Below are 57,671 nucleotides of genomic sequence, written 5' to 3' on the forward strand. Positions count from 1 at the left end.
GATGCCGAGATTGCTAATATGGGTGCTGCACAGCAGCAACTTAATTTTACGCAATCAACCCGTACCTTAAACCAAGTAGTTGAGCGCCATTATCAAGCTGCGCCACAAATTATGAATAACCCTTGGTTACAACAACGCAGCAAGTTTTTTAACAAAGCGCGCCAAACCGTAAACTAAACTATACAATCAACTTAATAAAAAAGGCCGTTTCAGGCCTTTTTTATTGCCTGAAAAACACTGAAATTTACCATTAAATACATATAGATAGATATAAAAAAGGATGGCATCTTTTAGTCAACCTAGTGACTTGCTCATTGCCGTTGATAGTGCAATTGCTGAAATTAAAATCATTGTCCCATTTAATTTACAAAAGGGGCTTTGGCTAAATAGTGCGGGGATCTTCCCCTTATTGAGATTCTGGTTAATCATCCGCTCATTACAGAACAATAATTCTTTTTTAGCGCAGTGCTTATAATTGCGGGAGTAATGACAATGAGCGAAGTAAATAATCCATTAGGCCTAATGGGCATTGAATTCACTGAATACGCAACACCAGATGCAGATTACATGGACAAAGTGTTTACTGATTTTGGCTTCTCAAAGCTAAAAAAATTCAAAGGTAAAGACATTGTTTACTACAACCAACATGACATTCATTTCTTACTAAACAATGAACGTGAAGGTTTCTCTGCTGAATTTGCTAAAAGCCACGGCCCGGCAATCTGTTCTATGGGTTGGCGTGTAGAGAATGCACAAAAAGCATTCGAAGTTGCTGTTGAGCGCGGTGCAAAACCTGCAACAGATTCAACTCACAAAAACTTACCATACCCTGCTATTTACGGTATCGGCGACAGCTTAATTTATTTCATCGAGCAATTTGGCGACAAAGGGTCTATCTATGAGTCAGATTTTGAAGATTTAAACGAGCAAAACATTGTTGAAGACAAAGGCTTCATCCGTATCGACCATTTAACCAATAACGTTTATAAAGGCACGATGGAAACATGGGCTAACTTCTATAAAGACGTATTTGGTTTTACTGAAGTTCGTTACTTCGACATTAAAGGTCAAAAAACAGCGTTATTATCTTACGCACTTAAATCTCCGTGCGGTACTTTCTCTATTCCAATCAACGAAGGTAAAGATAACAATAATAACCAAATCGATGAGTACTTAAATGAGTACAATGGTCCGGGTGTACAGCATTTAGCATTCCTAACGAATGACCTTGTAAGCTCACTTGATAAGCTTGACCAATCAACGATTGCGACGCTTGATATCATCCCTGAGTACTACGACACTATTTTTGACCGTGTGCCTTGGGTTAAAGAAGATAAAGAGAAGATCCGTAAGCATCAGATCCTAGTAGATAGCCAAAGCGAAAATTGTTACCTACTACAAATCTTCTCGAAGAACCTATTCGGTCCTATCTTTATCGAGATGATCCAACGTGTAGATGACGGCGGTTTCGGTGAAGGTAACTTCCAAGCGCTGTTCGAATCAATCGAACGTGATCAAGAGCGTCGTGGTGTAATCTAAATCATCATAATGAATAAAAAGCAGCGTTATTCACACGCTGCTTTTTGTCGTTTTAAATTCTGTTTTAAACTAACTGTTTAAATTGCGTTGATTGCCTCCATATAGATAACTAATAAATCAGCGCGAACCAATAAGGAAAGAGTATGAGCCTAATTAACGAAACCCACGATATTAATCTGAAAAGCTGGGTTGCATCTGCTAACGAAGCGAACTGTGACTTCCCAATTCAAAATCTTCCGTTTGCAGAAGTACGTCGTAAAAATTCAGACGAAGCGTTCCGTGGCGCTGTCGCAATTGGTGATCAAGTTATCGACTTAGCAAAAGTAAATGAACTTGATTTATTCTCTGGTGATGCACAGGTTGCCGTTAAAGCAGCAAGCCAAACTACACTCAATGAATTTATGGGTCTTGGTCAGCAATATTGGTCTGCACTTCGCCTAGCGTTATCGAAAGCATTGCGTGAAGGTGCGAGTGAGCAAGCGCAATTAAGCGAAGCGCTTATCGCTCAGGCAGACATCGAATTTGCGCTACCGTGCCGTATTGGTGATTACACTGACTTTTATACTTCTATTTACCACGCAACAGCGGTAGGTAGTCTATTTCGTCCTGATAACCCACTTCTACCTAACTATAAATGGGTACCTATTGGTTATCACGGCCGCTCTTCGTCAATTGATGTTTCTGGTCAAACGTTCCACCGTCCTAACGGTCAAACTAAAGCGCCAGATGCAGAAGTCCCTTCATTCGGCCCTTGTAAACGTCTAGACTACGAACTTGAGTTAGGCATTTACCTTGGTAAAGGTAATGAATTAGGCGATGCAATTGCCATTGAAAATGCTGAAAACCACGTATTTGGGTTCTGTGTATTTAATGACTGGTCTGCACGTGATTTACAAGCGTGGGAATACCAGCCTCTTGGTCCATTCCTTGCGAAGAATTTCGCTTCGACAGTATCTCCTTGGATTGTTACGACAGAAGCACTAGCACCATTTAGAACAAACTGGACACGTGACGAGAACGATCCACAACCAATGGACTATTTAGATTCAGCTCATAACCGTGAGTTTGGTGCATTCGATATCAAAATGGATGTACAAATCGAAACTGAAAAGATGCGTGCAGCTGGTGAAGCGCCAACACAGGTATCTAAATCAAGCTTCAAGCACTCTTACTGGACAGTTGCGCAAATGGTCGCTCACCACACAGTTAATGGCTGTAACTTCCAACCGGGCGATATGTTAGGTTCGGGCACGCAATCAGGTCCTGAGCACGAAGAAGCCGGTTCATTACTAGAGCTATCTCGCGGTGGTAAAGAAAAGATCACTCTAGCGAATGGCGAGCAACGTACTTTCTTAGAAGACGGCGATAACGTAATTATGCGTGGTTGGTGTGAAAAAGACGGTTTTGCACGCATTGGCTTTGGTTCAGTCGAAGGTACGGTGCTACCTGCCAAATAAAAATAACTCGCTATTTTTATTTCCAGAACAACGATTAAGGGCATTTTTTGCCCTTTTTATTTGCCTTTTCTCAATTGAGTTACAATTTTTTTCTGGCTTTTTTAAATCAGATTGCTATCTTAACTCGGTTATTAGTTAAATTTTGTACGCCATGTTAGTTAAACTTAAGTCTTTTTATCGCACGTTTTTTCCAGCTAGACAGCTGTTGATCCGTCAAAATGGCGAAGTAAAGCACTTAGTATTAGCCCCTTGGTTACAATTAACTACACTCCTAGTCATTTTAACTGCCATTGTTTGGCTAAGTATTTCGACACTCCAGATCATGTCACAAGCTGACCAAATCATCAGCATTGAACAAAATCAACTAAGCAAACAACAACAGTGGCAACAACAGCGCTTCCAGCAACAAGCGGCCTATGAAAAACAGTTAGAGCAACTGGCAATTCTTGAGCAAAAACAAGCACTATTGCAAAGCATGATTGAGTCGCTACCTGAGTCAATGAACAAACCTGCACTGCCAACCGACGCAGAGCCATTGCTTTTACCTGCTCAAGAGCACGCTGAAGAGTTTCACGCTCCATTAGAAGATGAACAGCAACCAAAACAAGTTAAACACATAGAAAGCATTTCTGAGCGCATAGCTCGTCTTGATGCCGCTTATAACAACAGCTTTGTTGTATTAGATCAGCAAATCAAACTTCGTCACCAAGAAATAGTTGCCATGTTAGAAAGCGCAGGCCTTGATAGCAGCCTTGCCAATACGACTGTGCTTGAAAGCTCAGACACAGCTCAAGGTGGCCCGTTAGACTTATTTGACGAGTCAAAAATTCCGGCTGAGTTTTTAGCGATTGCCGATAACCTTTTAGCGTTGAATAACTTAGAAAATTTACTCAGTGAATTACCGCAAACACTCCCTGCTGCTGATTACTATATATCAAGTAGTTTTGGCCTTCGTAAAGATCCAATGAATGGCCGCCGTGCTTTTCATAAAGGGGTTGATTTAGCAGGCTGGCATAAAACCGAAATTTTTGCTCCCGCTGATGGCACCGTTTTACGTGCAGGTCGTAATGGCGGTTATGGCAACTTTATCGAACTTCAACACAAAAATGGCTTCGTTACTCGCTTCGGCCACCTTAATAAAATTAAGGTTAAAAAAGGCCAAACAGTGACTAAAGACGATGTTATTGGTTTAATGGGTAGTACTGGCCGTAGTACCAGCACTCACCTACATTACGAAGTTTTAGTGAATGGCAAACATGTCAACCCAGTTAAAATAACAAAGGCGCTTTCTCGTGTTCGGTAAAAAAAAGCAACCAGCAGCTAGTTCGTCTGGCTCAACATTAAAAAGAACCAACCATACTCCTTCAATTATTTCTGAAGACGTGCGTTTAACAGGTAGCCTTACTAGCCAAGGTGAAGTTCAGCTTGATGGTCGAATCGATGGTGATTTGCATGTTAAACACCTAGTGATTGGTCACACTGGCATGATTGAAGGCGTGATTGAGGCAGATAGCGTAACTGTGAAAGGTAAAATCTTCGGATCACTTATTGCTAATCAAGTGATCATTGAAAGCACTGCAGAAGTCCATGGTGATGTATTTCATGACACCCTGAGTATCGAAGCGGGGGCAATCATTGAAGGCAGCTTAAAACATCGTCATGAAGAAGATAATGTGGCGCCTATTAAGCCTGAAGAACAAACGAGTTCTTCAATACTGGCTGATGATGACAACGACTTGTCGTTTGTAAATAAACAAGCCGCTGATAAGTCTTAACGTTTTTTAGCGGTTACATACATTGTGATATCCGCGGTGAAAACCAGTTCATCGCGGCTGTTATACACCTCTACGGGTACCAGCAAGTCTTGCTTTTCTAACCACTCACTCGGCACGTCTATCTGTGCAACAGCACGCATATCTGTGTCAATTTTTGCTAAATAATTCACTGTCATGCCTTTTGGGATCCAGCGATGTGTTTTTGCCGGCACAGTTGCATCAACCATCAAGCCAGCGCATAGCTCAGCAACATTACATTGTGCAATTGCATGGATGGTACCAATGTGATTATGGATTGCTCGGCGATTTTTAACAGTTGCGCTGCAATGCCCAGCAGTTAAATCTGTGATCAATGGCTTTATTGAACCAAAGTAAGGGGCTTTAAAGCACACGGCTTTACTAAACAACCAGTTACCCTTCGGCAGTGACAGGCATTTAGTCCAAATTTTTAATAATGATGATTGTGAGCTCACGACGTTTATCCATTATTTTTATGATGTGAGATAAAAAGCTAACACATCAGACCAGATAGCGAAATGGAAAATTTTTGTTAGCAGTTTTAATGATTACGTATGTATTACACTTTTAGCCAAGTGAACGCTTTTCTTTTTCTTTAGGGGCACATAAAATACCGTTTTAAAGGAGAGCGAATGCAGTCACGCCAGCACAAAAACCTCAGCTTACTATTTATTCTTGGCCTTCTGGTTATCTTTAGCCCGTTAGCAATTGATATTTACTTACCCGCTTTTCCGACCATTGCAGAACAATTCAGCGCTTCAGAAAAGCAAATTCAGCAAACCGTCGCTATTTTTATGCTTACCGTTGGGCTTGGACAGCTCATTGCAGGGCCATTAGCAGATAAATTTGGTCGTAAGCCTGTGGCAATCACCGGTGTGACAATTTATGGTTTAGCGGCTTTTGGCGCGTATCTGGCACCTGATTTTACAAGCCTGATGATTGCAAGAGCACTGCAAGGTTTGGGGGCCTGTGCCACATTTGTAGTAGCGTTTGCCATTGTAAGAGATAGATTTGGTAGTGAACGTAGCGGCCAAATCATTACTTATCTTAATGGTATCGTCTGCTTTATCCCTGCCCTCGCGCCAATTTTAGGTGCTTGGCTCACAGTACAGTTTGGCTGGCGCATGAACTTTTTATTCATGGCTGTATTTGCACTCATTGGTTTATTCATAACCTTGTTAATGTATAAAGAAACCCGCCCTGCAGATAGTGTATATAATGGTCATATTCTTGACCTGCGCCGTTTTATGCCAATTATCAGCACGCCGTTATTTTTATTCCATAGCTTAATTTGCTTGGTAACTATGTCGGCTATTTTAGTATTCGTTACGTTAGCACCTGGCTGGCTTATTACTGAATTAGATGGCAGTGTGACCGACTTCACTTTTTGGTTTACTTGTAATGCAGTGTTGAGCATTGTTGCAAGCTTTATTATGCCACTGTATATCAAACGCCAACCTAAGCGCGCGTTAAAAGCAGGGCTCTTGTTGCTTGTAATCGCTGGTGCCTTAATGTTGGCCTTTAGCCAACAACGTACTGCGCTTGCGTTGATGTTTCCGATGTTTATTGCTGCGTTTGGTTTTGCACTGACACTTGGCTCATCAGCAGGCCGTGCATTAAGTTTGTTTCCTAAACAAGCAGGCACCGCTTCAGCACTTATTGGCTTAATGCAAATGAGTGGTGCAAGCTTATTAGTGTTCATAACGCAATTCTTAAATTTAACAACACCAGTATTAATTGCTGTGCACTTTTTAATGCTCATCCCATTTACCTACTTACTGTTCAAACATAAGCACTTGTCATAAATCTGCGGGCATTGATTGCCCGCTTTTTCTTTTTCTAGAAGCTTGTTAAAATCAACTACCTAGCTTTTTATCTTTGTGCCGATGATCAATCCAGAATTTCTACTGTCGTTTTTAGGCGCCAGCTTTTTAATTGCCGTAGCCCCCGGCCCTTCTAATGCATTTTTAATGGCACAAACCTTTGCCAATGGCCGTAAAGCCGGAATGCAAAGTGCCTTTGGCTTTGCCCTAGGTGGTGTGGTGCATACTTTTTTTGCGGTGGTGGGTTTAACAGCAATTTTAAAAGCGTCGACTCTTGCCTATACCACAGTTCAGTATTTAGGTGCGGCGTACCTGTGCTATTTGGGCGTAATGACGCTAAAAGACACCTTTACACAGCCTGAGTCAGAGTGCGAAGAAAAGCCCCATGTAAGTACCAGTAAAAAGCAAAATGTGATGTTTCAAGCAATGATGACCGAGGTACTTAATCCAAAAGTCGCTCTATTCTTTATTGCGTTTATTCCGCAGTTCGTCGATCCGAGCTTATCTTCAACGACCTTTCAGCTCGCTTTTTTTGGTTTACTTTACCCGCTTTTTGCTTTTCCAATCGACTGCACGTATATTTATTTCGGCGATAAGATAGCCAGTTATTTTCGTGAGCACCCACAAACCCAAATTTGGATTGATCGGATCACGGGGCTGGTGTTTATTGCACTAGCAATTAACCTATTGATATAAGAGCACTTATGGAACAAAAACAACAAGCCTTACCAGCCAAAAAGAATATTGCCCTCGTAGCCCATGATGGTAAAAAAGCAGCCCTACAGGCGTGGTGTGAAAAGCACCAAGACATTTTAAGTAAGCACACGCTATACGGTACGGGCACAACAGGTCATTTAATCGAGCGTACAACAGGGCTTGAAGTAATTAAGCTGCTAAGCGGCCCTATGGGTGGCGATCAACAACTTGGTGCTAAAATTGCTGAACATGAAGTGCACATGCTGGTGTTTTTCTGGGATCCACTTGCATCGCAGCCACACGACCCAGATGTAAAAGCATTACTGCGTTTAGCTGCGGTTTGGAATATTCCTGTTGCCTGTAATGAAGTCAGTGCCGATATGCTATTAAGCTCACCTATGATGGAAACGACGCTTTGCCGCACGTTGCCAGATTACGAAAAATACCTCGCAACGCGCCAAGTGACTCTTTAGTTCTATAAGTCGATATATCAAAGTGGGGGCTATTAGCTATAAAGCTTGTGCGCCCACTTAGTTAAACCTGCAGTAACACTACCAAAGTGATCCCCGTTCAGCATATTTATATCGCCTAAATGGGATTTTAACGCGGCCTTGATCAGCGGTGATTGCGCGCTACCGCCCGTTAAGTAAATGACATCAGGCGTTGTGCCAGCTTCTTGAATCGCTTGTTTAGCTAAGCTCACTATCTGGCTTATTGAGTCATCAACAGCTAAAGCTAGATCTTTTAGCGTTAAGCACTGCGTTAAGTCTGAATCTAAGAAGCGCAAATCTGTAGTAAATTCATTCGCTGACGAGAGCGCAATTTTTGCCGCTTCACCTTGCTGCACTAATTGGTGACCTTGCTTATTTTGCTGCAATTGAATTAAGCGTTTAAAAAGCGCAGGCTCTTTAACTTCACGAAGTTGAGTCAGTAACTCGCGATGATGGGCATCGCTATAAAACTGGCTTTGCAGATTTACATCATTGATTTTACAGGCTTGCCAAAACGGTTGATTCGGCAGTGGAAGACCCGATTTAAACTCAGTGCCTAAACCTAGTAATGGCATTAAACCATGAAAGCTCAGCGCAATATCTAAATCATTTCCACCTACACGCTTACCACTGTGAGCTAAAAAGTCATTGTCACGGCATTGCTTATCACGAAAGCTCGGCCCCATTTGTACAAATGAGCAATCGCTAGTACCCCCGCCAATATCGACAACCAACACTTTTTGGTCTTGCTGCAATGAGGTTTCATAATCAATGCCCGCCGCTAATGGTTCATATAAAAACGACACCTCTTTAAAGCCTGCGCGTTTTGCTGCTCGCTCTAATATGCCGAGCGCTTGTTGATTAGACTCTTCACCACCGACTGATTGAAAGTTTACCGGTCGTCCAATTACCGTTTCTGTTAATGTGTCTTGCAATGATTGCTCGGCGCGTTGTTTAATTTTTAAAATCATCGCCGTGGCAATGTCTTCAAAGAAGTTTATTTGCCCTTGCTTTAAGCCTACTGCACCAAAGAATGACTTAGGCGATTTTACAAAGTAACCTTCTTCAGGAAATTGCACATACTCGCTAATTGCTTCGCGACCTATAAATAAGGTCTCATCACCAGCTTGAATATCGAGGTCAGATTTAATACGAGGAATGGTATTTAAAAGCGCTTGTCGCTCAGTTTTAAAATCGTGCTCAAATGGGCTACCCGTAAGGTGTTTTGTCACAAAATCGACAACTAATGCACTGTGATGAGTATAAAGTGTTGAGGGTAAATATTGCTTGCCCTGCTCAAGCGGCACTAAAGAGACTTGTTGCTCGTTATTCATTACACCGATTGCACAATTTGAGCTACCGTAATCAAAGCCTGCAAACATTCTAACACCTATACATCAATAAAAAGGCCGCGAAATTTACCATAGTCGCAGCCGTTTTTGAATGACGCTATGGCGTTTCATGTAAAAAGCTTGCAAAACGTGGTAGCCCATTCTTAGTAAAGCCATGATATTTGTAGGTAATAGTACTACCTATCGCTGGGGGCGATGATCTTTGTTGATCGGTAAACCCCGAGCCAATTTTAAACTCGGTACCATCACTGCTGCGCACCTTGAGTGCACCAAGCATATTTTTATACTTACCCTTTCCTGCGATATAACCGATTACAACCGCTTCAGCGTCAAAATAAGGCTTTAACTTTAGCAATGCATCACTTCGCCCTGCACTATGCTTTGCAGCTGCTAGATGCAGCATGACGCCCTCAGCTCCTTGTGCGATTAGTTTATCCATAAACAAACTAAGTTGCTTGTTATCATTAAAGTGCATTTGCGCAACGGCTTTAATATGCTCACTTTGCAGCTGGTTTACTAACCTTGTGTAGTTTTCATAACGTTGACTAAATGGCGTTGTCGCATCCGGCATATCAAATATCATGTAATTGACGGTTTGCCATTCTGATTCTACAGGTGTGACTTTTCGAACGATCCCGCTCACATTGGCAAAATCTTGGTGCTTAGTCCAAAGCTCTCCATCAAGCCAAACACCTGGCAGTGGATCTGTGAACCACTTGGGGGCATAAATTGGGTTACCATTTCTGGTTACTAATTGACTCCCTGTCCAAATAGCTCGAACGCCATCATATTTTTCACTAACTAAATAGTCAGATACATTTACCTTTTCGGCTTGATAGACGTTTGCTAAAAGGACTGAAGGAGCTTGTTGCGCTTCGGCTGAAAAGCCTATAAATAAAGTGATTGCGCACAAAAGCGCACGAGTGAATTTAACCATCATTGCTTCCTTGCAAATTTGTGAGTATTAACTGGCTCTGGCTTTGACTACTTAACAAAAGCAGCTTAGCAATAGTCAGCTAATTATAGTTTAGTTTGTAGCCATTTGAAAAATTCGTTCAAATCAGCAAATACACCCGCGGCTTTACTAAAATCATGCTCTAACGTGAAATGATTCGGCACCGCATACACAGCAACACCGGCATTGCTTGCTGCAGTGACACCGGTAAAGGTATCTTCGACAGCTACAGCCTCATTAGCCTTTATATCTAGCGTATCTAGAGCTAGTTGATAAGGGTCACCAGCAGGTTTAGGATTATTAACATCATCTTTGGTAACCACACAGTCAAACCAATCGAAAATGTCATAGCCTTTTAAAATAGGATAGGCTTCATCTTTTGCACTACCTGTTACTAATGCCATTTTTAAACCACTGGCTTTGACTTGCTCAAGCACCGCTTTTGCATGTGGCATAAAGGCGGGCAAATTAGTTCTAACAAAACGGCCAAATGCAGCGTACTTATCATCCGTTTACTGTTCTGGGCTGATAGTAAGCCCATAATTTTTCACAACCTCTTTAGCGGCTTCAAGTGTTGGTCTTCCTGAGAAGCGCTGACAAAACGTAGCTTCATCATACTGCACGCCAAAAGGAGCTAACAAGTCATTCCAAATATTAAAATGCACACTTTCAGAGTCAACCAAGGTGCCATCCATATCAAACAATACTGCTTTTAAAGTCATCCTCATTCCTTCAAAGTAAAAAGGTGCCATAGGCACCTTTAAATATGATTATTCAGTTAAGCCCGCAGGTGGCTCAGCAAACGCTTCCTCGCCTGTTTCTACATCAACCAGCTCGTAGCCGCGTTGCTTTCTTACCACTTTTAAAATCGGCTTAGAAAACGCTGTTTTTAAACGTTCTGCATCTGCTTCAAGTTCTTCGACTGTATTACCAAATGGTGCTGCACCAGTTTCTGACCAGTTAGTCACTTTACCATTTAAGTTATATTCAACTTCATGAATTTGATATTGTGCCGCTTCCTCTTTTGTTGCTTCACAAAAAATTACACGGTAGTTCCAAAATCCAGCCATAGTTTTTCTCTTTCTCTTCAATTAATCCTGCCACTTTAGCAGTTACCAATGCGATTATAAACGAAAAAACCCGCTATACAGCGGGTTTAATAGGACTTATTATTTCAGCTTAGAAGAAGCTTACTTTGAACTCAGCACCGATGTAACGCTCTTCGTTCACCATTGCTGTGTTGTTATTAAAGTCGATAGCACCGATTGATTGTTGCTCGTCGAACATGTTACGAACGAATGCTGATACTTCATATTCGTTGTCACCTTCAGCCCAAACATAACCTGCACGTAAACCTACTTCAGTTAATGGCTTGCCTTCAAACTCAACTGATTCGTATAAGAAGTAGTTGATTTCGCTACGGTAAGACACGTCAGCGTAAGTGAAGAATTCACCGTCAGCTACTTCGCGGCTATAACGTAATGTAAGGTTAGAGATCCACTCAGGTGCGTGCGGTAAGCTGTTACCATCAAGGATAGCTTGACCTGCGCTGTTTAAAGAGTTTGTTACAGTACACTGCGCACACACGTCAACGGCTAGGTCTTTATCGTCAAGCTCAGTGTTGTTATAGCTTAAGTTAAATGTAGCGTTTAGGTTGTCAGTTAATACCCACTCAGTGTCTAACTCAAAACCGTAACCAGTTGTCTTATCGGCATTAACTAAACGGTTGAAGTTTGCACCACCACCTACAGCTGTTAATTGTTGGTCATCCATTGTGTAGTAGAACACAGTTGCGTTTACACGACCTTGGCCGTCAAGTACGTCTGATTTGATACCTGTTTCGAAAGACGTCACAGTTTCAGACTCAGCAACAGTTACTTCATCACCGAATAAAATACGACCTTGGATACTTGGTGCACGGAAGCTGTTAGCAACACGCGCGTACCAGTTTACGTCGTCATTGATCTTGTAGTTAGCAGATAAATCCCAGCTAACGTGATCGTCACTTGGGTTTTCTGTTAGGAATAACGCACCGCCACCTGCTGGGCTTAGAGTACGGTTTGCAGAGAACTCTTTTTCGTCATCTGAGTAACGTAGACCTGCAGTGATTTTTAAGTCGTCAGTGATTGTGTAATCTAATGAACCGAATACCGCCCATGCTTTTGTATCTTGCTGCTGGATAACATAGCCGTTTAACTCACCTGGTGTTGAACCATAAGTGTCGTAGCTGAAGTTTTCGATTGTTAGCGCTTCATCAAAGTAGAAAACACCTACTTGGAAGTTTACGTCGCCAGCATAGTTGCTAGATAAACGAAGTTCTTGCGTGTATTGGTCTTGATCTGGAATACCGTCAGCACTTTCAGAATAGAACGGGATAAAACCTGGGCCCATATCTGGTAAGTAGCTTGCACCGTAACCACCGTCGATGTCAGCGCGAGAATAGATTTCAGCGCTTTCCCATGCAGAGATTGACGTAAGAGTTAAATCGTTGATATCCCACTCAAGCTTTAAGCTTGCGCCTTGAGATTCAACTTGCTGTGTCGCACGAGAAGCAGCATCGTGGTAAACCACATCATGCTCGTAGTTATCAGCTAAATCGTTTGTGCCTGCTTTAATAGCGTTACCACGGAATGCGATTGGCGTACCGTCCATATCACGAACGTGGTAGTTGAAAAGACCAGTGAAATCGTCACCTTCATATAAGAACTGAACACGTGCCGCTTTTTCAGTGTAACCACCTAATACGTCATCTTGTTCAAAACCCGGTGCACGGTTATCGATGTAATCGTCTTTTTCTTGCCAAAGTACAGAAACACGCGTTGATAAACGGTCTGTTAAGCCACCGCCAACAGCACCTTCAAAATCAACTGCGCCACGGCTACCGTAAGATACTGAGCCATAGCCTTCAAATTCTTGTGATGGCTTAACTGTATCAAATTTAACAAGGCCAGCCGGTGTGTTACGACCGAACAAAGTACCTTGTGGGCCACGTAGAACTTCTACACGTGCTACGTCAAATACAGGGAAACCTTTTAAGATTGCGTTCTCTTGAACAACTTCGTCTACAACTAACGAAACTGGTTGAGAAGCATTTAGGTCAAAGTCAGTGTTACCTAGACCACGAACATAAAAGCGTGGGAAAGAACGACCAAACGAAGATTCGATTGATAAACTTGGGATCTTCGCATTCATGAAACGAATATCCATACCAGCTGAGCTGTAAGCATCTAAGCTGTCACCTTGTAATGCAGATACAGCTACAGGTACTTCCTGTGCGTTTTCTACACGTTTACGAGCGGTGATTTGAATAACTTCTAGTTGGTTGTTTTTTGCTGCTGGCGCTTCGTCGGCAGCAAGAGTTGAAAATGAAGTACCTGCTACGGCAGAGAACAACGTTGCATTGATAAGTGTTGCTAACGTAGATCTTTTCATTGCTTTCATGTCGGGTTTTAACCTTTTTTATGCACTCTTATTCAACGGTGATGATGTTGCGTCAATTCATTTGACGGGCTCGGCCAATTTTTCGCGCCTTGTAATAAGCTGCGCGGACCTCTAGTTCGAGAGTGCAAAACGAAGTAAAGAGGCTGAACGAACGCTGACGATTATAACACTTTATGACACTTTTACTGCATTAAAAATTAGAAATATACAAATTTTTTACAACAATTAGCGGCAACATCGCCGCATTTAGAAGATTTTATGCAATTATTTTTCACCAAAGCGGACATATGTCCTGTGCATATAGTTACAACAATGTGTAGACATTATGTACACATGAGAGCCGCTTTCATTTACCCCTTTTTTAGCAACTAATCAGTCACACGTGCGAATTCTGGGTTAGCTAATTCACATTCATGCTCATTTAATAAGCCTAAGATTGCTAAGTTTAACTCTTCGATTACTTCCATATAAAAAGCAAAGTCGACAGTCTCTACGTAGCTTAGTACATCCACCTGTAAAGCCCAAGGTGTGAAGCCTTTAAAGCGAACACGACAAGGCTCAAAGGCGATGTGCTTATGTTGCTCTAAAAGCGCTCTTAGGGCTTGCATAAACGACATTAGGTTTTGTTGCTTAGTATTGGCACTGAGCATCAATTTAGGTCGATAAGAAATACGCTCTCGTTCCGAGACATTCTCAAGCTGCATATCAACAAACTTTGCATTCGCCACATAGATAACCGAGCGATCAAGCGTTCGAATTCGCGTTGCTCTTAGCCCTATTTCTTCTACCGTGCCTAACTGGCTGCCAAACTTACATAAGCTACCTATTTTTACTGGTGCAGAAATATATAGGGTGATTGCTGCAATGATATTCTCAACGGTTTTTTGCGCTGCAAGGGCAATTGCAAGGCCACCAATACCTAAACCTGCCAGTAAGGTAGTGGCATTAAAGCCTAAGTTTTCAAACCACATGAATAGCAACGAAATGACAATCAGGGTTTTGGCTACATTACTTATAGGGCGTAATAAGAAAATCGCTTGCGGTTTATCTTGTTTGATAAAGCGTTGGCTTAATCTGTGTTTGGCAAGATCAACAGCTCGTAGACAAATCCAACCCCATGCGATCAATAACACAGTTGCGCCATGGAATAGCGCCATCACAGCAATAGTTACATTTGATTGATCGTTCAATGAGCGCGCCATAAGTACCGCAAGTAACAAGCTAATTGGTCCATTTATAAAACCGATAACGTCTTTTTCTACCGGCACTTTTAAGTGTGCGAGAATAAATGTAATTAAACGGGTAATGATGATCGCGACCGCTAAAAACAGTACAAATGAGAAGGCAAAATAAATCCACTGCCAAAGCATCACACCCAAAAACTCAATGTCAGGCAGGTTATTGTAAAGCCACTCACCAATTCGGTTATAGCCATACTCTTTGGTGAGTAAAGGGATTTGACTTACTGTTGCATTGGATATTTTCCAGATCCGATTACCTGTCTTATCATCAGGCACGATTTGCAATAAAATTTGTATTTTACCTTGTGACGTACTGATTTCTCCAACTAAATCGCGATAACTAGGCACGCTTTCTTTTTGTTTTCCTTTAGGGTTGTTGCTCAAGTTATCAACATCGACCCATAAAGTGCGATCCAGTACCACTGATAAATTTTCAGCAAGCTGGATTTTTCCTAATGCCTCAACGTCTTTGGGTAAGTTACGATAATCAAGATAATGGCTTGCACGTTCAAAATCGCGAGCGCGGGCCGCTTTTAAGTAGCCCTGCATGGAGCTTCGAGGCGTAATTCGATCAAAGGCATCATAGGGTAAGTCATCTTCGAGAGGTTCCTGCACTTTTTCTGTTGCTGCAGATGTATTCGTTTCATGTTCTTGTTTGGCCGGCTTTTGTTCCGCTTGCTCTTCCTTGTTGTCTTTATCAATTAAAGATTTAACGGTCACTTCGGGTGTGGTTGTTGCCCATAATGGCGCATTAAACAACAGTAAAAAACACACTAATAACTTACTAAATTGTAATGAAAACTTGGTATTACAACGGCTCACACTTTATTCCTTGTTCAATAAACATTAAATCGCTGAAATAATCAGCTAATTAAATTAGAGCACGGTTTGTGTAACTGTACAAAAAATAATTAAAAATCTTTGCAAGTAAGCGCTGAGATGTTAGTTATATAGAGATTAAAGCAAAGGATACTATTATGCAGATTTCAAGTTCACTGATCCCCCATTGGTCATCATTAATGATCCACGGTGCCATTGCCATCGTTTTTGGCTTATGTGGCTGGTTTGCCCCAGAAGCCTCATTAGCAATTCTGATGTTTATTTTCGCTGCTTACTTTTTTGTTGATGGTGCCATTAGAACTTGGTTAGCTATTGCTTCAAAAAATGAAAACCCTCTTTGGTGGATGTTATTAGTTGGTGGTTTAATTTCAATTGCCGCTGCACTTGTAACCCTGTTTGCTCCCAACGTAACGGCTATCTTAATGCTGTACTTTATTGCCGCATGGGCCATTGCTATCGGGGTAATTGAAATATTGATTGCGAGTAAGCTACGCAAAGAAATCACTAATGAGTGGCTGTTAATTGGTAGCGGTATTATTTCGATTATCTTTGGTGGTTATCTGATATTTAACCCTGGCGCGGGCATAATCACCCTACTTTGGCTAGTTGCAACCTATGCCATCGTGTTTGGCATATTGATGGTACTATTAGCACTTAAGCTGAAAAAAATGCAACACTCTTAAATATACAACAAAAAAGGAGCTGTTTAGCTCCTTTTTTATATCAATCAAATCAAGGCTAATTAATCAGCGCTGTTTTCTTCTTGATTGTGTAACTCTAAACTCGCAGACATTGCATTTTCACGCGTTGATTTCGCTGAATCATTACGTAAACGGTCAATGTGGTTCAGGTAGTCTTGGTCGATATCACCTGTGATGTATTGACCATCAAATACTGATGTTTCAAAACGGGTGATTTCTGGATTTTCTTGGCTTACTGCCGAGATTAAGTCATCTAGCGATTGATAGATAAGACCATCTGCACCAATGCTTGCGTTGATATCTTCAACTTCACGGCCATGAGCAATTAGCTCAGCTGCCGATGGCATATCAATACCGTAAACGTTCGGGAAGCGAATCTCTGGCGCTGCTGATGCGAAGTAAACGTTCTTAGCACCTGACTCACGAGCCATTTCAACGATTTGCGCTGACGTCGTACCACGCACAATTGAGTCATCAACAAGTAATACGTTTTTACCTTTGAACTCACGGTCAATGGCATTCAGTTTTTGACGAACTGACTTCTTACGCATTTCTTGACCTGGCATGATAAACGTACGGCCAATGTAGCGGTTTTTAACAAAACCTTGACGGTATGGCAGGTTAAGCGCTGATGCAATCTCAAGTGCTACATCACATGATGTTTCAGGGATCGGAATTACCACGTCGATGTCTTTGTCAGCCCATTCACGTGCAATTTTTTCACCTAACTTAGTACCCATGTTTACACGTGTTGCATAAACAGACATACGGTCAATTGTTGAATCTGGGCGCGCAAAGTAAACAAACTCAAAGATACATGGCGAGTAAGTTGCTTTTTCAGCACACGCTTGTGAGAAAAACTGGCCATCTTCAGTTACGTAAATTGCTTCACCTGGTGCAACGTCACGTACAAACTCAAAGCCATCTGTTTTTAAAGCAACGCTTTCTGATGCAAACATGTACTCAGTACCATTTGCAGTTTCACGCTTACCAAATACCAGTGGACGGATACCGTTCGGATCACGAAACGCAACAATACCGTGACCAATGATCATTGCAATCGTTGCATAACCACCGGTTACTTTATTATTAACTTCAGTTACCGCAGTGAAGATATCTTCAGCATCAAGTTTTAGCTTGTTCGATTTACTTAATTCATGCGCCATGATGTTAAGTAAGATTTCAGAGTCAGATGTTGTATTAACATGACGGCGAGCTTCTGAAAATAATTGCTGCTTTAATGCTTCTGCGTTTGTTAAGTTACCATTGTGCGCAAGTGCGATACCAAATGGCGAGTTAACATAGAAAGGTTGCGCTTCAGACGAGCTAGAAGAACCAGCTGTCGGGTAGCGAACATGGCCAATACCAATTGTACCTTGCAGACGTTTCATATGACGGGTATGAAATACATCTTTTACAAGGCCATTGGCTTTACGTAAGCTAAACGTGTTATTTTCAATGGTAATGATGCCAGCTGCATCTTGACCGCGGTGTTGCAAAACAGTTAAGCCGTCATATAACGCCTGATTAACAGGAGAAGTTCCGACTATGCCAACGATACCACACATTAAATTTATCCTCGCCGATTAACGGTTTACAGAATTTAAAAAGCTCGAGTTGTTTTCGAGGTACGAGAAGAACCACTCAACAACAAAGCCAAATTCTGGAATCAAAATAGAGTTGCCCCACCAATGCGTATTAGGTGCACCGGTAAAAGCATCAAGAAAGAAGAGTAACGCGCTTACGACCAACACGCCACGAAGAGCACCAAACACTATGCCGAAAACACGGTCTGTGCCAGATAAACCAGTACGTTGTACAAGTTCACCTAAAATATAGTTTAGTAACCCACCCAACAGGAGTGTCGCAAAGAATAATATGGCTATTGCGGCTGCATTTCTTAAAAGGGGTTCTGAAATACTTGTTAGGAAGGATGCTAAATATTGGTAAAACAAACTAGAGATGATAAATGCGCCAGCCCATACAGCTAATGACATTGCTTCTTTTACAAAGCCACGTATTAAGCCGATGATAGTGGATAGTGCAATAATGCCAAGTATGGCGTAATCAACCCAGATCATAAGAACCAACTAGTCGTTAATTTGGGGCGCATTCTATACCCAAACCACCTGTGGATGCAAGAATTCAGCATGAGATAAAACGCATTTAGGCAAGGCATTGATTGTAGGGAATGGTGTCCCCTTGTCAAAATCAATAACGCAGAATAAATGCGTTTTAGCCATGCCCTTCGGGCGCTTCACAGGGCTTCCACTACTGTGTTGTGGCAATTTGAAAGGTACCTACATTCCTGCATCGCCACGCCTTGTATTGAAAACCCTGTGATAGCGCTGAATCATGGATCTACAGGTGGTTTGGGTATTTGGAATTGCCAGATCATTTTGTAATTTCAAACTGAGTAACTTTGCCGTTTAACTTGGTTAACTGCTTTAACTCAGGAAGCTTACTTTCTAACTCTTTCTTGCTAAGTGAAGGACCTACAAAGACTTTTGTCAGTGTGCCGTTCGGGGTTTTGATTGGGCGAGTGAAGGTTTTGAAACCATTCGCTTTTAATTTTTCTTGTAGTGATTTCACATTAGGTGCGTGAGAAAAACTGCCCAGTTGAATAACATAAGCCATTTGTGTCAGGTTCTCTTCTGGCTTACGGGTTGGCTCAGGCGTTTTAGCAACTGGCTTGGCAGGCTCTTGTACTGCAACTTTTGGCTCAGCTTTGTTAATTACCGGCTCATCCGTTGAAGCTTCCACCATTTGTGGCGCAGTATCAATTTGCTGGGTTTCATTTGCGACAAGATCAGCGTCGTTAGATTCGATATCTTCAACCGGAATTTGCGAAGGTTGCTCCGCAGAGGCGACTTTATTATCAATCACCTCTTGCAAGTCTATCGTAGTGAACTCAGGGCGTTCAGGAATAGCTTTAAAGCCTTCTTTATAATGAACCTTCTCACCATCCAAAATGTTTGGAATGAAGACAATAGCCGCCACAACCACAATCGTGGTGCCTACTAAGCGATTAATAAACCCTGCGTTCACCGATTTCCTCTCTATTTTTTAAAGTAATTGATGGCTGCAGCCACAGTTATAAACGAACCGAACACAATCACTAACGTGTTTTCATCAACATTTGGTAATAACGTATCTAGCGCAGCTTCAACACTCTCATAGTGCGTGCTAGGCGCTGTTGATGTGGTTTCGGCAAGTGCTTTAGCAATATTCTCAACTTTGTCGCCGCGAAAACAATCTAAACTTGCTAACGACCACTGGTCAACAACATTTACCACGGCCGACAGTGCAGCCACCTTATCTTTATCTGCAAGCATAGCGACTAATGCATGAATTTTAAACCCTTGATCTTTATACACGCTTAATTTGCGTGCCAAATATCGAGCTGACTCAGGGTTATGTGCAACATCGGTAAAAACAAGCGGCTGCTGACTTAACTGCTGAAAGCGCCCTTCTACAGTAAGATTCGCTAAGCAATCACGCACTTGTTGCTCACTTGGCAATAGCTCAAGTTTTGCAAGTAGGGTCAACGCAGTTGCTGCATTTTGACAAGGGATAGCAGGCTTAGCTAAGCGCCAATCGTTATCTTGGTACTGCCAGTTAAAGCCTTCACTGTCTTCTGTGAATATGAAGTCACGGCCTGATAGCACCATATCAGCGTTAATTTCATTACCATAATCAGTCACTGTATGCGGAATCGCTAAATCGCCAACAATAGCCGGTGTATTGGTACGGAAAATACCAGCTTTATCGTAACCAACAAGTTCACGAGTATCGCCTAGGTATTCTTTATGGTCTAAATCTATGGTGGTGATCACACAAGCATGCGGGTTCACGATATTAGTCGCATCATAACGACCACCCAGCCCCACTTCTAGCAGCACATAATCAACGGCGTGACGTTTAAAAATAGCCAGTGCGCCTAAGGTACCATACTCAAAGTAAGTAAGCTGCGTGTCACCACGGCCTTTTTCAAGCATATCAAAAGCATCAACATGGAATTGATCGTCAAGCTCTTGGCCATTAATACGTACGCGCTCGTTGTAGCGAATAAGATGCGGCGAAGCATAAGTACCGACACTGTAACCCTGTGCAAGTAATAAGCTTTCTAGGCAACGGGCTGTGGTCCCTTTACCGTTGGTGCCTGCAATTAGGATTATTTTGCTTGATGTATCGAGTAAGCCGACTTGGTTTGCCACGCGTTCTACGCGCTCTAAACCCATTTCGATATTAGCAGGATGGACACTTTCTAAATAACAAAGCCAATCATCAAGGCTTGATGATTGGCTAGGAAGGATTTCTGTCATAGCGTTTAATCAGTTAAGCTGAAATTTACGCTACTCTATGCTCTTGTTCAGTAGAAGGCAAGTTCATAAATTTCGCTAAGATACGTGCAAGGGTGTCACGCATTTCACGACGGTCTACAATCATGTCGATTGCACCATGCTCTAGCAAGAATTCACTGCGTTGGAAACCTTCAGGAAGCGTTTCACGTACTGTTTGCTCAATTACGCGAGGACCCGCAAAACCGATAAGCGCTTTAGGTTCAGCAACGTTTATATCACCAAGCATTGCCAGTGATGCAGATACACCACCCATTGTTGGATCAGTTAGTACTGAAATAAACGGTAAGCCTTTTTCGCTCATTTTCGCAAGCGCAGCACTTGTTTTAGCCATTTGCATTAATGACATAAGTGCTTCTTGCATACGTGCACCGCCTGATGCAGAGAAACAAATAAGTGGCATGTCGTGCTCTAAACATTGGTCTACAGCTTCAACAAAACGAGCACCTACTACTGACGCCATTGAACCACCCATAAACGAGAACTCAAAAGCAACAGCAGCAACAGGAATGCCTTTTAAACGGCCTTTCATTGCCACAAGTGCATCTTTTTCGCCGCTTGCTTTTTGTGCTTGGGTAATACGGTCAGAGTATTTTTTAGAATCTTTAAACTTTAATACGTCTTTTGGTTCGTGCTCTGCACCAAGTTCTTGGCGGTCAGCATCATCTAAAAAGTTTTCAAGACGTTTACGGCCACTTAAACGCATGTGGTGATCACACTTAGGACACACGTTGAGTGCTTTTTCTAATTCTGCTTTATATAAAATTGAATCACAGTCTGTACACTTAGCCCAAACCCCTTCTGGGATTTCTTTACGACCTGACGATTTAGTCGTTTTAGGTAAGATTTTTTCTAACCAACTCATTTGCAACTCTCTTAATGCTGTTCTGTGTCGCAGTCTGCTTAATTGGAAACACTCGCTTGCGTTTCTGATAACAAATAAACAGACAGATTTTTTCAATTAAAACATGAATTACCCGCAGACGATATAAAAAACTGGTCTTAGTAGTCGTGGACTTAAGACTAACTGTCTGAATCAGGTAAAAACAAAGGCCCTAATGGTGTTTTAGGAATGCCAAAATGTTCTGGGTAATCCACGTCAACTAAGTAAAGGCCAGCGGCTTTTGCCGTTGCACTTGCCTTAGCGCGCTCTTTTAAATCGAGTAATTCTTTTAACCACACAGGTTCATGCTTATGAAGACCAATGTCCATCAAACACCCGGTGATGTTTCGTACCATGTGATGTAAAAACGCATTGGCTTTAATATCAATGATCACATAATCACCTTGGCGTTTTACCGATAAATGGTGAATAGTACGATTTGCTGTATTTGCTTGGCAGTGTAGTGCTCTAAACGAAGTAAAGTCATGCTCACCTATTAAATACTGACAAGCTTCTTGCATTTTAGTTTCGTCTAATGGGTGATGAAAATGGGTCACCCCTTCACTCATGATAGCGCCGCGATAGGTGTAATTATAAATCACATAACGATAGCGACGTGCTGTGGCACTAAAACGAGCATGAAAGTCTTCGCTTACAGGCTTGGCAAAACGAATAGCAATATCTTTTGGCAGTAAGGTATTCATACCCATCGTAAACGCGACCATTTCACGCTCAGCGTGAGTATCAAAATGGATCACCTGCCCAGTGCCATGTACACCCGCATCGGTGCGGCCTGCACAAACAATTTCGACTGGATGATTACAAATACGCGACAACGCCGTTTCTACTTCTTGTTGTACGCTATTGACGTGTGATTGACGTTGCCAACCACTGTAACGCGCGCCGTTGTACTCTACTCCAAGTGCTACTCGCATAATGCTCTATTTACCTACTGTACTAAATGACGGGGCATTTTATGCGATCTACGAGCGCAATAAAAGCCACTGTAGTAGATCACATTGTTCTGGTTACTCAGATATCACACCAATTCGCTTAACTATTATTGCGAGCTGGTATTAATCTTCTTCGATGTTATCGAGGCCCTTGGTGCCATCTTTAGCACGAAGCTTGTGGTGGATGGCTGATTTGATCAGCATATAGCCGCTAATAGGTGCGGTGATCAGTAAGAAAATTGAAATCAAAATTTCTTTCACACTGATGCCGTCGTGGGTGTAGCTAAAATACACCATGGCAGCAATTAACAATGATGCCATGCCAAGCGTTGTTGCTTTAGTTGGACCGTGCAGGCGCATAAAAAAGTCAGGCATTTTCACAAGTCCGATTGAACCTATAAGAATAAAGCAACCACCAATTAATAATAAGATTGATACAATCCATTCACTCATCATTCGTTACCTTATTCAATAATATCTCCACGCAGCAGGTATTTACATACCGCTACAGTGCTCACAAAGCCAAGCATGGCGATTAATAATGCGGCTTCAAAATATAAATCGGTGCCCATGCTCATGCCATAAAGAATAATTAAAGCAATGGTATTTATGAACATAGTATCTAAAGCCAATATACGATCAGGTACCGACGGCCCAACAATTAAACGCCATAGGTTTAACAATAAAGATATGGCTATCATTGCAAAAACAATTAGAAAAACAGTATCTAGCATCGAAAAATCTCCTTAAGCGGTGCTTCGTAGCGCTGCTTAATAGTATTAATTAACGCTTGTTCATCAGCTAAATCGAGTACATGAATCAATAAGTAGCGCTGCTGAATTTCTTCGCCCTCTTCGAGTGACTCAGGGATAGGATATACTTCTGCGCTCACTGTACCCGGTGTTAAAGATACTGTGCTTGCCAAAATAGTGATTGGCATTTCATGGCTTAAATCCAATGGTACTTTGATAAAACCTGGGCGTAACTTTTTCGTAGGCCCAAGGATCAACAGAGCAACTTGTAAGTTAGCAGTCACAATATCGTACAGCACTAACAATAAGTGCCTAAACGCAAGACCTGGCCTTACAATAAGCGGCTGTGGATCACGAAATGGGAATGTGATCCACGGAATAGTAATAGCAAAAAATGCAGCTAAAAACAGATGTCCTGGCGACACACTATTATTTAACAACAGCCATACAATGAATAATAAAACACTGCGAAATGGTGTTGGCAACCAACGAAAGCGAGCTTCTAAACGCATTATTGGCCTCCTTGTAATACAGCGTTGATGCTAGTGTTGATATCAAACAACTGCTCTGACGTTGCTAACATATAGTCTGAAATCGGTCCTGCAAATACAACCATTAATGGTGAGCACGCAAGTAATGCAACGACAGCTATCACTTTAACAGGGTGTGCTTTGGTGCCTTCAATTGCTTCACTGTCTTTATGGGTGTGATCCCAAAATAAGCTGGTACCGGCTCGTGAAACCGCCACTAATAACGCTAAACTAGAAACTAGATATATTGGCCAAAACAACATGGCTTTTTCGCTATCTAGCGTGCTCTTTAAAATCCATACCTTGCCGACAAAGCCAGATAACGGTGGCATACCCACAACAGCAAGCGCAGCCACTACAAAACAAGTACCAAGTAAATATGGCTGTGCAACGGCGCGCCCTGCAACTAACCGGTCAGCAACTTTACCGCGCTGTTGAGCAATTAAATCAGCAATTAAAAACAGTGCTGCGCAAATAATGGTTGAATGCACTAAGTAGTAAAGTAATGCAGCTGTTGCAGAGACATTCTGAATCGCAACCAATGCCACTAAAGTACCTACAGATACAACAACCAGATTCGCAATAAGCTTTCTAAAATCTTGACTTGCTAACACACCAATACCACCCATCACTATGGTCGCAAGTGCTAAGCCCCATAACCAAGGCTGTGCCATATGAGCAAGCTCGCCAGCATTATCACCAAATATTACGGTATACACGCGCAGCATGGCATACACACCGACCTTGGTCATAATCGCGAATAATGCAGCAACTAATGGCATTGCACTGGCGTAGGTATTCGGTAGCCATAAATGTAACGGTAATAACGCGCCTTTTAACGCAAATACCACGATTAACAGCAAGCCACCAATTTTGGCAAGGTAAACATCATCACCCGTCAGCTGTGGTACTTTTTGCGCTAAATCAGCAATGTTCAATGTGCCTAGCACACCATAAAGTACACCCAGCGCAATTAAGAATACGCTTGAACCAATCAGGTTTAAAATGACGTACTGCAGTGCAGCACGAGTGCTTTGTTTGTTGCCGGCATGCATCAATAATGAATACGAAGCAATCAACAGCACTTCAAAAAATACGAACAGGTTAAATACATCGCCAGTTAAAAAGGCACCATTTACACCTAACACTAAAAAGTGCACTAACGGATGGAAAAAGCTCCCTTTTTTATCATCACCTGCACAGCTATAAAGCACGACAACCGCACCAAGGAAACTGGTAAGTAGCACAAGTAGCGTTGCTAGCCTATCGGCAACCAGCACAATACCAAATGGTGCTGACCAATCACCAATTGCATAAACAAGCGGTGCAGTACTATTTACGTGGAATAATAAATAAGCACTTACCAATAGTGTGACAATCGACAAAATAACCGACGAAACACGGCGAATATGTAAGTTTTTACCACATGGCGGCATGAGTAAAATAACCCCTGCCAACATCGGAATTAAAATTGGTAAAGAAGCTAAATGCTGAATCATTTTTGCTCCTTCGATGATTTAACAAGGTGGCCATCAACATGGTCATTACCCAAGTCAGCACGACCACGAATCGCTAAAATAACCACAAAAGCGGTCATCGCAAAGCCAATTACAATCGCGGTTAAAACCAGCGCTTGAGGGAGTGGATCGGCATACTCACTGCCTGTACCAAGTACAGCCGCTTTGTTAATAGTTAAACGACCTGAAGAGAATAAAAACAGGTTAACTGCATACGACAACATAGTCAGGCCGAGTACCACCGGGAAGGTACGAGCCCGCAATATTAAGTAAATTCCGCATGCAACCAGCACGCCGACGCATGATGCGTACAATACTTCCATTAAATATTTACCTCTTGCTTGGGTGTATCAGCAGTTAATTTACCTAAACTTGCTAAAATCATCAGCGTTGCACCTACAACAGTTAAATACACACCTAAATCAAATACGATAGCACTAGCAAGCTCTGTCTTGCCGACTAGCGGAATATCAAAATAGTCAAACCAGGTTGTTAGGAATGGACGTTCGAAGAACCAACTTCCAATACCTGTAAACAATGCAATAGCAATACCTGACGCAATAATCTTACGATAATTCACGTCAAACCTGTCTGCAATCCAGTGCGAACCATTAGCCATATATTGCAAAATAAATGCAATCGCGGTAACCAGTCCTGCAATAAAACCACCACCAGGTAAGTTATGACCACGTAAGAAAATATACGCAGACACAAGTAATGCCAGTGGTAACAAGCTTTGTGAAATACTCGACAGTAGAATTGGGTAACGTTCTCTTGCCCATGGGCGCCCTTCGCTATCACTTGCTGGCATAAACAGCGGCAAGTTTATAAGAAGCTTATAAATACCTAACGCAGCAATACCTAATACGGTAATCTCACCTAGGGTATCAAAACCCCTAAAGTCAACGAGGATAACGTTTACAACGTTAGTACCACCACCGCCAGTTTTTGCATTGGCAACAAAGAAGTCAGAAATTGACTCAAGTGGTCTTGTTAAAAGCGCATAACAAATACTCGCCACAACCACACCAATTGCCGATGAGATACCCAAGTCTCGCAGAATACGCAGTGAGCTTGATTCTTTCGGAGTACGCTGTGGTAAAAAGAACAGTGCAAGCATCAGTAGCATTACTGTGACAACTTCAACGGTTAACTGAGTCAGTGCTAAATCTGGTGCAGAGAATCGAGTAAATGCAACAGATACCATCAGGCCTACGATTGAAATCATAATCAAAGATATCATTCGTGAGCGGTGCCATATAACCGTTGCCAGCGCACCTATTATTAGTAAGCCAGCACCAATGGCATTATGGAAATCGATTGGGGTTAACTCGCTTGCTCCTGCTAACTGGCGCATTTCAAATAAAGGCCAGCCCGCACACATAAGCACCACCGCAATCATTACAAAGGCATAGCGCTGTAACGAGCCATTTTCGATTCGTTTAATCTTTTCTTGTGACCATTTAATTAAGCTATATAAGCCACGCTCAAAGCCTTTTTTAGCATTCAGAGTTGGCAATGAAGCTTGGAAGTGGAACAGATGCTTACGCTGCACATAAATCATTACACCCACGCTTGTAGCAATAAAGCTCATCAACAGTGGTAAGTTAAAGCCATGCCATACAGATAGCTTATAATCTGGGGCTGCATCACCAAGCACTGCATAAGACGCCGCAGCTAAAATATCGCTTACTGCAAAGTGTGGGAACATACCAACGAGTAAACACAGCACGACCAAAATTTCGATTGGTACACGCATATAGCGCGGTGGCTCATGAGGCTGTTTTGGCAAATCGATTGGGTCGCCATTGAAAAACACGTCGTGAATAAAGCGTGCTGAATACGCGACAGAGAGTGCACCAGCAATCGTCGCTAACACTGGAATTAACCACGACATAGAGCCAAGCACTTGTTGATGAAGTGTTTCGGCAAAGAACATTTCTTTCGACAAGAAACCATTTAACAGTGGCACGCCCGCCATTGCAGCAGCTGCCACCATAGCAAGTGTGGCGGTATACGGCATAAAGCGCCACATACCATTAAGTTTACGCATATCACGGGTGCCAGTTTCATGGTCAATGATACCCGTTGCCATAAATAACGACGCTTTAAACGTTGCGTGGTTAATGATGTGGAAGATAGCAGCCACTGTAGCAAGCTCAGTGTCTAAGCCAAGCAGTAATGTAATTAAACCTAAATGGCTGATTGTTGAATAAGCCAGCAAGCCTTTTAAATCATGCTTAAATAACGCGATATAAGCGCCTACCAATAAAGTCGCCAGACCCGTCATCGCCACTAAGATAAACCAAGTATCTGTGCCTGATAGCGCTGGGTAAAAACGCGCTAATAAAAAGATACCTGCTTTAACCATGGTTGCAGAGTGCAAGTAGGCACTGACTGGTGTCGGTGCTGCCATGGCATGTGGTAACCAAAAATGAAATGGAAATTGTGCAGATTTGGTAAATGCACCTAAAAGCACTAATACCAGCGCAGCTTCATAAAGTGCATGAGATTGAATAAGCGCTTTGCTTGCTAAAATCACATCAAGATTATAGCTACCAACAATATCACCAATTAGTAATAAACCTGCTAGTAACGCAAGACCGCCGGCACCGGTAATAGCAAGTGCCATACGTGCGCCTTTGCGAGCTTCTGACTTATGCCACCAATAGCTAATCAATAAGAACGAGCTAATACTGGTGAGCTCCCAGAAAAACCACAGCTGGATCACATTATTCGACATCACGATGCCGACCATTGCGGTCATAAATAGCATTAAATAGCAGTATAGCTTTGGCATTGAGTCGCTACTACTCAAGTAATAACGCGCATAAAAAATCACCAGGGTACCAATACCCAAGATCATATATAGAAAAAGTAACGTTAAACCATCAAGTCGAAACGAGACTTGCATGTTTAAAAGAGGGATCCACTCAGCAGTGTAGCGAATTGTTTCACCAGAAAAGACTGCAGGGGTATACGAAAATACAATTCCAAGGGCAATCAAAGGCGCTAACATGGTCAAAGCAGTGCTTTGGTTACGTGTTAGTTTTGAAGTGCAGGATGAAATAACACTGCCGATTAAGGATAACAGGGGTATCCAGAGCAAAGTCATAATTAGGAGCCTTTTAGTGTCATAAGAATATCAATACCGCTCTAGTTTTAATTAGTTGCGTACTGTTCATTTGGATGGTTAAAAGTTGGCTTCAAAAAAAGCTTACAATGCGTATAGTTATACTGATCAGGTGCTATTTTGTCTATAGGAGACACACCTATTTGCACAACATTTAACCGCTTTGCATACTAAAATAGCAATAAATAGACGATTAGTCAGAAAATTTCTGCTCTTTGGAAGCTGTTGTAAACACTGGCTTTAAGCCTAAAAAGGCAAAATATTCAGAAAACCGAATCGGCTTTGTTAAGGGCTGGTTAATTTGTTTTTGCCAAAGCTCACGGTATTGCTCAGACAAGCTCATTGTTTGGTATTGCATAATTGACCAATTAGGGCTTGGTTTATAGGCTAACTGATTGCTACAAGCGATACTTTTTTGCCAGCCTTTTGGTGGGGAAACCTCATTTGCAATAAACAAATTTGGCGCAACCAGCCCCTGTTGCTTACACAGCCACTGTTGTTTTTGCTCTGCTAAAACATACTCATCTTCAAAGCCATTGAAATGCATTAGCTCATGTAAAAATACCGCATAAGATTGCGATGAATTGATATGCATAATCCCGCCAAGCACATTAGCAGCCCCTTGCTTTGACATCATCACAATAAAGTCAAAACCTTCAGGCCACGGATGCGCTGACGCATTTTGCCAGTTACACTTAAGCGCCCCATCGCTGCCATCACAGCTAAACTTATCGGCAACATAAACAACGTCAGTAAAACAAAAGCTGCCTTTTGCAGGCTCAGGCGCTTTACTGTATTGCTGCTTATACTGCTTTAAAGTATCAATGCCCTTGTAATGATCTGTCATCATTAAAACATTAAATTGGCACTGACTGCTTGCTTGTACACTTGATGTTGATAAGGCTAATTGCTGTTGCTGCGCATAAGCTGGGTCAATTTGAGCTGGCTGCATTTGTTGCTGCAACAGCCAAGCTTGCTTGGCATTTCCCTTAGGTAACTTGCCAGCTTTACCTAGGTAACTTATATCGAGCCACTGGTTCGCACTGACTAGCTGCTCCGCTAAGGTTTGTTGCTGAGCTGAATTGAATTTAGCAAAGTAAGGCTGCCACCATAATTTTGCTGCAGTGTAATCTTGTTGGTGCAAAAATCTGAGCGCAAGCTGATACGCAGCATTACTATCATCATTAAGCGTAGCTAACTGGCGAAGCTGTGAGTTACTCAGCACTAAATGCTGCAAATTAATGGCACTGGGTGCCAAATGATAGATAGCTGTTGCTTGTGAAGGAGTAGTATTTGCGTAATAAGCGTAAGCGGGAATAAAACGAGACACTGAGCTTGATACAAAACCCAAGCTCAGTAATAGAATAGCAGTAAAAAAAACCTTAGCTTGCGTTTTCACCAGCCATTAACTCAAGCTCTAAACGGGCATATTTGTATTCAACAAACTCATGCACATTGGTGGCAAGGGCAAGTCTAAAGTAATCGGCAGCAAGATAGTTATCACCCGCCGCTTGATGCATCTTCGCTAGGTAGAAATAAGCTTCGCATAAGCGGTGCGCATACTCTTGCTCTGAAGTTACACCTTCAATAATGCCAGATAAAAACTCAAACTCACTGATGTCACCTAAATAAAGTGCCAACAGTTGGTAACCCCATTGCGACTCATCAACACCCTGCGAGTTAGCTTTTAAATCAATTAAGGCCTGTGCTTTATCAGCTTCTGATTGGGCTAAATAAAGCCATAACACACGATAAGGATCGCTCGGTGAACGATTTAAAAACTGCTGTAAATCATCTTGTGCAAGTGATGGGCGATCGCCATAGTAAAGAGCAATACCACGATTTAAGTAGGCATACTCATGTTGCTCATTAAGCTCAAGTGCCGAATCAAAAAACTCATAAGCTTGTTCATACTGCTGCATTAGTGTGTGATGAATGCCTAAGAAGTTATACACCTCTGCTAAATCAGGTTTGAGCTTAATCGCACGGTTAAAGTCAATTCTCGCCAAGGTCGACATACCTAAGCTGTCAAATAATACACCGCGATCATAATAAAGTTTGGCTTGTTGATCGGCACTTAAATCAGCACGGTTTAGTAGTTCAGAATAGCGAGCAATCGTAATTTCGTTACGAAAATCAGGTGCTAATGGTGCAGTAAAAGGCACATTAACAATAGGGACTGACTCAGGTTGTGAAGTTGTTTGACATGCACTTAAAGAAAAAATAGCCACAGCGGTCAATGCTAAGTGTTTAAAAATCATTAAATTCCTTAATACCTGAATTCTCTGTAGACAAAGGCGAAGCGGATAGGTTTCATTAAAGCATAAAAAAAGGGGCTAAACAGCCCCTTTTTCTTATATCCAGCAAATAACTGGTTATTCAATCATCATTAAGCGTCTTTAGACTCTTCTGCTTTTTCTTCAGCAGCTGGTTCCATTGCTTCTTTGATGCTTAGACGTACACGACCTTGGCGATCTACTTCAAGAACTTTAACTTTAACTTCTTGGCCTTCGCTTAGGTGGTCAGTTACGTTGTTAACACGCTCTGTGCTGATTTGTGAAATGTGCACTAGACCGTCTTTACCCGGAAGGATATTAACGAACGCACCAAAATCAACGATACGTACAACTTTACCAGTGTAGATAGTACCTACTTCTAGTTCAGCAGTTAATTGCTCGATACGCTTGATTGCATCGTTTGCGCTGATGCCGTCAGTTGCAGCGATCTTGATTGTACCGTCATCTTCGATTTCGATCGTTGTGCCAGTTTCTTCAGTAAGTTGACGGATAGTTGCGCCACCTTTACCGATAACTTCAGCAATTTTCTTCGCAGGGATTTGCATTGTGTAGATGCGTGGTGCGAATTGAGATAACTCTTCAGAAGGTGCTGCAATCGCCTCGTCCATAACACCTAAGATGTGTAGACGTGCTGCTTTCGCTTGTTTAAGAGCGATTTGCATGATTTCTTTAGTGATACCTTCGATCTTGATATCCATTTGTAGTGCAGTGATACCGTTTGAAGTACCCGCTACTTTAAAGTCCATGTCACCTAAGTGATCTTCATCACCTAAGATATCTGAAAGAACAACGAAATCTTCGCCTTCTTTAACTAGACCCATCGCGATACCAGCAACAGATGCTTTGATTGGTACACCTGCGTTCATAAGTGCTAGTGACGTACCACATACTGATGCCATAGACGATGAACCGTTTGATTCAGTGATTTCTGAAACAACACGGATTGAGTATGGGAAGTCAGTAAGTGTAGGTAGTACCGCAGCAATACCACGCTTAGCTAGGTTACCGTGACCAATTTCACGACGCTTAGGAGAGCCTACAAAACCTGTTTCACCTACGCAGAACGGAGGGAAGTTGTAGTGAAGCATGAAGTGATGCTTGTTAGTACCTGTTAAGTCGTCGATTAACTGTGAATCACGTTCAGTACCAAGTGTTGCAGTTACAAGTGCTTGCGTCTCACCACGCGTGAAGATTGCAGAACCGTGAGTACGTGGTAAAACACCCGTCATTACGTCTAGTGCACGAACCATATCTGGTTCACGACCATCAATACGTTTTTCACCAGCGATGATACGGCCACGAACGATTTCTTTTTCTAAAGAACCGAATAGTTTGCCAACTTCTTGCGTATCTAGCTCTTCGCCTTCAGCAAGTTCAGCTGTTAATGTAGCAACAACTTCTTCTTTCGCTGCACCAAGTGCTTCTTTACGCGCTACTTTGTCAGTGATGCGGTATGCTTCACCTACTTTATCAGCAGCAATTGCAGAGATTTTCTCAGCAAGTGTTACGTTTTTCTCTGGTGCAGTCCAATCCCAAGCTGGTTTACCCGCTTCAGCTTTGAACTCGTTGATTGCATTGATGATAGCTTGAGATTGCTCATGACCATAAACAACCGCACCTAACATTACGTCTTCAGATAGTGTTTCAGCTTCTGATTCAACCATAAGTACTGCGTTATCAGTACCAGCAACAACTAGGTCTAATTGGCTTTCTTCAAGCTCAGCTAGTGTTGGGTTAAGTACGTATTCACCGTTGATGAAACCAACACGTGAAGCACCGATAGGACCATTGAATGGAATACCAGAGATAGCAAGTGCTGCTGAAGTACCAATCATAGCAACCATGTCAGGTTGGATTTCTGGGTTAACAGAAACAACTGTCGCGATTACTTGTACTTCGTTTACGAAACCGTCTGGGAAAAGTGGACGGATTGGACGGTCGATTAGACGAGCGATAAGTGTTTCGCCATCGTTAGGACGACCTTCACGCTTAAGGAAACCACCAGGGATACGACCCGCAGCGTACATACGCTCTTGGTAGTTAACTGTTAGTGGGAAGAAATCTTGACCTGGTTGTGCATCACGCTTACCAACAACAGTAACTAATACTGAAGTATCGCCAATGCTTGCTAGTACTGCGCCGTCAGCTTGACGAGCGATAGCACCTGTTTCTAGGGTCACAGTGTGTTGACCTAGTTGAAATTCTTTAATAATTGCTTGCACTTAAAAATATCCTTTAAATGTAAAAGCAACTCAGAGCAGTGCTCCGAATTGGTAAAAATATAGTCCATCAAAGTACCAATTACAGTACTTAATTAAACTTAATAAAAATTAATTAAGTACTACAATTGGCAATGATGTTTTTTGATATCTAAGCAGTATCCACTACTTAGGTGTGCGCTAGTATACCTTTCATGCGCGCACAAAAAAAGGGGCTAAATAGCCCCTTTTCTCGTAATCTAGTTCTTAGCGACGTAGGCCAAGCTCTTGGATTAACGCAGTGTAACGTGCAATGTCTTTACCTTTAAGGTAGTCAAGCAGTTTACGGCGTTGGCTTACTTTGCGAAGAAGACCACGACGTGAGTGGAAGTCGTGCTTGTGGCTAGCAAAGTGACCTTGAAGCTTGTTGATATCGAAAGTTAGAAGTGCAACTTGTACTTCAGGTGAACCAGTGTCGCCTTCAGCGCGTGCAAATTTAGCGATGATTTCAACTTTTTCTTGATTGCTTAGTGACATAGTAACTCCAAAAATTAATTTAAATTGTGTTTTAGCCGATCACTAATTCAGCCAAAACGATTGAGCGGGCGTATTCTACCCAGCTTTGCTAATAACTACAAGGTAATCTTTACTCAGGCAGCTGATTTGATAAGCCACGCTTTGATTTTAAGTGGCCGTCTTTATGACGCTCACCAGTGCCGATGAACACCCCATCAGCCATTACCTTTACCACACCATCTGGTACGGGCTTACCAATCACGACTGTTTGACCATGACTAAATGCCACGCCCTGCTCTTGGGTAATTTCAATCACAGGTAAATCAACTAAAGCAGTATCCATTGGCAGTAGAAGCTCATCGAGGTAGCTTGAAGGCGCAACATCGTCTGCTTTTGCTTGCTGTAGCTTTTCTTCAAGTTGCTCAAGAGTGACCATTTTTTCACTTGGATAATGGCCAACTGCACTTCGATGTAACATGATGACATGCGCACCACAGCCAAGCTTTTCGCCTAAGTCGTCAACAATAGTACGAATATAAGTGCCTTTAGACACATGTGCCGTCATTTGTACTTCGTTATTAGCTTCATCAAACTCATCAAGCGTTAAACTAAATACATTAATTTTTCGACACTTACGCGGCACTTCGATACCTTCGCGGGCATATTTATACAAAGGCTGACCTTGGTATTTAAGCGCAGAGTACATCGAAGGGTATTGATCCGACTCACCTAAGAAACTGGCAATTTGCTCAGCTAATTGTTCACGGGTGACCGATACGTCGCGCGTTTCAACCACTTCACCATCTGAATCAGAGGTCGTGGTTCGCTCACCAAGTTTGGCGCGAACAACATAGGTTTTGTCAGTATCAAGCAAGAACTGGGTAAACTTAGTCGCTTCACCAAAACAAATAGGCAGCATACCCGTCGCGAGCGGATCAAGCGCACCGGTGTGGCCTGCTTTTTGAGCAAAGTAAATTCCCTTTGCTTGCTGCAATGCTTTGTTTGATGAAATACCTTGCGGCTTATTAAGTAATAAGATGCCGTCAATAGCACGACCTTTACTGCGTCTAGCCATTAGTCTTTAGTGCCTTCTTCGCTGTCATCTTCGTCTACATGCTTGGCATTGTCTTCACGAATAACTGAGTCAACCAAGTTTGAAATACGCATACCTTCCATAAGCGAGTTATCAATAACAAAACGTAACTCAGGCATGATGCGCGCACGAATGCGTTTACCTAATAAAGAACGAATATAACCCGTTGCTTCATTTAAGATTTTAGCGCTTTGCTTGGCTTTATCTTCATCATCAGTGTTAAACACTGTGATGAATACTTTTGCGTAAGATAAGTCGCGAGATACCTCAACCGCAGACACTGTCACCATGCCTAAGCGTGGATCTTTGATTTCGCGTTGAAGAATAACAGCAATCTCTTTTTGAATTTGCTGTGCAACACGATCAGTGCGAGAAAATTCTCTCATTTCATTTCACTCTAAAATAATAACTTATTGATGTTAAAGAATAAGTTAATTTAATTACGAATACACAAATGGGGGCTAGGCCCCCATTTAAAATAGTGACTTAAACGAAATTAAAGTGAACGTTGTACTTCAACCGTCTCGAATACCTCGATTTGGTCGCCAACTTTAACATCGTTGTAGTTCTTAACGCCGATACCACATTCCATACCGTTACGAACTTCTTGTACGTCATCTTTAAAGCGACGTAGTGACTCAAGTTCACCTTCATAGATAACCACGTTATCACGAAGTACACGGATAGGCGCGCTACGCTTAACGATACCTTCAGTAACCATACAACCTGCGATTGCACCAATCTTAGGTGACTTGAACACGTCACGAACTTCAGCAAGACCAATGATCTCTTGCTTGAATTCTGGTGCAAGCATACCTGACATCGCTTGTTTAACTTCTTCAATCAGGCTGTAGATTACGCTGTAGTAACGTAAGTCTAGGTTTTCTGACTCAATTACTTTACGAGCTGATGCATCAGCACGTACGTTAAAGCCAACAACGATAGCGTTTGACGCCGCTGCAAGAGTTGCATCAGTTTCAGTGATACCACCTACACCTGAACCAACAATCTTCACTTTAACTTCATCAGTAGAAAGCTTAGTTAATGAATCAGCGATTGCTTCAATTGAACCTTGTACGTCAGCTTTAAGAACGATGTTAACTTCTGATACATCGCCTTCAGCCATGTTCGTAAACATGTTTTCAAGCTTCGCTTTTTGTTGACGAGCAAGCTTCACTTCACGGAACTTACCTTGACGGTAAAGTGCTACTTCACGCGCTTTACGCTCATCTTTAACTACTGTTGCTTCATCACCAGCAGCAGGGATACCAGACAGACCTAAAATCTCAACTGGGATAGATGGACCCGCAGACTTGATGTCTTTACCGTTCTCATCTTTCATAGCACGTACACGGCCATATTCAAGACCACAAAGTACGATGTCACCTTGGTTAAGCGTACCAGACTGAACTAGGATTGACGCAACTGGACCACGACCTTTATCTAGACGCGATTCAATTACAACACCTGCAGCCATACCTTCAGCTGGCGCAGTTAGCTCAAGTAGCTCAGCTTGCATTAATACCGCTTCAAGTAGGTCATCAATACCTAAACCTGTTTTCGCAGAGATGTGTACAAACTGTGTTTCACCACCCCACTCTTCTGGGATAACGTCTAATTGTGCTAGCTCGTTCTTAACGCGATCTGGGTCGATGCCTTCTTTATCCATTTTGTTAACTGCGATGATTAAAGGAACGCCTGCAGCACGCGCGTGCTGAACCGCTTCTTTAGTCTGTGGCATAACACCATCATCCGCAGCAACTACTAGGATTACGATATCCGTTGCTTTAGCACCACGTGCACGCATTGATGTAAACGCGGCGTGGCCTGGAGTATCTAAGAAAGTAATCATGTTGCCATTCGTTTCAACGTGGTATGCACCAATGTGCTGAGTAATACCACCGGCCTCACCAGAGGCAACTTTTGCTGAACGAATGTAGTCAAGTGTTGACGTTTTACCGTGGTCAACGTGACCCATTACTGTTACAACCGGTGCACGAGGAATCGCTTTACCTTCTTCGCTACGGTCGTTTAGAACTTTCTCTTCTAATTCGTTTTCTTTAACGATAATAACCTTGTGACCCATTTCTTCAGCAACAAGCTGCGCTGTTTCTTGGTCAATCACTTGGTTGATGGTAACCATGTCACCCATCTTCATCATCGTTTTAACAACTTCAGCACCTTTAACTGCCATGCGTGATGCAAGCTCAGCAACAGTGATTGTTTCACTGATACGAACTTCGTTTTTCACGTCAGCTGTTGGTTTTTGGAAACCATGTTGTAAAGACGTTGGTGCTTTAAGCTTGCCTTTCTTACCTTTAGGACCGGCAGCCTGTTTATCTTTTTGAGGTCCTTTTTTCTTTTTCTTACGACGAGCGCTATTCTCTTCACGTGCATCAGATTCATCTTCTGCTTCACGTGCGTAAGTTGAAGTCGTAAGGTGGTGATCAGCGCTTTCTTCGCGCTGCTTACGCTCTTCTTCTTCCTTCTTCCAGCGAGCTTCATTTTCTTCAGCTAGCTTTCTTGCCTCTTCTGCTTGACGTTTCGCTTCTTCTTCAGCTTTTCTCAATGCGGCCTCTTCTGCTTCTTTTTGCAGACGCTCAGCTTCGGCGCGATCTTGTTCAGACTTAGCACTTTGCTCTGGGGTCATCTGCTTCTGTTTCGCTTTACGCTCAGCTTCAGCTTTACGTTTAGCCTCTTCTTTGGCTTTACGCTCAGCTTCTTCTTTCGCTTTGCGCTCTGCCTCTTGTTTCGCTTTAAGCTCCTCAGCTTCTTGCTGGGCTTTAAGCTCTGCTGCTTTACGTGCAGCTTCTTCTGCAGCTAAACGCTCTTCTTCTTGCTGTTGCTCAATGGCGCTTTTCTTAACGTAAGTACGTGTTTTACGTACTTCAACTTGCACAGACTTCGCTTTACCTGTAGAGCCAGTTACGCTTAGCGTACTTTTGCTTTTACGTTGCAAAGTCATGCGGGCTGGGCCTTCTGAGCCCGTGCCGCCGTGCTGCTTGCTCAAGTGATCTAATAACGTCGACTTTTCAGACTCAGTTACCATATCACCTGCTTTTTTAGAAATACCGGCTTGTTCTAGCTGCTGTAGTAATTTATCAACAGTTGTACCAATATCTCCGGCTAGTTTTTCAACATTTACTTCTGCCATAGTGTGTAATACCTCCGTTAATAAATTACTCGTCTGCGAACCAACAAATGTTACGCGCAGCCATAATTAGCTTGCCAGCTTCTTCTTCTGAAAGTTCAGTGATGTCTACTAACTCATCAATGCCTTGCTCAGCTAAGTCTTCAAGTGTTACTACACCTTTACTTGCCATAACAAATGCAAGGTGACGCTCTAAGCCTTCAAGCGCTAGTAGGTCTTCTGCAGGTTCTGCACCTTCTAGGCTTTCTTCAGTTTTAAGCGCTTTCGTTGTTAATGCGTCTTTTGCACGCGAACGTAAGATATCAACTGTTTCTTCATCTAAACCGTCGATTTCTAAGAATTCTGATGCCGGTACGTAAGCCACTTCTTCAAGTGTTGAGAAACCTTCGTTGATAAGTAATGTTGCAAACTCATCATCAATATCTAGGTATTCAGTGAATAAGTTGATTAGCTTATCTGATTCAGCTTCGTTCTTCGCACGCATGTCATCAACTGTCATTACGTTTAATTCCCAACCAGTTAACTGGCTAGCAAGACGAACGTTTTGACCATTACGACCGATTGCTTGTGCTAGGTTATCGGCTTCAACAGCGATATCCATTGAATGTGTATCTTCGTCCATTACGATTGACGCAACTTCTGCTGGCGCCATTGCATTGATAACGAATTGCGCTGGGTTGTCATCGTAAAGAACGATATCAACACGCTCACCACCAAGCTCAGTTGAAACAGCTTGTACACGTGCACCACGCATACCAACACACGCACCAACTGGGTCGATACGTTTGTCGTTAGATTTTACCGCAATTTTTGCACGAGAACCTGGATCACGTGCAGCTGCACGTAGTTCAATCATCTCTTCGCCAATCTCTGGCACCTCAATGCGGAAAAGCTCCATTAGCATTTCTGGCTTAGAACGCGTTACAAATAACTGCGCGCCACGTGCTTCTGGCTTAACTTCGTAAAGAAGACCACGGATACGGTCACCTGGACGGAAGTTTTCACGCGGTAACATATCATCACGGTAGATAACCGCTTCAGCATTGTTACCAAGGTCAAGTACGATTGCATCACGGGTTGCTTTTTTAACAACACCTGTTACTAATTCGCCTTGTTGATCTTTGTATTCCTCAACAACTAATGCACGCTCAGCTTCACGTACTTTCTGTACGATAACTTGCTTAGCCATTTGTGTTGTAATACGGTCAAACTTGATTGACTCAATTTGTTCTTCAACGTAATCACCTAATTGTAGGCTTTCGTCTTCAACTTGTGCCGCTTCAAGTGTGATTTCGCTGTAAGGATTTTCTAAAGAACCATCTTCAAGCACTTCAGCAATCTTCCAACGACGGAATGTGTCGTAATCACCTGTTTTACGGTCGATTGATACGCGAACTTCGATTTCGCCATCGTGTTTTTTCTTTGTTGCAGTCGCTAATGCGAACTCTAACGCTTCAAAAATCTTTTCTTTTGGAACCGCTTTCTCATTGGAGACGGCTTCAGCAACCAATAATATTTCTTTTGCCATGGGTTATGCCTCGCTTGCCCTATTCCTTCGCACTCGAATTAAAACTTTGCGATGATGTTCGCACGTTCAATGTTACTAAGCATAATCATATGCTCAGCGCCATCTGCTGAAAGTGTGATCATATCACTGCTAACTGATACTAAATCGCCTTTAAAGTTACGACGACCATCTTGCGGAAGCTTTGTACGCACGCGTACTTCTTCTCCTTGCGCCTTCTCGTAGTGATCTTGTTTGAATAATGGACGATCAACACCAGGAGACGAAACTTCCAAATCATATTCATTTGTAATTGGGTCTTCGACGTCTAAAATTGCGCTAACTTGACGACTAACGTCGGCACAATTGTCAACCGTAATCCCTGCATCGTGATCGATATAAACACGTAATGTAGAGTGGCGACCAGCTTGCACAAACTCAAGACCATGTAACTCAAAGCCTAACATTTCAACGGCCGGTGAGAGCATGGCTACTAAATCTTGCTCAAGTTTTGTCACGAAAATCCTCCATACAAACAAAAAAAGGGCATATAGCCCTGAAATACTGAGTTTAATAATGATTTAAAATCACCGCCAAGCAGATACAACAACGCCCCGAACCAAGCGGGGCGTCACACCTAAAGCATAAAACTGTGTGGCCTAGGGCCAAGCTTGGTTGCGAGTCAGTCACCTGACTAAATTAAACTAGATAGCCTAAACGCAAAACGCGCATTACCAGAATGCGCGACTTCATACAGTAAAAATTACTGTGCATACTAAGTACACTTACAATGCCTTAGCATGTATTTGGTTGCGGGAGCCGGATTTGAACCGACGACCTTCGGGTTATGAGCCCGACGAGCTACCAGGCTGCTCCATCCCGCGCCAATAGATATTAAAAGTAACTTAATATCATTTAATCGAGTGTTAAACACCTCAATTCAATGGCGGCTATTATAAGCATGTAGCGCTCAATTAGCAACCTTCCTACATGAATTAGTTAGACTATTTTTTGCCTAAAAATTTTATGACAACCTTGTCATAAAATTTCCCATAACTGAAAATTCTCGTCTATATTTAGTCATATAATAAGAACAACCTATAGCCTTGGCTATTAAGCGATTTACTATGAGTCTATCTTCATTTCAAAAAAGACTGTTACTACAAGATATTGAATTGCTAAAACCGGATTTTCATCTGTTTACAAGCGCATATCATCGCAGTATTAGTTCTCGTCAATTAACCATGACAGTTCCTGAGCAAGAAAGCATAACTAAGCGCAGCTATATTCTTTACTGTGCGCTCAACAAAGTAGTAAGTCACCTCGATGACTTACAGCAAGTCACGCCGTTTATTCATTATTTAGCGAATAACTTGAGCTTTTTAAAGGTGTCATTTGAGGATATCGATACCCTTTGCGATGCCTTTATAGATACTCGCAAATCGTATATTCATCACATTAGCACGCAATTGCATCAAGCTTGGCTGCAAGCTACGAGAATATTTGCCAATATCGTAAAGAGTTACTTGTTCGATTATTCAAATGTAGTGTCGTTTAGCGCCTATTACCCTGCACGCTTAAGCTCATAGCTTGGTCAATTCAGTATTAAGCCTATCTATTTGTTTTTGTTCAATGGCGATTAAGGTGTTAAAACGACTCGTTAAAGCTGTCATTTTGTCAGCTAGTGCGTTATCGCTATTCGCATCAGCTAAATTACGAGGGCGGCTACTTAGTTGTTGCTCAAGCTCTGACATTTGCATGTTTAACTCACTCTGATAAGTATCAATTTTATTTTCATGCTCTGAAATTTTACGCATAATTTGTTTCGAGCGAATAAAACTAGCAACCTCATTATTAGCAGAGGAAGTTAACGTGTATTTTTCAGCCGTGAGTCTATCAATACTGCGCTGCTCACTGCCGATAAGCACGCCGTAACGCTCAGATACTGCGGTCATTTGTTTGGCGATTGCAGCTTGTTTTTTAGCCCCCACCAAATTACGTAGCTGAGCATCTGATTGCTCAGATAAAGCCACTATTTCCCTGTCCATTTTGAGCTTGAATGTGTCAATTTTATTGTTATGTTCTGCAATTTGCGCATCGATTTGCTTTAAGCGGATATAACGGTCGACCTCTGCGGTATCTTTACCTGCTGATGCTTGTGCAGCGTTATCTGACGCGCCCGAGAGGTGTGGGTTTTGCTCTTTTATAGTGATTAGCTTTGCATCTTTGCCACAGGGCTGTTGGCTAAATTCAGCAACACCGTTTTTCTCACAGTGATAAACAGTGCTGTGAGCCAAAGGGCAAACTAACAGGCTTATAAATAGTAAATGTAAGTTAATTTTCATCTCGACCCTTCCTTAGTAATGACTCATTAAAAATGCCACTAATGTACCTTTTATAGACTATTTTTATCGATCTATCTTTGTGATTACTTCGTAGTTACCTAGATTACTTGCTGCAAAGGCTATTAGAAGTGCAATACACCACCTTAAGATTTATTTTTGGCGATCAACTTAATGCAAGCCACAGCTGGTTTAAAGAAAAATCACAACCAGACACGCTGTATGTCATCGCCGAATTAAAACAAGAAACCAACTACGTAAAGCACCACCTGCAAAAAGTGGTCGCCTTCTTTGCTGCAATGGAAAACTTTGCTAATGCACTGACAAAAGCGAATTTAAACTGCCTGCATCTGACACTCGATGACACACAAGATGATGACTCACTACCAGAGCTACTTACCCGGTTAGCTAAGCATTATCAATGCCAGAACATTGAGTACCAATACCCAGACGAATATCGCCTTAAAAAGCAACTTGCAGACTTTTCACAGCAGAGCGAATTTGATGTCAATGCAGTTGATTCTGAACACTTTCTACTACCTTTTAATGATATTGACCAGCACTTTAAGCCAAATAAGCCGGTAAAAATGGAGTTTTTTTATCGTGCTATGCGCAAACGTTTTAATATTTTAATGGACGATGATAATCAACCTCGTGGTGGCAAATGGAATTTTGATCAGCAAAATAGAAACAAGTTAAAACCCAGCGATCTTAAAGAAATCCCAGAACCTTTATGTTTCGGTCACGATGTTAGCAACATCCTTAAACGAGTAGAAATGCACAAACTAAACACCTTTGGTGAGTGCAGCGATACGTTAATTTGGCCAACCACACGCGCTGAAGCAAAGCAGTTACTCGATTTTTTTTGCGATCATTTACTGGTGCATTTTGGTCAGTTTCAGGATGCTATGACATGCCAGTCCCAGTACCAATGGTCTTTGTATCACAGCCGTTTATCGTTTGCCCTTAATACTAAAATGCTGCACCCGATGCAGGTCATCGAGCAAGTGTTAACTAGCTTTGATAAGCAACCTATTGATATTGCGCAAGTTGAAGGTTTTATCAGGCAAATTATCGGTTGGCGCGAGTATGTACGTGGTATTTATTGGCAAAATATGCCTGATTACGCCAGCAAAAATGCCTTAAATGCAAAGCGTGCCCTACCCGACTATTTTTGGCATGGCAAAACAAACATGAATTGTATGCACCATGCCATTACACAAAGCCTGCAAACGGCTTATGCACACCACATACAACGTTTGATGATCACGGGTAACTTTTGCTTATTAACCGCTATTGAGCCAAGTGAAGTAGATGAATGGTATTTAGGTATTTATATCGACGCCATAGAATGGGTAGAAATGCCCAACACTCGGGGAATGAGCCAATTTGCTGACGGGGGATTAATTGCCACTAAGCCCTATGCAGCCAGTGGAAATTACATCAACAAAATGAGTGATTACTGCAAACATTGTAGCTACAACATTAAAGAAAAAGCCACTGAGGATGCTTGCCCATTCAACAGCCTATATTGGCATTTTATGTTAGAGCACGAACAACAGCTTTCACAAAACCCACGTATCGGTATGATTTATAAAAACTGGTATAAACAAGATGAATCTGTACAGCAAGCAACGCTTAAGCGCGCTAGCTGGTGCTTAGATAATCTAGAAAAGCTGTGATAACGAAAAAAGCCGCCTCAGATGAGGCGGCAAAACTAACTAGGGGAAACAATGCTGTTGGAAATTACTTATTTTCTAGTAATTTACCATTACCGATTTCGATTTTACGTGGTTTTAAAGCTTCTGGAATTTCACGCTCTAAATCGATACTTAGTAAACCATTTTCAAGGTCAGCGCCAAGCACTTTAACGTGGTCACCTAATTGGAACTTACGCTCAAAGTTACGCTCTGCAATGCCTTGGTGAATGAACTTACGTTCAGCATTATCTTGTTTATCAGCTTTAGTACCGCTGACTTTCAATGTGTTGTTTTCTGACTCAATGGTCAATTCACTGTCACTAAAACCTGCTACAGCCATAGTGATACGATATTTGTCTTTATCGAGTGCTTCGATGTTGTACGGAGGAAAACTTGGCTGCTTGTCTGTGCGAGCTGCCGCATCCATTAATGATGCTAAATGATCGAAACCGATGAATGAACGATAAAGTGGTGATAAGTCTACTGTACGCATAATTATATCCTCATATTTAAGCGATATTTTGTTAGTACTCTTCTATTGAACCAGTGCTAACAAAGTTAAATTAATACTATATATTTCAATTACTTTAGTTTGTTTGGGACCCATCAGGCGTCCTCACTAAACTATTTATGGGCGGGTAAAATCTTTTCAAGATTTTTAGCAAAAAAAATTGCAATTTTTTTAAAATAATTGAAATTTTAACACCCTCAAACTGGTCTGAATTAGTTGATTTTAAAGGGTTAACCACGTACAAAATAACAATGAAAAAAAATCCAACTTTTTTAAAAAAATTTATCAATGTGCTAAAAAATGTCGTGTTAATGGCAGTCGTTGTGTATGCCGTGACCGCATTTCAGCAACGTAATTTACTCTCAACTGATAAAACTCCTGCCCCCTATTTTAATTTAGCCACGCTAAAAGACCCGGCAGAGCGGATGACCATTGCACAATTACAAGGAAAGCAAACAGTGGTGTATTTCTTTGCGCCTTGGTGCTCAATTTGTCGTTACAGTATGCCAAATTTAGAAAAGGCCCATCAGCAAGGTAAGTTAAATGCCATAGCAATTGCCCTCGATTACCAAAATATTGCTGAAGTTAAACAGTTTACTGATTCACTCGAATTAACAATGCCGGTGTTACTTGGCAGTAAAAGTACAGGTCAAGATTATAAAATCAGTGCCTACCCAACTTATTATGTTATTGATGAGCAGTTGGCCATTACTGCGCATTCTATGGGTTACTCAACAGAACTTGGCCTTAGGATGCGCACTCTTGATTAGCTCAATCGCTTTTAGTGAGAAAAAACAGAATAGTGCAATCGATTTTATGCGCTGTTTTTATTCATTTAATCCGTTAAGATGATAACCAGATAAACACATTCACATCGAGGAGAGCGATATGTTAACTGTAATTTTTGGCCGTGAAGGCTGCCCATACTGTGTTCGTGCAAAAGACGTTGCTGAAAAACTAGCAAATGAGCGTGACGATTTTAAATACCGTTATATCGACATCATTAAAGAAGGCATCAGCAAAGCAGATTTAGAACAGTCTGCAGGCAAACCTTGCCCAACTGTACCACAGATTTTTATTGACCAAGCCCACATTGGTGGCTTCACTGAATTCGAAGCATACGCTAAAGAAAATTTAGGGTTATATCAATAAATTGTAAACGTGGTTGATTTTGGCAATTCTAAACTGATTAAATTATGACCAACATCAACCACATACAAATTAGTTGTAATTTATACAAGCAATTGCATTGTATTTCCTATACAATGCGCGCCTCTTTAAATTCGTTGAGGCGTATTAATGTCAGAACCAGTCACGTTTGAATCTCTAAATCTTTCTCCTGCAATCCTTAAAGCAGTTGAAGAGTTGGGTTACAAGACTCCATCTGAAATCCAAGCTCAATGTATACCGTTATTGCTAGAAAGAAAGGACGTACTGGGACTAGCGCAAACGGGTACAGGTAAAACAGCAGCATTTGCACTGCCGTTACTAAATAATATTGACCCGTCTGTGAAGCAGCCACAGATCCTTGTTTTAACGCCTACGCGTGAACTTGCGATCCAAGTAGCTGAGGCATTCGAACAATATGCTAAGCATACTCGTGGTGTTGAAGTTTTAGCCCTTTATGGTGGCCAAAGCTATAGCATCCAACTAAGTGCACTTCGTCGTGGCGCGCAAATCATTGTTGCAACGCCAGGTCGCTTAATTGACCACATTAACCGTGGCACAATCAAGTTTGAGAGCTTACAAGCCCTTGTTCTTGATGAAGCAGACGAAATGTTACGCATGGGCTTCATTGATGATGTAGAAAGCATCATGGAGAAAACGCCACGTGAAAAGCAAACATGTCTTTTCTCGGCGACCATGCCTAAGCAAATTCAAAATATCAGCAGCAAGTACATGAATGAGCCTGAGCAAGTTCATATTTCTGCGCGTAACTCAACTGTATCAACGGTTGAGCAAGTATTTTGGAATGCACACGTACACAAAAACAAAGCAATCGTTCGCTTCTTAGAAGCAGAACAATACGATGGTGCAATTGTTTTCGTACGTACACGTAACGACACGGTACAGTTAGCTGAATTACTTGAGCGCGAAGGTTTCTCTGCGGCACCACTTAATGGTGACATGAACCAACAAGCACGTGAACGCACAGTAGATCGTTTGAAAAACGGCCTAGTTGATATCGTTATTGCAACAGACGTTGCTGCACGTGGCCTTGATGTAGACCGTTTAAGCTTAGTAATTAACTACGATATCCCACAAGATTCAGAAGCCTACGTTCACCGTATTGGTCGTACTGGTCGAGCGGGTCGTACTGGTAAAGCGATTCTTTTCGTAAAACATAACGAGCGTTATTTACTTAAAAATATCATTCGTCATACGAAATCTGATATCGCACAAGTTGATTTGCCAACTGCAAAAGTAGTTGAAGAAAAGCGTATTAAAGCGCTTCAAGACAAACTAACGATTGCTCTTGAAAACAAAGACATCACTTTCTTTAATCAAGTTGCTGCTAACATGGCAGAAAAGCTTGAGCTAAGTGCTGAAGATTTAGCAGGTGCATTACTTTGTTTAGCGCAGCAACAATCACCAATTAAGGTTGAAGAAGTTAAAGTTCAACCGCGTGGCGAACGTAACGAGCGTCGTCGCAACGAACGTGGTGATCGAGCTGATCGTGGCGACCGTCAAGGACGCGAGCGTAAACCTCGTGAGCCGCGTGAGCGCAATAGCCGCAGCATGGGTCCTATGGATACTTACCGTATCGAAGTAGGTCGTGAGCACGGTGTACAAGTTAAAAATATCGTTGGTGCGATTGCTAACGAAGCTGATATCTCAAGCAAGTTCATTGGTGATATTCGCTTACATGACAATCACAGTACGGTACAGTTACCACAGAACATGCCAAAAGATGTGCTTGATCACTTCCAAAAGGTATTTATCTGTAAACGTCCTATGAATATGACGCTAACGCAAGACCAAGGTCCTGCGGCTCCTCGCTCTGAGCGCCCAAGTGGTGATCGTGGTGATAAGAAGCGTAACTTCAAAGACCGTGGTGAAAAACGTGGTGGCCCTCGTAAAGAGCGTCGTCCAGTGAGCTTCACTGCGAACTAATCGAAGCTGTAAGCTGTAAGCTGTAAGCTGTAAGCAATAAAAAACCTTGTCATGAGAGTGACAAGGTTTTTTTGTATAAACTGACTTACACTTAGCAAATTTAAAATAAATTTTACATCGTTTTTTGAAGTGCTTGTGCAGCCATTCTATAAAGGGCACGGGTCATGATGTCAAAAATGGAACGAATCACAGCGACGCTTAATGTACTAATATCATGATGCTGACCAGAGAAAACTAACATATGTCCAAGTAAAGCTTTAACATCTTCTTTTTTCTCTTTTGATATAGCAACAATTTTATGGATTGTTCTTGCTAAAACATCATACAAAGTCATCGTGCATGAGCCTGCATAGTTAATCATAAAACCTATTGAATACCCTGCATCAATTAAAATGTTAATTAAAAAGTCTGCAATTTTTTGTGCCCATTCCGCATTAAACCTAGCAAGGTGGCGCTTTTGATAGTCTAGTTTGATTCTTTTTTTCGCACCTGAACTACAAACTTTATTAGCAATTTCATCATAACTACTATAACGACCTGCTGTGTTGATATAACCCGGTGTTGGCTCGCTCATAGAGTGGGCTCCTAAACTAAAACGAGCTCCTTTATTTCCAGCAAGTAAATACTCATCATCAGCATGCACAAATGGCCATAATGGTATACATGGTACAGGATCCATTCCATGTGTTATTCGGTAAGTAGGAATAAATGCTTTAATCTGAGTCGCAAAAGATTGATTTCCAACCCTTGGCGCACCAAATGTATATATACTGGTAGAAATAGCATATTTAGACTGTAACCAAGAGGCTGTTAGAGTAGCAAGTGCCCCGCCAAGACTATGACCAACACAATAAACATGCTTAGGGTTATGTTCGAGTACTTATTTTTCAAAGGCAGGTTTTAAGCTATTAAATGCTTTCATAAACCCCGCATGAACATCTTTATTATTTGGGCCAGAAACAAAGCCTATATTTAAGTTTGTCATCCAATCTGGCACCATTACTTTGGTACCGCGAATTGCGATTACATGATGATCTTTATTACTTTCAAGCTTTCCCCGCGCCGTAATAGCAAATCCATATGTTTTATTAAAGAGCTGAAAGGGTAAACCACCAGATGTGCCTTTAATGGCACTTTCAGATAAACTAATCTCAAATTGCTTTTTTAATAAAGGTGATAAACGTGAGTTTTTTGTTGGTTTACTTTTAATATACTGATAAGGTAAAGCAGCAAGTTCCGCTGCAATTTTTGGAGGTAACTGCTTCTGCATAAATACAATCCTTGTTTTTATTAATAAATAGTAAAGTCTTCACTCCAACGACAAATCGAAGTCGCATTGTGCTTCCGTTGTGAACTTTCATTATTGAATTCGAAATCAACCTGCTCATTAGTCAAATCACAGTTTAGAGAGACAAGCTTCTTATTGAATGCCTCAATTGGATTAATCCCTTCCAGTACGGCATCCCAAAGGGCTAAGTTTTCTCCATCAACACAAACGTAAATTACTTGTACTGTAAGATTTTCAACAAATAACCTACCTGGTAATTTCGAACGAATGTTATATTCTGGAAAATAAAACTCTCCATTGTCATCAGTGATCGTAAAATCCTTACGTTCAACTTCATCTGTATAGCCTAACCAACGGTGAACAGTTAGGCCTTTAACAGGAATACTATTATCAAGTATACGCCCTCTCACCTCAGGACATAGGTGAACATCATATTTTTTAAATAAGCCAAGCATAGATAAGCCTTAAAATAGATTGAAAATAACTCGATGGGGATAAGAAAGGTAAGGTTAAAGTTTGAAAAACTATTCCATGTTTCTCTGTCATCATCCTTGAGTTTAATTAGTCTATTACAAAAGAACTAACACAACAATTATCGATGACATCCTCCTCAGACTCTAAATAAAGCTTCGCAGCTATTTGAGGTGATAGTCTTTGGCGCATTCTTATCGTCCTTAATTTTAGTAAATTGAAAAGTCGCTACTCCAGCGACATATACTTCTAGCGCAATGCATCCTATTTGGATTTGCATGTTTGAATTCAAAATCGACTATTTCACTTTTTAAGTCACAATTTAGGGAGTTTAACTTTATATTAAACGCTGCAATAGGTTCTCGTCCTTCTAAAATAGCTTGCCAAAGGGGAAGCCTTTTATTTTTATAGTCGATATATATTGCTTGATGAGTGATATTTTCAACAAATAACCTACCTGGTAATTTTGAACGAATGTTATATTCTGGAAAATAAAAATGTCCACTTTCATCGGTAGTCGTTAAATCCTCACGCTCAACTTCATCTGTATAACCTAACCAACGTTGAACAGTTAGGCCTATAACAGGAATACCATTATCAAGTATACGCCCCCTTACCTCAGGACACAGGTGAACATCATATTTTTTAAATAAGCCAAACATAGATAACCCTTAAAATATATTAAAGATAACTCAGAGGGGGATAAGAAAGGTAAGGTTAAAGTTTGAAAAACTATTCCATGTTTCTCTGTAATCATCCTTGCGTTTAATTAGTCTATTACAAAAGAAGTAATACAACAATCGCTCTAAATAATCATGACAAAAATAAGCCTCAGTTGGATGACTGAGGCTTTATAACTTTAATTTTGTTACTTTAATCCTTATTAGCCGATGGCAGGGTATGCGTAGCTTGATTGAAGACCTAATGGAATGCCTAAGCCCCAGTACGCGAGTAAGAAGATACTCCAACCGATTAAGAAGGCGATTGAATACGGTAACATCATCGCAATTAAAGTGCCGATACCGGTGCCTTTTACATACTTTTGACAGTACACAACAACCAGTGGGAAGTATGGCATCAGTGGAGTGATGATATTTGAGCTTGAGTCACCTACACGGTAGGCTGCTTGAGTTAGATCAGGTGAAATACCCAGTTGCATCAGCATGGGTACAAAGATTGGCCCTAATAGCGCCCATTTTGCTGAGCTTGAGCCAACAAATAGGTTCACAAACGCCGTTAAGAAGATAATACCTACCACAGTGACTGAGCTTGGTAGTGCCATTGCTTTTAATAGCTGTGCACCTTCAATTGCAAGTAATGCGCCTAGGTTTGATTTACTAAATGCAGCAATAAATAACGCACAGAAGAACGCCATAACAATATAGTAAGCCATACCGCTCATCGCTTTACTCATTGCATCTATCATATCTTTAGAGCTTTTGAAGGTACCCACTGCAAAACCGTAGACGGCACCAGGGATCCAAAACAGTAAGAAGATAAGTGGCACAATTGATTGCATTAACGGTGAGCGGAAATTAGTTAACGAGCCATCACTACTTCGCATTGCTGAGTCGGCTGGGGCTGAGACAAACCATAGTAGAGCAAGGCCTGCAATCATCACTGTGCTTGCAATATAAAACGCACGCTTTTCATCACTGCGTGCTTCATCAAAGGCAGGTAGGTCTTCTGTATCACCATCAAGTGGCGTGTTTTGTAAACGCGGCTCGATGATTTTATCTGTGATATACCAGCCTAATAAGATAATAAATAAGCTCGAAGCTGAGGTAAAAAACCAGTTATTTAGCGGGTTAATCGCCATATCTGGATTAATAATTTGCGCCGCACTTTGGGTAAAGCTTTGCAGTAACGGGTCAATGCCTGACGGAATAAAGTTTGCGCTAAAGCCACCACTTACCCCAGCAAACGCTGCTGCTATACCAGCAAGCGGGTGACGCCCCATCGCATAAAAAATAACCCCAGCAAGAGGGATAACTAGAACGTAACCGGCATCAGTTGCAGTATGACTAACAATCGCCACTAAAATAATAGACGGTGTTAAAAGCTGCTTAGGCGTTACTTTTAACATTAATTTGAGGCCGGTATTGATAAAGCCAGAATGCTCAGCAACACCAACACCTAACATAGCAACCAGCACCACACCAAGCGGTGCAAAGCCAGTAAAGGTTTTCACCATCGAAGATAAGAAGGTGGCAAGGGAGTCCCCTGCTAATAGGTTATTTACAACGATGGCTTCGCCGGTGCGCGGGTCGATTGCATCAAATGTAGTGCCCGAGAAAAGCCAAGATAAAAACCAAATAAGTAGCATTGCGACTAAGAATATAATCGCCGGATCAGGCAGCTTGTTACCTACCCTTTCTATGGTATTTAGAAAACGTGCGATTGCACCACTTGGTGCCTGCACATCATTATTGTTATTCATTTTCAAATTCCCTGGAATAATATCTCGTTAACCTTAACGTATCTAACTACTAAGGTAAATTTTAAGTTAATGGAATTACCTGATAAAGGTAAAGCGATAATGTAAAAAAAGCGACACAGGTCGCTTTACAGAATTTTATTTAATTAGATTAGGCTGCAAGTGCTTTCACTTCATCCCATAGGCGCACAACAAGCTCTTTATCTTCTTCGTTTAACTCACCGTTGCGATAAGCTTTAACTAGGCTAGATTCAACTTGATTATTTAACTCATCAATCGATAAGTTTAATTCTTCTACTTGTGCATAGCCTACAGCTAAGTCAAAGTGGCCACGTAAATAGCCACCAGCAAATAGCTCGTCGTCAGTTGCTTTATCGACTAAATCATCAAAATATTGCTGCGCTGCATCAATATAACTTACTAAACTCATTGTTACTTCTCCTCTGGGTGCAGCCCATCTTGATGACCCACTGCATACATAATATGGTCATTGAAACCTGTGGTTACGCGAATATAACCACTTAATTCATCGTCTAGTTCACTGTCACCCGTATCGGCAATCAGTGGTCGGCCATTTAAGGCCTGTAATTTAGTTTTAGTGGCCACCACAATAATGTTGTCGCGGCCAATAGCACGAATAAGTGCAGGGCTTAATTGCTGATTACCTCGGCCGAAGATATGGCCTTGGCCACCAATTAAGGTGATCACCAATTTGGTTTCTTTACCTTGTGTGAGTTCAAGTAATTGCTGAGCAGTTAAATCCTGTGCGATAAGCTCTTGGTCTGCCACTAAGTCTACACCTAGCAAGGTATTTTCAAGACCCATTTCTTGCATAATTGCCGCGACTGTAGAACCACTGCCCATCACATATAAGCAGTCTTCATCCATTTCACTAACAACATAGGCAGCTATATCGGCAAGCACTAATTCATCGGTTTCTTTACCGCCATTTTTAACTGCCTGTACATAACGTACTTCACTCGGCACTTGCATTTCACCATAGCGCTTAGCTTTTACCGTGCCCTCGCGAAATGCTTCTTCGTCAATATCCATCACATCGGCATCACCAAGGCTGACAAGTTCACCTTTAACTAGCATCTCAACAACACGCCCAGCTGCTTTTGGGGTAATAGCATAAACCCCAGAATGAATTTTACAGCCTGCAGGAATACCTAATACAGGAGTGCTATCGCCAACCGCATGGCAAATATTGCGGGCAGTACCATCGCCACCCGCAAATAAAATAAGGTCGACACCTTGCTCAACTAATAGCTTGGCAGCCTGCTCTGTGTCATCTGGGGTGGTGATATCGTTTGTTTGGTAAATAACTTGGCTTTGAAAGCCTAGTTGGTTTGCCGTTTGCTCGCCCATTTCACCGTTTACAGTGTAAATGATTAAGTCATCTTGATGGGCAAGCAGCACTTCAAGTGCCGCTCGGGTGCGTAGGTTTGCTTTTGGCTCAGCACCAAGTTGCATTGCTTTTGCAGCGGTATCTACGCCATCACTGCCCTTTAGTGCGACACTGCCACCTAAGCCGGCAACCGGATTTACAATCAAACCTAATTTAAACTGCATCAGATAAAGCTCCTGGGTTGCCATGAAAATCGCGCTGCCACGTAAATTGAGCAGCCGTTAGTGGCCATGGGGTTTTATAGAAATCACTCAATGCTTTAAGAAGTGCTGTTGTGCGCTGATTAAAGCCAGATGCTAAAAAGCTCAACACTTGCTGGTGAACTCGCGCTTGAAAATCGAATCGACAGGTTTGCTCACCATTTAAATTATCAACCGATACATTAAAATCAAAACCTGCTGCAGTACTGAGCGCCCATTCAATAGCTTGGGGCTTTACTTCAACTGCTTCAAATTCAGCTTGCTGTTGCTTATCACGACCATCTGGGCAATACCAATAGCCATAATCTTCTTTTAACCGACGCGACTCACCAGCCACCAGCCAATGAGCAATTTCGTGTAAAGCACTGGCATAAAAACCGTGGGCAAACACAATTTGGTGATAAGGCGTTTGCTCATCAGCAGGCAGGTAAATAGGTTCATCATCACCCTTTATCAAACGCGTGTTATGGCTTTGATAAAAGGTGCTTTCAAAAATAGCGATTAAGTCAGCAATCTGATGCATACGGCTTGAATTCATCTCGTTAAAAGCTTCACTAAAAACGAGGCGAATTGTACGGACTTTTCACTCTAAAGTAAAAGCAACCGCCCTCAGTTACAGGTATTTTGCGATATCAACATCATCGATTTGCTCTGGGTTTAAATAGCGTTTTGCATATTCAAGGTAAATACCTGATGTTAAAAATAATTTGAACACATCTTCATCAACATGCTGATCGGCTACCATCTTGGCTAAAATATCAATGGCAACACTGAGTGGCTTGGCTTTTTTATAAGGTCTATCGGCTGCGGTTAATGCTTCGAAGATATCAGCCAGCACTAACACACGCTCAGGTATCGATAAATCATCTGCAGATAACTTACGCGGATACCCCGTGCCTTTTAGAGTTTCGTGATGAGTCGAGGCATAACGTGGTACACGTGCTAACTCCTCAGGGAACGGCACATTATCGAGCATTCGAATAGTGCTGATAATATGCTCATTAATTTTAAAGCGATCTTCGTGTGTTAACGTACCGCGCTGAATTTGCAAGTTATACAGCTCACCTAGATTATACTTGTATTCAGGAATGCTTACTTTAATGCCTAAGCGCTCGTCATACTGTATTGGTTTATCGTGGGTGATCAGATGTTCAGGCTTATCTGAAAGTAGCTTTTCAGTAACAGGCAACTGCTCATCATTACTATGAACGCGTAGTTCTTCAACTGGCGAAAGACCTATTTTATCGTCAAAATGTCGTTGCCACGTTATGTTACTGAGTGCCTCTAAACGCTTAAGACTTGCTTCATCCATAAACTCGCTACCCACATTGCACGCAGCGATAAACGAAAAATCACTGCGTAATTGTGCTTGGCGTTTGCCAAGCTCGGCCTCAAGCTCAGGTTGCTTTTCTGGTGAGCTTTGCAACGCTTTTAAATAAGCGATTTCTGCATCTCGCCATAGCACTTCAAAACGCGTACGCACTTCATGAATACGGTTGTAAATGGTTTCTAACTTAGTACCTTTGTCTACGATATGCTCTGGGGTAGTGATTTTACCGCAGTCATGAAGCCAAGCTGCGAGGCTAAATTCTCTTAACTCGTCTTTATTTTTAAATGCAAACTCTTTAAAAGCGTGTTCATTGGAACTTGAAGCCGCTTTGGCCAACATAATGCCCAGTTCAGGCACTCGCTCGCAGTGCCCTGCTGTATAGGGCGATTTATCATCGATGGCCTGCGCAATAAGCTCAATAAATGATTCCATTAAGGCTTTTTGATTTTGCTCATGCTGCTGAATAGATTGACTCATTTGCACCATAGAGGTGGCCAGGTTATTGATTTCTTTAATACTGCTTTTTAACGTTGAAACTTGGTCAAACTGACGGCGCTTTATCTTTAAGTTTTCGCCCTCTAAGGTCTTAATAGGTGCAACAATGGGTGAGGCAAAAAACCACGACACCGGCAATACCATAATTAAGCATGCAGCAGTGATAAAAATAGAGAGCTTAATTTTCTCACGGGTAGAGCTTAGTACCCCCTCTTTCGGCACTACTATCGCTAAGTAATCGCTATTAATGCCCCCTTCTGAAAGCGGAGTGATATACACATACTTTTCAATGCCATTTAGGGTCATCAAACGTAAATGGGCAAAGTTTGTTTCATCTGTAATTAAAGTTAGAAACTCAGGATATGGCACAGTGCCAATAACTTGTGTTTGCTGACTGGCATCGCTCCCTAACCATTTTCGCTCGAGTGCCGCAATGTACGAATTTGGCAACTGAGTGATTGCTATATCAATTAAGTCTTTAAGCGCTGCATCCTCTGGATGAAACAATAAATGCAGGGTATCGGGTAGTAGATCGTGGCTATATGTATCAAGCTGATTGTACTGAATACCATCAATAAAAAACTGCTTTTGGGTGTACTTGAATACCGCCTCGTTATCTAAACCAGCATAGACGCGCCCTTGGCTTACTGCATCAAGCACCGCTTTAGTACTAGGTAGCTCAACAATATCGATGTCGGGAAAGTGCTCTTTGATCACTTTAATCACCGACCAGCCCTCGCCTATAGCCAACTGTTTGCCCGTTAACTGCTTCATAGTAACAATTGGTGTGGACCCTTTTGCTGTAATGATACTGAACGGTAAGGTCGCCATAGTTTGGCTCATAAGACCAAGCGGCTCATTGGCAGGCGTTTTAAAAATAGGCTGAATAATGTCTATTTCATCTTTTGCAAATTGACTTAAAAACTCAGCCCAGGTAAAGCCATTAATAAAAGTCACCTTAATTCCAAGTAACTCAGCCAAACCATTAATATAATCAATGCTATAGCCTTTTGGGTTTCCGCCAACACTAAAGTCCATTGGTGGCCAATTGGTTTCGTTAGAAACTCTTAAATAAGGGTACTTCGCCAATACACTTTGCTGATCTTCAGTAAGAGCTAGTTTTTCAAGCCTCGGCAAAAGTAAACCATTTTTTTGTTGGTTAGAGGCAACAATTTCACCTTCTTTATTGTAAATATACAGCTCACTTAAATACTGGCTGCTCATTTTACTTTGCTGTTTACTTAAATACTCAGAGATGCTCGATAAGCTCACGTCTAGCGCCAATACACTGTTTTCGCTTGCCGACTTAATCGAATAGGTTTGCCCGGGAGCTTGTAGGTGTGTAAAGAAATACGGCTTGGTTTTATTGACTCGGGTCGAGTTTGCTTGCTTAAACCACAAACGCTCTCGCGGATCATAGCTGGTACTCTTTGTTTGAGAGATACGCAAATTAAATTGCTGATCAAAGTAATGAGTGTGCTGAACACGCTCAGCCCCTTCGCCGGTTATATGGATCACGACCCAGCGATCTGCTTCGATGGCTTGCAGCTGCTGACGAACTATTTCACTACTTTCTAAATTAATTAATTCATAAAAGTCACCATTCTCATAGCCGACATATAAGGCATAAAACAATGGATTGAGCTGCATGATTTCACTCATGACATCTCTTAGTTCACTTTTATCTACGCTGTCGGCGCTGATAAGGCTGCTGTTTTGAACCATTACACTTAATGTGTTTTCTGACTTTTCATTCACCCCAGTAAGGTAATCAGCAACGGAGCCGGTGGCTAAATTAAAGTTTTTAACACTGGCCTCTAAAGCCATTTTTTCACTGAAATAATATTGCAGACTAATTGCTATGAGGGCTGTTAAGGAGGTGGCTAATACGAACACCGCGACAACGGTAAGACGAATCGAAAACCGAATTTTTTGTTTAAGTTTTTGAAAAGCAGATACCAGCACTTATGCATCTCCTTGCAATGCTTTGTTCGTAAATAATATTAGCTTGTATAATATTTATACACCAATAACTTTGTATTACAAACAAAAACACTGCAATATTAGCCTAAAGCATAAGCAAATAATTATCTTAGATATTTTTGAATATCGACCGAATCGATTTGCGACTCATGTAAAAACTGTTTGGCATATTTTAGGTATATGCCTGAAGTTAAAAAGAGCTCAAATACGTCACGGTCAATGTGATCGTCATCGACCATTTTCGCTAAAATATCAACAGCAACGCTCAGAGGTTTGGCTTTTTTATACGGTCTATCTGCCGCGGTTAATGCTTCAAAGATATCAGCAAGTACTAACACACGTTCAGGTATTGATAACTGCTCAGCGGTTAATTTTCGTGGATAACCTGTGCCTTTTAAGGTTTCGTGGTGGGTTGATGCATAACGCGGAACTCTCGCTAACTCTTTAGGGAATGGCACACTACTAAGCATACGAATTGTGCTGATCACATGCTCATTAATTTTAAATCGGTCTTCCGCTGTTAACGTGCCCCGCGCCACCGACAAGTTATACACTTCGCCAAGGTTATATTTATACTCAGGAATGACCATATTAATGCCCAAACTCTCTGGGTACTCAACGGCTTTTTCGTGTGGAATTAAATCACTTGGCTTATCACTTAGGAGTGACTCTTCAACTGGCAAGTGTTGATTGTTTAAATCCGCCATACGCACTTCTTCTAGAGGCGATAGACCTATACTTGCATCAAAATGGCGCTGCCACTTGATGCTAGCAACCTCATGTAAACGAGACAGCTGCGCTTCATCCATAAACTCACCACCAACATTACAGGCGGCAATAAAGTTAAAGTCAGCGTGTAACTTTTCAGTTTGTTGCTCAAGTTTTTGCTTAAGCACAGATTGCTGCTCTGGATGCGCTAATAGTTGCTCATAGTAATTAATTTTTGCATCGCGTAGCAGTACTTCAAATCGGGTGCGTACTTCGTGAATACGGTTATAAATGGTTTCGAGCTTAGTGCCTTTATCAACAATATGCTCAGGCGTAGTAATTTTGCCGCAGTCGTGCAACCACGCCGCTAAGCGGAATTCTCGTCGCTCATCAGGGGTTTTAAAGCTGAACTCAGAAAACGCCTCACTTGTTGAACCTGATGCAGCATCAGCAAGCCAAATACC

52 protein-coding genes, 1 tRNA gene and 2 pseudogenes (1 of these 55 running past the window's edge) are annotated in these 57,671 nt (G+C 41.8%); 13 read left to right on the forward strand and 42 right to left on the reverse strand.

Translation table 11 applies throughout. The features are described from left to right. The first annotated feature begins 492 nt into the window (after positions 1 to 492). From hppD to HUS62_RS08635, 4 genes are all read left to right on the forward strand, one after another. Positions 493 to 1,539, forward strand: coding sequence for a 4-hydroxyphenylpyruvate dioxygenase (hppD, locus tag HUS62_RS08620; RefSeq protein ID WP_054551780.1), 1,047 nt, complete (start codon positions 493 to 495; stop codon positions 1,537 to 1,539). Between the two features lie 143 nt (positions 1,540 to 1,682). Next, on the forward strand, positions 1,683 to 2,996 hold the full coding sequence (gene fahA / locus HUS62_RS08625) for a fumarylacetoacetase (RefSeq protein WP_175079183.1): 1,314 nt from the start codon (positions 1,683 to 1,685) through the stop codon (positions 2,994 to 2,996). A gap of 151 nt (positions 2,997 to 3,147) precedes the next feature. After that, positions 3,148 to 4,299: a M23 family metallopeptidase gene (locus HUS62_RS08630; RefSeq protein ID WP_175079184.1), complete on the forward strand. Its 1,152-nt coding sequence runs from the start codon at positions 3,148 to 3,150 to the stop codon at positions 4,297 to 4,299. Beyond that, complete coding sequence (locus HUS62_RS08635; RefSeq protein ID WP_175079185.1) at positions 4,289 to 4,771, forward strand: polymer-forming cytoskeletal protein; 483 nt, start codon at positions 4,289 to 4,291, stop codon at positions 4,769 to 4,771. The genes HUS62_RS08630 and HUS62_RS08635 overlap by 11 nt, the downstream gene beginning before the upstream one ends. Here the strand turns inward: HUS62_RS08635 and HUS62_RS08640 are convergent. Further along, entirely contained in the window at positions 4,768 to 5,244 is a 477-nt protein-coding gene (locus HUS62_RS08640) for a hotdog fold domain-containing protein (protein ID WP_175079186.1), read from the reverse strand. The two genes, HUS62_RS08635 and HUS62_RS08640, sit on opposite strands and share 4 nt — an antisense overlap. A 177-nt stretch (positions 5,245 to 5,421) precedes the next feature. On the opposite strand from HUS62_RS08640, the gene HUS62_RS08645 reads away from it, so the two are divergent. The 3 genes from HUS62_RS08645 to HUS62_RS08655 all read left to right on the forward strand — a co-directional run bounded on the left by HUS62_RS08645 (position 5,422) and on the right by HUS62_RS08655 (position 7,781). Further along, on the forward strand, positions 5,422 to 6,594 hold the full coding sequence (locus HUS62_RS08645; protein WP_175079187.1) for a multidrug effflux MFS transporter: 1,173 nt from the start codon (positions 5,422 to 5,424) through the stop codon (positions 6,592 to 6,594). Between the two features lie 81 nt (positions 6,595 to 6,675). Next, positions 6,676 to 7,308: a LysE family translocator gene (locus HUS62_RS08650; protein ID WP_175079188.1), complete on the forward strand. Its 633-nt coding sequence runs from the start codon at positions 6,676 to 6,678 to the stop codon at positions 7,306 to 7,308. A gap of 8 nt (positions 7,309 to 7,316) precedes the next feature. After that, positions 7,317 to 7,781 (forward strand): methylglyoxal synthase, encoded by a 465-nt coding sequence (locus tag HUS62_RS08655; protein ID WP_175079189.1) that lies wholly within the window; start codon positions 7,317 to 7,319, stop codon positions 7,779 to 7,781. A 32-nt stretch (positions 7,782 to 7,813) separates the two neighbouring features. On the opposite strand, the gene yegD is transcribed toward HUS62_RS08655, so the two are convergent. From yegD to HUS62_RS08685, 6 genes and pseudogenes are all read right to left on the reverse strand, one after another. Beyond that, positions 7,814 to 9,181, reverse strand: a complete 1,368-nt coding sequence (gene yegD / locus HUS62_RS08660; RefSeq protein WP_175079190.1) for a molecular chaperone — start codon at positions 9,179 to 9,181, stop codon at positions 7,814 to 7,816. 67 nt (positions 9,182 to 9,248) lie between these two features. Next, positions 9,249 to 10,088, reverse strand: a complete 840-nt coding sequence (locus HUS62_RS08665; protein ID WP_175079254.1) for a DNA ligase — start codon at positions 10,086 to 10,088, stop codon at positions 9,249 to 9,251. 83 nt (positions 10,089 to 10,171) lie between these two features. Continuing rightward, a pseudogene (locus HUS62_RS08670) lies at positions 10,172 to 10,828 on the reverse strand (HAD family hydrolase). Positions 10,829 to 10,876: 48 nt separating this feature from the next. After that, positions 10,877 to 11,176: a hypothetical protein gene (locus HUS62_RS08675; RefSeq protein ID WP_175079191.1), complete on the reverse strand. Its 300-nt coding sequence runs from the start codon at positions 11,174 to 11,176 to the stop codon at positions 10,877 to 10,879. Between the two features lie 109 nt (positions 11,177 to 11,285). Then, positions 11,286 to 13,547 carry a TonB-dependent receptor gene (locus HUS62_RS08680; protein ID WP_175079192.1) on the reverse strand — a complete coding sequence of 754 codons (2,262 nt, stop codon included), beginning with the start codon at positions 13,545 to 13,547 and terminating at the stop codon, positions 11,286 to 11,288. A 368-nt stretch (positions 13,548 to 13,915) separates the two neighbouring features. Beyond that, complete coding sequence (locus HUS62_RS08685; RefSeq protein WP_282658464.1) at positions 13,916 to 15,610, reverse strand: mechanosensitive ion channel family protein; 1,695 nt, start codon at positions 15,608 to 15,610, stop codon at positions 13,916 to 13,918. A 155-nt stretch (positions 15,611 to 15,765) separates the two neighbouring features. Between HUS62_RS08685 and HUS62_RS08690 the strand changes: the two genes are divergently transcribed. Then, positions 15,766 to 16,311: an HdeD family acid-resistance protein gene (locus tag HUS62_RS08690; RefSeq protein WP_175079193.1), complete on the forward strand. Its 546-nt coding sequence runs from the start codon at positions 15,766 to 15,768 to the stop codon at positions 16,309 to 16,311. A 59-nt stretch (positions 16,312 to 16,370) separates the two neighbouring features. Here HUS62_RS08690 and purF read toward each other — a convergent pair whose 3' ends face one another. The 22 genes from purF to HUS62_RS08800 all read right to left on the reverse strand — a co-directional run bounded on the left by purF (position 16,371) and on the right by HUS62_RS08800 (position 40,101). Further along, a complete protein-coding gene (gene purF, locus HUS62_RS08695) occupies positions 16,371 to 17,897 on the reverse strand; it encodes an amidophosphoribosyltransferase (protein ID WP_175079194.1) in 1,527 nt (508 codons plus the stop codon). A gap of 18 nt (positions 17,898 to 17,915) precedes the next feature. Further along, on the reverse strand, positions 17,916 to 18,410 hold the full coding sequence (locus tag HUS62_RS08700; protein ID WP_036969851.1) for a CvpA family protein: 495 nt from the start codon (positions 18,408 to 18,410) through the stop codon (positions 17,916 to 17,918). Positions 18,411 to 18,723: 313 nt separating this feature from the next. Continuing rightward, positions 18,724 to 19,377, reverse strand: coding sequence for an SPOR domain-containing protein (locus HUS62_RS08705; protein WP_175079195.1), 654 nt, complete (start codon positions 19,375 to 19,377; stop codon positions 18,724 to 18,726). 11 nt (positions 19,378 to 19,388) lie between these two features. Then, entirely contained in the window at positions 19,389 to 20,654 is a 1,266-nt protein-coding gene (gene folC / locus HUS62_RS08710; RefSeq protein WP_175079196.1) for a bifunctional tetrahydrofolate synthase/dihydrofolate synthase, read from the reverse strand. A gap of 25 nt (positions 20,655 to 20,679) precedes the next feature. Beyond that, entirely contained in the window at positions 20,680 to 21,555 is an 876-nt protein-coding gene (gene accD / locus HUS62_RS08715; RefSeq protein ID WP_175079197.1) for an acetyl-CoA carboxylase, carboxyltransferase subunit beta, read from the reverse strand. Between the two features lie 158 nt (positions 21,556 to 21,713). After that, the gene (gene truA, locus HUS62_RS08720) at positions 21,714 to 22,508 is read right to left on the reverse strand and encodes a tRNA pseudouridine(38-40) synthase TruA (protein WP_054553162.1); all 795 of its coding nucleotides are present in this window, start codon (positions 22,506 to 22,508) and stop codon (positions 21,714 to 21,716) included. A gap of 141 nt (positions 22,509 to 22,649) precedes the next feature. Next, positions 22,650 to 22,982, reverse strand: a complete 333-nt coding sequence (locus HUS62_RS08725; protein ID WP_054553163.1) for a Na+/H+ antiporter subunit G — start codon at positions 22,980 to 22,982, stop codon at positions 22,650 to 22,652. 8 nt (positions 22,983 to 22,990) lie between these two features. After that, the gene (locus HUS62_RS08730) at positions 22,991 to 23,260 is read right to left on the reverse strand and encodes a K+/H+ antiporter subunit F (RefSeq protein WP_054553164.1); all 270 of its coding nucleotides are present in this window, start codon (positions 23,258 to 23,260) and stop codon (positions 22,991 to 22,993) included. Then, positions 23,254 to 23,790, reverse strand: coding sequence for a Na+/H+ antiporter subunit E (locus tag HUS62_RS08735; protein ID WP_054553165.1), 537 nt, complete (start codon positions 23,788 to 23,790; stop codon positions 23,254 to 23,256). Before HUS62_RS08735 ends, HUS62_RS08730 begins: the two co-directional genes overlap by 7 nt. Beyond that, complete coding sequence (locus tag HUS62_RS08740) at positions 23,790 to 25,307, reverse strand: monovalent cation/H+ antiporter subunit D (protein ID WP_175079198.1); 1,518 nt, start codon at positions 25,305 to 25,307, stop codon at positions 23,790 to 23,792. The genes HUS62_RS08735 and HUS62_RS08740 overlap by 1 nt, the downstream gene beginning before the upstream one ends. Then, complete coding sequence (locus tag HUS62_RS08745) at positions 25,304 to 25,648, reverse strand: Na+/H+ antiporter subunit C (RefSeq protein WP_054553167.1); 345 nt, start codon at positions 25,646 to 25,648, stop codon at positions 25,304 to 25,306. The genes HUS62_RS08740 and HUS62_RS08745 overlap by 4 nt, the downstream gene beginning before the upstream one ends. Continuing rightward, positions 25,648 to 28,440, reverse strand: coding sequence for a monovalent cation/H+ antiporter subunit A (locus HUS62_RS08750; RefSeq protein ID WP_054553168.1), 2,793 nt, complete (start codon positions 28,438 to 28,440; stop codon positions 25,648 to 25,650). The genes HUS62_RS08745 and HUS62_RS08750 overlap by 1 nt, the downstream gene beginning before the upstream one ends. Before the next feature lie 211 nt (positions 28,441 to 28,651). Beyond that, positions 28,652 to 29,857 carry a hypothetical protein gene (locus HUS62_RS08755; RefSeq protein ID WP_175079199.1) on the reverse strand — a complete coding sequence of 402 codons (1,206 nt, stop codon included), beginning with the start codon at positions 29,855 to 29,857 and terminating at the stop codon, positions 28,652 to 28,654. Continuing rightward, positions 29,841 to 30,719, reverse strand: coding sequence for a lipoprotein NlpI (nlpI, locus tag HUS62_RS08760; protein ID WP_175079200.1), 879 nt, complete (start codon positions 30,717 to 30,719; stop codon positions 29,841 to 29,843). The genes HUS62_RS08755 and nlpI overlap by 17 nt, the downstream gene beginning before the upstream one ends. A gap of 128 nt (positions 30,720 to 30,847) precedes the next feature. Next, on the reverse strand, positions 30,848 to 32,977 hold the full coding sequence (pnp, locus tag HUS62_RS08765) for a polyribonucleotide nucleotidyltransferase (RefSeq protein ID WP_175079201.1): 2,130 nt from the start codon (positions 32,975 to 32,977) through the stop codon (positions 30,848 to 30,850). 243 nt (positions 32,978 to 33,220) lie between these two features. Next, the gene (gene rpsO / locus HUS62_RS08770; RefSeq protein ID WP_054553172.1) at positions 33,221 to 33,490 is read right to left on the reverse strand and encodes a 30S ribosomal protein S15; all 270 of its coding nucleotides are present in this window, start codon (positions 33,488 to 33,490) and stop codon (positions 33,221 to 33,223) included. A gap of 109 nt (positions 33,491 to 33,599) precedes the next feature. Beyond that, positions 33,600 to 34,544: a tRNA pseudouridine(55) synthase TruB gene (gene truB, locus HUS62_RS08775; RefSeq protein ID WP_054553173.1), complete on the reverse strand. Its 945-nt coding sequence runs from the start codon at positions 34,542 to 34,544 to the stop codon at positions 33,600 to 33,602. Then, positions 34,544 to 34,948 (reverse strand): 30S ribosome-binding factor RbfA, encoded by a 405-nt coding sequence (gene rbfA, locus HUS62_RS08780; protein WP_054553174.1) that lies wholly within the window; start codon positions 34,946 to 34,948, stop codon positions 34,544 to 34,546. Before rbfA ends, truB begins: the two co-directional genes overlap by 1 nt. Before the next feature lie 110 nt (positions 34,949 to 35,058). After that, entirely contained in the window at positions 35,059 to 37,716 is a 2,658-nt protein-coding gene (infB, locus tag HUS62_RS08785; RefSeq protein ID WP_175079202.1) for a translation initiation factor IF-2, read from the reverse strand. Between the two features lie 25 nt (positions 37,717 to 37,741). Then, positions 37,742 to 39,241, reverse strand: coding sequence for a transcription termination factor NusA (nusA, locus tag HUS62_RS08790; protein WP_054553176.1), 1,500 nt, complete (start codon positions 39,239 to 39,241; stop codon positions 37,742 to 37,744). 38 nt (positions 39,242 to 39,279) lie between these two features. After that, positions 39,280 to 39,735 (reverse strand): ribosome maturation factor RimP, encoded by a 456-nt coding sequence (gene rimP / locus HUS62_RS08795; RefSeq protein WP_054562099.1) that lies wholly within the window; start codon positions 39,733 to 39,735, stop codon positions 39,280 to 39,282. Between the two features lie 289 nt (positions 39,736 to 40,024). After that, positions 40,025 to 40,101, reverse strand: a tRNA-Met gene (locus tag HUS62_RS08800). A gap of 243 nt (positions 40,102 to 40,344) precedes the next feature. Between HUS62_RS08800 and HUS62_RS08805 the strand changes: the two genes are divergently transcribed. Beyond that, on the forward strand, positions 40,345 to 40,806 hold the full coding sequence (locus HUS62_RS08805; protein WP_175079203.1) for a hypothetical protein: 462 nt from the start codon (positions 40,345 to 40,347) through the stop codon (positions 40,804 to 40,806). On the opposite strand, the gene HUS62_RS08810 is transcribed toward HUS62_RS08805, so the two are convergent. Continuing rightward, positions 40,801 to 41,562, reverse strand: coding sequence for a DUF4124 domain-containing protein (locus HUS62_RS08810; RefSeq protein WP_175079204.1), 762 nt, complete (start codon positions 41,560 to 41,562; stop codon positions 40,801 to 40,803). The two genes, HUS62_RS08805 and HUS62_RS08810, sit on opposite strands and share 6 nt — an antisense overlap. Before the next feature lie 128 nt (positions 41,563 to 41,690). On the opposite strand from HUS62_RS08810, the gene HUS62_RS08815 reads away from it, so the two are divergent. Next, positions 41,691 to 43,241, forward strand: a complete 1,551-nt coding sequence (locus HUS62_RS08815; RefSeq protein WP_282658465.1) for a cryptochrome/photolyase family protein — start codon at positions 41,691 to 41,693, stop codon at positions 43,239 to 43,241. A 64-nt stretch (positions 43,242 to 43,305) separates the two neighbouring features. On the opposite strand, the gene HUS62_RS08820 is transcribed toward HUS62_RS08815, so the two are convergent. Then, the gene (locus tag HUS62_RS08820) at positions 43,306 to 43,752 is read right to left on the reverse strand and encodes an Hsp20 family protein (RefSeq protein WP_054562102.1); all 447 of its coding nucleotides are present in this window, start codon (positions 43,750 to 43,752) and stop codon (positions 43,306 to 43,308) included. A gap of 329 nt (positions 43,753 to 44,081) precedes the next feature. Between HUS62_RS08820 and HUS62_RS08825 the strand changes: the two genes are divergently transcribed. The 3 genes from HUS62_RS08825 (at position 44,082) to HUS62_RS08835 (ending at position 46,884) form a co-directional block, all read left to right on the forward strand. After that, positions 44,082 to 44,540, forward strand: coding sequence for a TlpA disulfide reductase family protein (locus HUS62_RS08825; protein ID WP_258536741.1), 459 nt, complete (start codon positions 44,082 to 44,084; stop codon positions 44,538 to 44,540). 118 nt (positions 44,541 to 44,658) lie between these two features. Next, positions 44,659 to 44,922: a GrxA family glutaredoxin gene (locus HUS62_RS08830; RefSeq protein WP_054553185.1), complete on the forward strand. Its 264-nt coding sequence runs from the start codon at positions 44,659 to 44,661 to the stop codon at positions 44,920 to 44,922. A gap of 147 nt (positions 44,923 to 45,069) precedes the next feature. Then, positions 45,070 to 46,884, forward strand: a complete 1,815-nt coding sequence (locus HUS62_RS08835) for a DEAD/DEAH box helicase (protein WP_175079206.1) — start codon at positions 45,070 to 45,072, stop codon at positions 46,882 to 46,884. Positions 46,885 to 46,996: 112 nt separating this feature from the next. On the opposite strand, the gene HUS62_RS08840 is transcribed toward HUS62_RS08835, so the two are convergent. The 11 genes and pseudogenes from HUS62_RS08840 to HUS62_RS08885 all read right to left on the reverse strand — a co-directional run. Next, a complete protein-coding gene (locus HUS62_RS08840) occupies positions 46,997 to 47,527 on the reverse strand; it encodes a hypothetical protein (RefSeq protein ID WP_258536742.1) in 531 nt (176 codons plus the stop codon). An 18-nt stretch (positions 47,528 to 47,545) separates the two neighbouring features. Beyond that, positions 47,546 to 47,740 (reverse strand): annotated as a pseudogene (locus tag HUS62_RS23495) (lipase family protein); the annotation flags it as partial. Between the two features lie 24 nt (positions 47,741 to 47,764). Next, positions 47,765 to 48,154, reverse strand: a complete 390-nt coding sequence (locus HUS62_RS08845; protein ID WP_175079207.1) for a hypothetical protein — start codon at positions 48,152 to 48,154, stop codon at positions 47,765 to 47,767. Between the two features lie 20 nt (positions 48,155 to 48,174). Continuing rightward, positions 48,175 to 48,627 (reverse strand): DUF6795 domain-containing protein, encoded by a 453-nt coding sequence (locus tag HUS62_RS08850; protein ID WP_175079208.1) that lies wholly within the window; start codon positions 48,625 to 48,627, stop codon positions 48,175 to 48,177. A 225-nt stretch (positions 48,628 to 48,852) separates the two neighbouring features. Further along, positions 48,853 to 49,305, reverse strand: coding sequence for a DUF6795 domain-containing protein (locus HUS62_RS08855; RefSeq protein ID WP_175079209.1), 453 nt, complete (start codon positions 49,303 to 49,305; stop codon positions 48,853 to 48,855). A 221-nt stretch (positions 49,306 to 49,526) separates the two neighbouring features. Beyond that, positions 49,527 to 51,083, reverse strand: coding sequence for an AbgT family transporter (locus HUS62_RS08860; RefSeq protein ID WP_175079210.1), 1,557 nt, complete (start codon positions 51,081 to 51,083; stop codon positions 49,527 to 49,529). Positions 51,084 to 51,231: 148 nt separating this feature from the next. Then, positions 51,232 to 51,510: a YfcL family protein gene (locus HUS62_RS08865; protein ID WP_054553188.1), complete on the reverse strand. Its 279-nt coding sequence runs from the start codon at positions 51,508 to 51,510 to the stop codon at positions 51,232 to 51,234. 2 nt (positions 51,511 to 51,512) lie between these two features. Next, positions 51,513 to 52,655 carry an ATP-NAD kinase family protein gene (locus HUS62_RS08870; RefSeq protein ID WP_175079211.1) on the reverse strand — a complete coding sequence of 381 codons (1,143 nt, stop codon included), beginning with the start codon at positions 52,653 to 52,655 and terminating at the stop codon, positions 51,513 to 51,515. After that, positions 52,645 to 53,214, reverse strand: coding sequence for an elongation factor P hydroxylase (locus HUS62_RS08875; protein WP_282658467.1), 570 nt, complete (start codon positions 53,212 to 53,214; stop codon positions 52,645 to 52,647). The genes HUS62_RS08870 and HUS62_RS08875 overlap by 11 nt, the downstream gene beginning before the upstream one ends. A gap of 90 nt (positions 53,215 to 53,304) precedes the next feature. Continuing rightward, complete coding sequence (locus HUS62_RS08880; protein ID WP_175079213.1) at positions 53,305 to 56,481, reverse strand: HD domain-containing phosphohydrolase; 3,177 nt, start codon at positions 56,479 to 56,481, stop codon at positions 53,305 to 53,307. A gap of 122 nt (positions 56,482 to 56,603) precedes the next feature. Continuing rightward, positions 56,604 to 57,671, reverse strand: the 3' end of a protein-coding gene (locus HUS62_RS08885; protein ID WP_175079214.1) for an HD-GYP domain-containing protein. 1,374 nt of this gene lie beyond the right edge of the window; 1,068 of the gene's 2,442 nt are visible here — the last part of the coding sequence; its start codon lies beyond the right edge, outside the window; its stop codon occupies positions 56,604 to 56,606.

Source organism: Pseudoalteromonas sp. 0303 (genome assembly GCF_013349995.1).
Taxonomy (GTDB): Bacteria; Pseudomonadota; Gammaproteobacteria; order Enterobacterales; family Alteromonadaceae; genus Pseudoalteromonas.

Excerpts from the sequence above, each read along its gene's own strand:
- rbfA (WP_054553174.1), bottom strand. The coding sequence starts at position 34,948 with ATGAGAGAATTTTCTCGCACTGATCGTGTTGCACAGCAAATTCAAAAA.
- infB (WP_175079202.1), bottom strand. The coding sequence starts at position 37,716 with ATGGCAGAAGTAAATGTTGAAAAACTAGCCGGAGATATTGGTACAACT.
- HUS62_RS08855 (WP_175079209.1), bottom strand. The coding sequence starts at position 49,305 with ATGTTTGGCTTATTTAAAAAATATGATGTTCACCTGTGTCCTGAGGTA.
- HUS62_RS08645 (WP_175079187.1), top strand. The coding sequence starts at position 5,422 with ATGCAGTCACGCCAGCACAAAAACCTCAGCTTACTATTTATTCTTGGC.
- HUS62_RS08860 (WP_175079210.1), bottom strand. The coding sequence starts at position 51,083 with ATGAATAACAATAATGATGTGCAGGCACCAAGTGGTGCAATCGCACGT.
- HUS62_RS08665 (WP_175079254.1), bottom strand. The coding sequence starts at position 10,088 with ATGGTTAAATTCACTCGTGCGCTTTTGTGCGCAATCACTTTATTTATA.
- HUS62_RS08805 (WP_175079203.1), top strand. The coding sequence starts at position 40,345 with ATGAGTCTATCTTCATTTCAAAAAAGACTGTTACTACAAGATATTGAA.
- HUS62_RS08830 (WP_054553185.1), top strand. The coding sequence starts at position 44,659 with ATGTTAACTGTAATTTTTGGCCGTGAAGGCTGCCCATACTGTGTTCGT.
- nusA (WP_054553176.1), bottom strand. The coding sequence starts at position 39,241 with ATGGCAAAAGAAATATTATTGGTTGCTGAAGCCGTCTCCAATGAGAAA.
- fahA (WP_175079183.1), top strand. The coding sequence starts at position 1,683 with ATGAGCCTAATTAACGAAACCCACGATATTAATCTGAAAAGCTGGGTT.
- HUS62_RS08750 (WP_054553168.1), bottom strand. The coding sequence starts at position 28,440 with ATGACTTTGCTCTGGATACCCCTGTTATCCTTAATCGGCAGTGTTATT.
- truA (WP_054553162.1), bottom strand. The coding sequence starts at position 22,508 with ATGCGAGTAGCACTTGGAGTAGAGTACAACGGCGCGCGTTACAGTGGT.
- HUS62_RS08820 (WP_054562102.1), bottom strand. The coding sequence starts at position 43,752 with ATGCGTACAGTAGACTTATCACCACTTTATCGTTCATTCATCGGTTTC.
- HUS62_RS08680 (WP_175079192.1), bottom strand. The coding sequence starts at position 13,547 with ATGAAAGCAATGAAAAGATCTACGTTAGCAACACTTATCAATGCAACG.
- accD (WP_175079197.1), bottom strand. The coding sequence starts at position 21,555 with ATGAGTTGGTTAGAAAAAATCTTACCTAAAACGACTAAATCGTCAGGT.
- yegD (WP_175079190.1), bottom strand. The coding sequence starts at position 9,181 with ATGTTTGCAGGCTTTGATTACGGTAGCTCAAATTGTGCAATCGGTGTA.
- HUS62_RS08875 (WP_282658467.1), bottom strand. The coding sequence starts at position 53,214 with ATGCATCAGATTGCTGACTTAATCGCTATTTTTGAAAGCACCTTTTAT.
- nlpI (WP_175079200.1), bottom strand. The coding sequence starts at position 30,719 with ATGATTTTTAAACACTTAGCATTGACCGCTGTGGCTATTTTTTCTTTA.
- HUS62_RS08745 (WP_054553167.1), bottom strand. The coding sequence starts at position 25,648 with ATGGAAGTATTGTACGCATCATGCGTCGGCGTGCTGGTTGCATGCGGA.
- HUS62_RS08735 (WP_054553165.1), bottom strand. The coding sequence starts at position 23,790 with ATGCGTTTAGAAGCTCGCTTTCGTTGGTTGCCAACACCATTTCGCAGT.
- folC (WP_175079196.1), bottom strand. The coding sequence starts at position 20,654 with ATGACAGAAATCCTTCCTAGCCAATCATCAAGCCTTGATGATTGGCTT.
- HUS62_RS08870 (WP_175079211.1), bottom strand. The coding sequence starts at position 52,655 with ATGCAGTTTAAATTAGGTTTGATTGTAAATCCGGTTGCCGGCTTAGGT.
- truB (WP_054553173.1), bottom strand. The coding sequence starts at position 34,544 with ATGGCTAGACGCAGTAAAGGTCGTGCTATTGACGGCATCTTATTACTT.
- HUS62_RS08650 (WP_175079188.1), top strand. The coding sequence starts at position 6,676 with ATGATCAATCCAGAATTTCTACTGTCGTTTTTAGGCGCCAGCTTTTTA.
- HUS62_RS08630 (WP_175079184.1), top strand. The coding sequence starts at position 3,148 with ATGTTAGTTAAACTTAAGTCTTTTTATCGCACGTTTTTTCCAGCTAGA.
- HUS62_RS08810 (WP_175079204.1), bottom strand. The coding sequence starts at position 41,562 with ATGAAAATTAACTTACATTTACTATTTATAAGCCTGTTAGTTTGCCCT.
- rpsO (WP_054553172.1), bottom strand. The coding sequence starts at position 33,490 with ATGTCACTAAGCAATCAAGAAAAAGTTGAAATCATCGCTAAATTTGCA.
- HUS62_RS08700 (WP_036969851.1), bottom strand. The coding sequence starts at position 18,410 with ATGATCTGGGTTGATTACGCCATACTTGGCATTATTGCACTATCCACT.
- HUS62_RS08740 (WP_175079198.1), bottom strand. The coding sequence starts at position 25,307 with ATGATTCAGCATTTAGCTTCTTTACCAATTTTAATTCCGATGTTGGCA.
- HUS62_RS08675 (WP_175079191.1), bottom strand. The coding sequence starts at position 11,176 with ATGGCTGGATTTTGGAACTACCGTGTAATTTTTTGTGAAGCAACAAAA.
- HUS62_RS08825 (WP_258536741.1), top strand. The coding sequence starts at position 44,082 with ATGGCAGTCGTTGTGTATGCCGTGACCGCATTTCAGCAACGTAATTTA.
- HUS62_RS08690 (WP_175079193.1), top strand. The coding sequence starts at position 15,766 with ATGCAGATTTCAAGTTCACTGATCCCCCATTGGTCATCATTAATGATC.
- HUS62_RS08850 (WP_175079208.1), bottom strand. The coding sequence starts at position 48,627 with ATGCTTGGCTTATTTAAAAAATATGATGTTCACCTATGTCCTGAGGTG.
- HUS62_RS08835 (WP_175079206.1), top strand. The coding sequence starts at position 45,070 with ATGTCAGAACCAGTCACGTTTGAATCTCTAAATCTTTCTCCTGCAATC.
- HUS62_RS08730 (WP_054553164.1), bottom strand. The coding sequence starts at position 23,260 with ATGCTAGATACTGTTTTTCTAATTGTTTTTGCAATGATAGCCATATCT.
- purF (WP_175079194.1), bottom strand. The coding sequence starts at position 17,897 with ATGTGTGGTATCGTTGGCATAGTCGGAACTTCTCCTGTTAATCAGGCG.
- HUS62_RS08725 (WP_054553163.1), bottom strand. The coding sequence starts at position 22,982 with ATGATGAGTGAATGGATTGTATCAATCTTATTATTAATTGGTGGTTGC.
- HUS62_RS08845 (WP_175079207.1), bottom strand. The coding sequence starts at position 48,154 with ATGCAGAAGCAGTTACCTCCAAAAATTGCAGCGGAACTTGCTGCTTTA.
- HUS62_RS08655 (WP_175079189.1), top strand. The coding sequence starts at position 7,317 with ATGGAACAAAAACAACAAGCCTTACCAGCCAAAAAGAATATTGCCCTC.
- hppD (WP_054551780.1), top strand. The coding sequence starts at position 493 with ATGAGCGAAGTAAATAATCCATTAGGCCTAATGGGCATTGAATTCACT.
- HUS62_RS08865 (WP_054553188.1), bottom strand. The coding sequence starts at position 51,510 with ATGAGTTTAGTAAGTTATATTGATGCAGCGCAGCAATATTTTGATGAT.